This window comes from uncultured Methanobrevibacter sp., from assembly GCF_946184425.1.
In the GTDB taxonomy this organism is placed as follows: domain Archaea; phylum Methanobacteriota; class Methanobacteria; order Methanobacteriales; family Methanobacteriaceae; genus Methanocatella.
On record NZ_CAMHFP010000007.1, the window covers coordinates 1 to 57,671 of the forward strand.

General features: G+C 32.4%; 62 protein-coding genes (1 of these 62 running past the window's edge). 36 read left to right on the forward strand and 26 right to left on the reverse strand.

Translation table 11 applies throughout. The features are described 5' to 3' along the window. The first annotated feature begins 104 nt into the window (after positions 1 to 104). The 8 genes from Q0P94_RS02195 (at position 105) to Q0P94_RS02230 (ending at position 13,069) form a co-directional block, all read left to right on the forward strand. Positions 105 to 2,372 (forward strand): hypothetical protein, encoded by a 2,268-nt coding sequence (locus Q0P94_RS02195; RefSeq protein WP_295113340.1) that lies wholly within the window; start codon positions 105 to 107, stop codon positions 2,370 to 2,372. A gap of 10 nt (positions 2,373 to 2,382) precedes the next feature. Further along, positions 2,383 to 7,647 (forward strand): right-handed parallel beta-helix repeat-containing protein, encoded by a 5,265-nt coding sequence (locus Q0P94_RS02200; RefSeq protein ID WP_295113342.1) that lies wholly within the window; start codon positions 2,383 to 2,385, stop codon positions 7,645 to 7,647. Positions 7,648 to 8,006: 359 nt separating this feature from the next. Beyond that, positions 8,007 to 10,328, forward strand: a complete 2,322-nt coding sequence (locus Q0P94_RS02205; RefSeq protein ID WP_295113344.1) for an Ig-like domain-containing protein — start codon at positions 8,007 to 8,009, stop codon at positions 10,326 to 10,328. Positions 10,329 to 10,554: 226 nt separating this feature from the next. After that, the gene (locus Q0P94_RS02210; RefSeq protein WP_295113347.1) at positions 10,555 to 10,746 is read left to right on the forward strand and encodes a hypothetical protein; all 192 of its coding nucleotides are present in this window, start codon (positions 10,555 to 10,557) and stop codon (positions 10,744 to 10,746) included. Then, positions 10,718 to 11,200, forward strand: a complete 483-nt coding sequence (locus Q0P94_RS02215; protein WP_295113350.1) for a sugar-transfer associated ATP-grasp domain-containing protein — start codon at positions 10,718 to 10,720, stop codon at positions 11,198 to 11,200. Before Q0P94_RS02210 ends, Q0P94_RS02215 begins: the two co-directional genes overlap by 29 nt. Before the next feature lie 47 nt (positions 11,201 to 11,247). Further along, a complete protein-coding gene (locus Q0P94_RS02220; protein WP_295113505.1) occupies positions 11,248 to 11,463 on the forward strand; it encodes a sugar-transfer associated ATP-grasp domain-containing protein in 216 nt (71 codons plus the stop codon). A 246-nt stretch (positions 11,464 to 11,709) separates the two neighbouring features. Further along, entirely contained in the window at positions 11,710 to 11,865 is a 156-nt protein-coding gene (locus Q0P94_RS02225; RefSeq protein WP_295113352.1) for a hypothetical protein, read from the forward strand. A gap of 382 nt (positions 11,866 to 12,247) precedes the next feature. Next, positions 12,248 to 13,069 (forward strand): hypothetical protein, encoded by an 822-nt coding sequence (locus Q0P94_RS02230; RefSeq protein ID WP_295113355.1) that lies wholly within the window; start codon positions 12,248 to 12,250, stop codon positions 13,067 to 13,069. Positions 13,070 to 13,300: 231 nt separating this feature from the next. On the opposite strand, the gene Q0P94_RS02235 is transcribed toward Q0P94_RS02230, so the two are convergent. Then, positions 13,301 to 13,444: a hypothetical protein gene (locus Q0P94_RS02235; RefSeq protein WP_295113358.1), complete on the reverse strand. Its 144-nt coding sequence runs from the start codon at positions 13,442 to 13,444 to the stop codon at positions 13,301 to 13,303. 582 nt (positions 13,445 to 14,026) lie between these two features. On the opposite strand from Q0P94_RS02235, the gene Q0P94_RS02240 reads away from it, so the two are divergent. Continuing rightward, positions 14,027 to 15,721, forward strand: a complete 1,695-nt coding sequence (locus tag Q0P94_RS02240; protein ID WP_295113361.1) for a hypothetical protein — start codon at positions 14,027 to 14,029, stop codon at positions 15,719 to 15,721. Between the two features lie 140 nt (positions 15,722 to 15,861). Here Q0P94_RS02240 and Q0P94_RS02245 read toward each other — a convergent pair whose 3' ends face one another. Together Q0P94_RS02245 and Q0P94_RS02250 are read right to left on the reverse strand one after the other, a co-directional pair. Next, positions 15,862 to 16,104 carry a hypothetical protein gene (locus Q0P94_RS02245; RefSeq protein WP_295113364.1) on the reverse strand — a complete coding sequence of 81 codons (243 nt, stop codon included), beginning with the start codon at positions 16,102 to 16,104 and terminating at the stop codon, positions 15,862 to 15,864. A 134-nt stretch (positions 16,105 to 16,238) separates the two neighbouring features. Continuing rightward, on the reverse strand, positions 16,239 to 16,895 hold the full coding sequence (locus Q0P94_RS02250; protein ID WP_295113367.1) for an Ig-like domain-containing protein: 657 nt from the start codon (positions 16,893 to 16,895) through the stop codon (positions 16,239 to 16,241). 167 nt (positions 16,896 to 17,062) lie between these two features. On the opposite strand from Q0P94_RS02250, the gene Q0P94_RS02255 reads away from it, so the two are divergent. The 15 genes from Q0P94_RS02255 to Q0P94_RS02325 all read left to right on the forward strand — a co-directional run bounded on the left by Q0P94_RS02255 (position 17,063) and on the right by Q0P94_RS02325 (position 26,888). Next, positions 17,063 to 17,326 carry a DNA-processing protein DprA gene (locus Q0P94_RS02255; RefSeq protein ID WP_295113370.1) on the forward strand — a complete coding sequence of 88 codons (264 nt, stop codon included), beginning with the start codon at positions 17,063 to 17,065 and terminating at the stop codon, positions 17,324 to 17,326. A 65-nt stretch (positions 17,327 to 17,391) separates the two neighbouring features. After that, positions 17,392 to 18,078, forward strand: coding sequence for an Ada metal-binding domain-containing protein (locus Q0P94_RS02260; protein WP_295113373.1), 687 nt, complete (start codon positions 17,392 to 17,394; stop codon positions 18,076 to 18,078). 99 nt (positions 18,079 to 18,177) lie between these two features. Then, positions 18,178 to 18,603 carry a zinc-ribbon domain-containing protein gene (locus Q0P94_RS02265; RefSeq protein ID WP_295113376.1) on the forward strand — a complete coding sequence of 142 codons (426 nt, stop codon included), beginning with the start codon at positions 18,178 to 18,180 and terminating at the stop codon, positions 18,601 to 18,603. A 3-nt stretch (positions 18,604 to 18,606) separates the two neighbouring features. Then, entirely contained in the window at positions 18,607 to 19,839 is a 1,233-nt protein-coding gene (locus tag Q0P94_RS02270) for a hypothetical protein (protein ID WP_295113379.1), read from the forward strand. An 8-nt stretch (positions 19,840 to 19,847) separates the two neighbouring features. Further along, entirely contained in the window at positions 19,848 to 21,932 is a 2,085-nt protein-coding gene (locus tag Q0P94_RS02275; protein ID WP_295113381.1) for a restriction endonuclease subunit S, read from the forward strand. A gap of 203 nt (positions 21,933 to 22,135) precedes the next feature. Continuing rightward, positions 22,136 to 22,375, forward strand: coding sequence for a hypothetical protein (locus tag Q0P94_RS02280; RefSeq protein WP_295113385.1), 240 nt, complete (start codon positions 22,136 to 22,138; stop codon positions 22,373 to 22,375). A 12-nt stretch (positions 22,376 to 22,387) separates the two neighbouring features. Beyond that, complete coding sequence (locus Q0P94_RS02285; protein WP_295113387.1) at positions 22,388 to 22,690, forward strand: hypothetical protein; 303 nt, start codon at positions 22,388 to 22,390, stop codon at positions 22,688 to 22,690. A 46-nt stretch (positions 22,691 to 22,736) separates the two neighbouring features. After that, entirely contained in the window at positions 22,737 to 22,871 is a 135-nt protein-coding gene (locus Q0P94_RS02290; protein ID WP_295113390.1) for a hypothetical protein, read from the forward strand. After that, on the forward strand, positions 22,865 to 23,572 hold the full coding sequence (locus Q0P94_RS02295; protein WP_295113393.1) for a tetratricopeptide repeat protein: 708 nt from the start codon (positions 22,865 to 22,867) through the stop codon (positions 23,570 to 23,572). The genes Q0P94_RS02290 and Q0P94_RS02295 overlap by 7 nt, the downstream gene beginning before the upstream one ends. Beyond that, entirely contained in the window at positions 23,569 to 23,784 is a 216-nt protein-coding gene (locus Q0P94_RS02300) for a hypothetical protein (RefSeq protein WP_295113396.1), read from the forward strand. The genes Q0P94_RS02295 and Q0P94_RS02300 overlap by 4 nt, the downstream gene beginning before the upstream one ends. A gap of 13 nt (positions 23,785 to 23,797) precedes the next feature. Continuing rightward, a complete protein-coding gene (locus tag Q0P94_RS02305) occupies positions 23,798 to 24,517 on the forward strand; it encodes a hypothetical protein (RefSeq protein WP_295113399.1) in 720 nt (239 codons plus the stop codon). A gap of 121 nt (positions 24,518 to 24,638) precedes the next feature. Further along, positions 24,639 to 25,571: a lipopolysaccharide assembly protein LapB gene (locus Q0P94_RS02310; RefSeq protein WP_295113402.1), complete on the forward strand. Its 933-nt coding sequence runs from the start codon at positions 24,639 to 24,641 to the stop codon at positions 25,569 to 25,571. Between the two features lie 39 nt (positions 25,572 to 25,610). After that, positions 25,611 to 25,934, forward strand: coding sequence for a hypothetical protein (locus Q0P94_RS02315; RefSeq protein ID WP_295113404.1), 324 nt, complete (start codon positions 25,611 to 25,613; stop codon positions 25,932 to 25,934). Positions 25,935 to 25,945: 11 nt separating this feature from the next. Further along, positions 25,946 to 26,197, forward strand: coding sequence for a hypothetical protein (locus Q0P94_RS02320; protein ID WP_295113407.1), 252 nt, complete (start codon positions 25,946 to 25,948; stop codon positions 26,195 to 26,197). A 130-nt stretch (positions 26,198 to 26,327) separates the two neighbouring features. Continuing rightward, the gene (locus tag Q0P94_RS02325; RefSeq protein ID WP_295113507.1) at positions 26,328 to 26,888 is read left to right on the forward strand and encodes an HNH endonuclease; all 561 of its coding nucleotides are present in this window, start codon (positions 26,328 to 26,330) and stop codon (positions 26,886 to 26,888) included. Positions 26,889 to 26,892: 4 nt separating this feature from the next. On the opposite strand, the gene Q0P94_RS02330 is transcribed toward Q0P94_RS02325, so the two are convergent. Continuing rightward, positions 26,893 to 27,396: a hypothetical protein gene (locus tag Q0P94_RS02330; protein ID WP_295113410.1), complete on the reverse strand. Its 504-nt coding sequence runs from the start codon at positions 27,394 to 27,396 to the stop codon at positions 26,893 to 26,895. A gap of 842 nt (positions 27,397 to 28,238) precedes the next feature. Between Q0P94_RS02330 and Q0P94_RS02335 the strand changes: the two genes are divergently transcribed. The 7 genes from Q0P94_RS02335 to Q0P94_RS02365 all read left to right on the forward strand — a co-directional run bounded on the left by Q0P94_RS02335 (position 28,239) and on the right by Q0P94_RS02365 (position 31,570). After that, a complete protein-coding gene (locus Q0P94_RS02335) occupies positions 28,239 to 28,448 on the forward strand; it encodes a hypothetical protein (protein ID WP_295113413.1) in 210 nt (69 codons plus the stop codon). 141 nt (positions 28,449 to 28,589) lie between these two features. Beyond that, positions 28,590 to 29,312, forward strand: a complete 723-nt coding sequence (locus Q0P94_RS02340) for a hypothetical protein (protein WP_295113415.1) — start codon at positions 28,590 to 28,592, stop codon at positions 29,310 to 29,312. 364 nt (positions 29,313 to 29,676) lie between these two features. Beyond that, positions 29,677 to 29,952, forward strand: a complete 276-nt coding sequence (gene cas2 / locus Q0P94_RS02345) for a CRISPR-associated endonuclease Cas2 (protein ID WP_295113417.1) — start codon at positions 29,677 to 29,679, stop codon at positions 29,950 to 29,952. Next, a complete protein-coding gene (locus tag Q0P94_RS02350; protein ID WP_295113419.1) occupies positions 29,952 to 30,164 on the forward strand; it encodes a CRISPR-associated endonuclease Cas1 in 213 nt (70 codons plus the stop codon). Before cas2 (Q0P94_RS02345) ends, Q0P94_RS02350 begins: the two co-directional genes overlap by 1 nt. After that, entirely contained in the window at positions 30,158 to 30,445 is a 288-nt protein-coding gene (locus Q0P94_RS02355; protein ID WP_295113421.1) for a hypothetical protein, read from the forward strand. The genes Q0P94_RS02350 and Q0P94_RS02355 overlap by 7 nt, the downstream gene beginning before the upstream one ends. A gap of 56 nt (positions 30,446 to 30,501) precedes the next feature. Further along, on the forward strand, positions 30,502 to 30,702 hold the full coding sequence (locus Q0P94_RS02360) for a hypothetical protein (protein ID WP_295113423.1): 201 nt from the start codon (positions 30,502 to 30,504) through the stop codon (positions 30,700 to 30,702). A 154-nt stretch (positions 30,703 to 30,856) separates the two neighbouring features. Then, entirely contained in the window at positions 30,857 to 31,570 is a 714-nt protein-coding gene (locus Q0P94_RS02365; RefSeq protein ID WP_295113425.1) for a CPBP family intramembrane glutamic endopeptidase, read from the forward strand. A gap of 106 nt (positions 31,571 to 31,676) precedes the next feature. Here Q0P94_RS02365 and Q0P94_RS02370 read toward each other — a convergent pair whose 3' ends face one another. Both Q0P94_RS02370 and cas2 (Q0P94_RS02375) read right to left on the reverse strand, forming a co-directional pair. After that, complete coding sequence (locus Q0P94_RS02370; protein WP_295113427.1) at positions 31,677 to 32,045, reverse strand: CRISPR-associated endonuclease Cas1; 369 nt, start codon at positions 32,043 to 32,045, stop codon at positions 31,677 to 31,679. Position 32,046: 1 nt separating this feature from the next. Continuing rightward, positions 32,047 to 32,322, reverse strand: coding sequence for a CRISPR-associated endonuclease Cas2 (gene cas2 / locus Q0P94_RS02375; protein WP_295113429.1), 276 nt, complete (start codon positions 32,320 to 32,322; stop codon positions 32,047 to 32,049). A 724-nt stretch (positions 32,323 to 33,046) separates the two neighbouring features. On the opposite strand from cas2 (Q0P94_RS02375), the gene Q0P94_RS02380 reads away from it, so the two are divergent. The 3 genes from Q0P94_RS02380 to Q0P94_RS02390 all read left to right on the forward strand — a co-directional run bounded on the left by Q0P94_RS02380 (position 33,047) and on the right by Q0P94_RS02390 (position 36,832). Next, complete coding sequence (locus Q0P94_RS02380; protein ID WP_295113431.1) at positions 33,047 to 34,129, forward strand: tyrosine-type recombinase/integrase; 1,083 nt, start codon at positions 33,047 to 33,049, stop codon at positions 34,127 to 34,129. A gap of 132 nt (positions 34,130 to 34,261) precedes the next feature. Continuing rightward, positions 34,262 to 35,284, forward strand: coding sequence for a hypothetical protein (locus Q0P94_RS02385; protein ID WP_295113433.1), 1,023 nt, complete (start codon positions 34,262 to 34,264; stop codon positions 35,282 to 35,284). 750 nt (positions 35,285 to 36,034) lie between these two features. Then, a complete protein-coding gene (locus tag Q0P94_RS02390) occupies positions 36,035 to 36,832 on the forward strand; it encodes a DUF169 domain-containing protein (RefSeq protein WP_295113435.1) in 798 nt (265 codons plus the stop codon). Positions 36,833 to 36,944: 112 nt separating this feature from the next. Here the strand turns inward: Q0P94_RS02390 and Q0P94_RS02395 are convergent, their stop codons facing one another. Both Q0P94_RS02395 and Q0P94_RS02400 read right to left on the reverse strand, forming a co-directional pair. Then, positions 36,945 to 38,330 (reverse strand): MFS transporter, encoded by a 1,386-nt coding sequence (locus tag Q0P94_RS02395; protein WP_295113437.1) that lies wholly within the window; start codon positions 38,328 to 38,330, stop codon positions 36,945 to 36,947. Positions 38,331 to 38,344: 14 nt separating this feature from the next. Beyond that, positions 38,345 to 38,794 (reverse strand): MarR family winged helix-turn-helix transcriptional regulator, encoded by a 450-nt coding sequence (locus Q0P94_RS02400; protein WP_295113439.1) that lies wholly within the window; start codon positions 38,792 to 38,794, stop codon positions 38,345 to 38,347. Positions 38,795 to 38,902: 108 nt separating this feature from the next. On the opposite strand from Q0P94_RS02400, the gene Q0P94_RS02405 reads away from it, so the two are divergent. Beyond that, complete coding sequence (locus tag Q0P94_RS02405) at positions 38,903 to 39,457, forward strand: manganese efflux pump MntP family protein (RefSeq protein ID WP_367270194.1); 555 nt, start codon at positions 38,903 to 38,905, stop codon at positions 39,455 to 39,457. On the opposite strand, the gene Q0P94_RS02410 is transcribed toward Q0P94_RS02405, so the two are convergent. From Q0P94_RS02410 to Q0P94_RS02440, 7 genes are all read right to left on the reverse strand, one after another. Further along, on the reverse strand, positions 39,454 to 39,825 hold the full coding sequence (locus Q0P94_RS02410; protein ID WP_295113444.1) for a hypothetical protein: 372 nt from the start codon (positions 39,823 to 39,825) through the stop codon (positions 39,454 to 39,456). The two genes, Q0P94_RS02405 and Q0P94_RS02410, sit on opposite strands and share 4 nt — an antisense overlap. 67 nt (positions 39,826 to 39,892) lie before the next feature. Continuing rightward, entirely contained in the window at positions 39,893 to 40,342 is a 450-nt protein-coding gene (locus Q0P94_RS02415) for a hypothetical protein (RefSeq protein WP_295113445.1), read from the reverse strand. Between the two features lie 41 nt (positions 40,343 to 40,383). Continuing rightward, positions 40,384 to 41,781 (reverse strand): MATE family efflux transporter, encoded by a 1,398-nt coding sequence (locus tag Q0P94_RS02420; RefSeq protein WP_295113447.1) that lies wholly within the window; start codon positions 41,779 to 41,781, stop codon positions 40,384 to 40,386. A gap of 2 nt (positions 41,782 to 41,783) precedes the next feature. Beyond that, positions 41,784 to 42,245, reverse strand: coding sequence for a MarR family winged helix-turn-helix transcriptional regulator (locus tag Q0P94_RS02425; RefSeq protein ID WP_295113449.1), 462 nt, complete (start codon positions 42,243 to 42,245; stop codon positions 41,784 to 41,786). Between the two features lie 9 nt (positions 42,246 to 42,254). Then, a complete protein-coding gene (locus Q0P94_RS02430; RefSeq protein WP_295113452.1) occupies positions 42,255 to 42,713 on the reverse strand; it encodes a flavodoxin in 459 nt (152 codons plus the stop codon). Positions 42,714 to 42,811: 98 nt separating this feature from the next. Beyond that, the gene (locus Q0P94_RS02435) at positions 42,812 to 43,504 is read right to left on the reverse strand and encodes a type II CAAX prenyl endopeptidase Rce1 family protein (RefSeq protein WP_295113454.1); all 693 of its coding nucleotides are present in this window, start codon (positions 43,502 to 43,504) and stop codon (positions 42,812 to 42,814) included. A 4-nt stretch (positions 43,505 to 43,508) separates the two neighbouring features. Then, the gene (locus Q0P94_RS02440) at positions 43,509 to 44,084 is read right to left on the reverse strand and encodes a flavin reductase family protein (protein ID WP_295113456.1); all 576 of its coding nucleotides are present in this window, start codon (positions 44,082 to 44,084) and stop codon (positions 43,509 to 43,511) included. 37 nt (positions 44,085 to 44,121) lie between these two features. Between Q0P94_RS02440 and Q0P94_RS02445 the strand changes: the two genes are divergently transcribed. Continuing rightward, the gene (locus tag Q0P94_RS02445) at positions 44,122 to 45,000 is read left to right on the forward strand and encodes a hypothetical protein (protein WP_295113458.1); all 879 of its coding nucleotides are present in this window, start codon (positions 44,122 to 44,124) and stop codon (positions 44,998 to 45,000) included. Here Q0P94_RS02445 and Q0P94_RS02450 read toward each other — a convergent pair. The 11 genes from Q0P94_RS02450 to Q0P94_RS02500 all read right to left on the reverse strand — a co-directional run. Then, the gene (locus Q0P94_RS02450; RefSeq protein ID WP_295113460.1) at positions 44,949 to 45,941 is read right to left on the reverse strand and encodes a glycosyltransferase family 2 protein; all 993 of its coding nucleotides are present in this window, start codon (positions 45,939 to 45,941) and stop codon (positions 44,949 to 44,951) included. The two genes, Q0P94_RS02445 and Q0P94_RS02450, sit on opposite strands and share 52 nt — an antisense overlap. A 63-nt stretch (positions 45,942 to 46,004) precedes the next feature. Beyond that, positions 46,005 to 46,685, reverse strand: coding sequence for a zinc ribbon domain-containing protein (locus Q0P94_RS02455; RefSeq protein WP_295113462.1), 681 nt, complete (start codon positions 46,683 to 46,685; stop codon positions 46,005 to 46,007). A gap of 162 nt (positions 46,686 to 46,847) precedes the next feature. Next, on the reverse strand, positions 46,848 to 47,531 hold the full coding sequence (locus Q0P94_RS02460) for an amino acid ABC transporter ATP-binding protein (protein ID WP_295113463.1): 684 nt from the start codon (positions 47,529 to 47,531) through the stop codon (positions 46,848 to 46,850). Between the two features lie 11 nt (positions 47,532 to 47,542). Continuing rightward, positions 47,543 to 48,193, reverse strand: coding sequence for an amino acid ABC transporter permease (locus tag Q0P94_RS02465; protein ID WP_295113464.1), 651 nt, complete (start codon positions 48,191 to 48,193; stop codon positions 47,543 to 47,545). A 26-nt stretch (positions 48,194 to 48,219) separates the two neighbouring features. Further along, complete coding sequence (locus tag Q0P94_RS02470) at positions 48,220 to 49,053, reverse strand: amino acid ABC transporter substrate-binding protein (RefSeq protein WP_295113466.1); 834 nt, start codon at positions 49,051 to 49,053, stop codon at positions 48,220 to 48,222. Between the two features lie 208 nt (positions 49,054 to 49,261). Next, a complete protein-coding gene (locus tag Q0P94_RS02475) occupies positions 49,262 to 51,838 on the reverse strand; it encodes a CDP-glycerol glycerophosphotransferase family protein (protein WP_295113468.1) in 2,577 nt (858 codons plus the stop codon). A 49-nt stretch (positions 51,839 to 51,887) separates the two neighbouring features. Continuing rightward, a complete protein-coding gene (locus tag Q0P94_RS02480) occupies positions 51,888 to 52,274 on the reverse strand; it encodes a hypothetical protein (protein ID WP_295113470.1) in 387 nt (128 codons plus the stop codon). 9 nt (positions 52,275 to 52,283) lie between these two features. After that, positions 52,284 to 52,712: a universal stress protein gene (locus Q0P94_RS02485; protein ID WP_295113472.1), complete on the reverse strand. Its 429-nt coding sequence runs from the start codon at positions 52,710 to 52,712 to the stop codon at positions 52,284 to 52,286. 59 nt (positions 52,713 to 52,771) lie between these two features. Then, positions 52,772 to 55,411, reverse strand: coding sequence for a CDP-glycerol glycerophosphotransferase family protein (locus Q0P94_RS02490; protein WP_295113474.1), 2,640 nt, complete (start codon positions 55,409 to 55,411; stop codon positions 52,772 to 52,774). Between the two features lie 127 nt (positions 55,412 to 55,538). Beyond that, positions 55,539 to 56,642, reverse strand: a complete 1,104-nt coding sequence (locus Q0P94_RS02495) for an acyltransferase (RefSeq protein ID WP_295113476.1) — start codon at positions 56,640 to 56,642, stop codon at positions 55,539 to 55,541. Positions 56,643 to 56,688: 46 nt separating this feature from the next. Beyond that, positions 56,689 to 57,671: the 3' portion of an acyltransferase gene (locus Q0P94_RS02500; protein ID WP_295113479.1), read on the reverse strand. 94 nt of this gene lie beyond the right edge of the window; the window shows 983 of its 1,077 coding nt (coding positions 95-1,077); its start codon lies beyond the right edge, outside the window — the gene reads right to left on this strand; the stop codon is at positions 56,689 to 56,691.

Here is a 57,671-nt window from a genome sequence, read left to right on the forward strand (position 1 = left end):
TTTAATTTTTATTATTAAATTACATTATTTACTAAAAATTTATAAATGAATTTTTAGATATATTAATAATGTATTAAAATTTTGAAAATTTGAGGTAAATTTTTATGAAAACTAAAGAAATTTTTATAGTATTGGCCATATTGTGCCTTTTAGTGTCTGTAGCGGGAGTGTCCGCTGAAGATAATAATACTATAAAAGATAATAAAGAAACGGTTTTAACCAGTTTCGATGATTCTAATAAAGTATTGGAATCTTCAATATCTGAAAATTTAACAAAAACTTCTAAAACTATCAGTGATTTTCGTGATGAAATAGAAAATTCTGATGATAATTCCGTTGTAAAAATAGAAAAGGATTATTACTTTAATAATGACAGTACTCCTGACAATAGAGGGATAACCATATTAAAAAATAATGTAACTATAGACGGTCAGGGACATACATTTGATGGAAATTCATCAAATTTGACTTTTCTTTTCAGAATCCATGGAGATAACGTAGTATTGAAAAATATGAACTTTATAAATTGGGAATTATACAATTCTTATGACATTATTGAATGGATAGGTAATTCAGGATTGCTTGAAGATTGTAGATTTATTAATAATACTGGTATAAGCGGTGGAACTGTTGACTGGACAGGTATTTCTGGACTCATGTCTGGTTGTGAATTTATAAACAATACTGCAGATAACGGTGGAGCAGTCTATTGGTATGGTGAAGATGGTCATATATCTGATTCCACTTTCTACAATAACACAGCTTATGAAGCTGGTGGGGCATTATATGTCTATGGAAGAAATTTCACATTGTCTTATAGTAATTTTGAACTAAATAGTGCAGATGTTGGTGGAGCAATATACTGGGAAAATGACAGAGGACTAATTTATGAAACTCAGTTTATAAACAATACTGCCGATACGGCTGGAGCATTATACCTTTTAATAGGTCCTTTTAATGTGATGGAGTCTACTTTTATAAACAACACTGCTGATGATTACGGTGGTGCTATTTATTGGGAAAGTATGGATGGAAATATTACTGAATGTTATTTTTTAGCAAATAATGCATCAAACGGTGGAGCTGTATACTGTGACAATTATTGTGATGTAACTATAAATAAAACTTACTTTGAGAATAATAGTGCAGATTTCGGTGGGGCTGTAATGATTGAGGATAACGGCAATATTGACAATTCATTATTTGAATCTAATTCCGCTACATCCTATGGTGGAGCTATCTATGCGGATAGTGAAGCAACAATCAATAACACTGATTTTACTGGAAATAAAGCTGAAACTGGTGGTGCTGTTGCAATGGCGGATGGTAATATTTCAAATTCAACATTTACAAAAAACACTGCAAATTCAGGTGGAGCGGTAGCTGCTGCCGGTGAAGTTGTGGTTGATGGAGTTTCTTTTGAGGCAAACAAAGCAAAAGATAAAAGTAACAATATCATTTCACAGGACGGCAATATCATAACAAAAAATTGCGATTCCGACACTCCAATTATTTTAAATGGAATTGAAATGGAAATTGATGACAGCATTGACCAGTATACATATGGTGAGATAATTAAAATACCTGTTGCAATAACTCAAAACGGTAATTCGGTTAATGGAGGAGTTGTTTCAACTAAAATCAATGGAAAAACATACTCAGCAAATGTCGTAAACGGTACTGCAACAATAGCTGTTCCTAAATTAAATGTAGGAAAATACTCCCTAACCGTAAATTATGTTAGACAAGGATATAATGATCCTGCACTTAAGTACAATGTCACAGTAGTTAAATCAAAAGCTATTGTAATTGCATTTGCAAAAAGATTTATTATAAACTATCCGAACAAATTTAACATTGCACTTAAAGACGGCAAAGGAAAAGTTATTGTAGGTAAAAAAGTTATTGTTAGAGTTAATGGCAAATATTTGGGAACTGCAAAAACCAATTCAAAAGGTATTGCTACATTAATAATCTCTGCAGTTAAATTCAAGATATTAAAAGCAGGTTATAAAAATTTAGCTATTACTTTTACTGATTCAAATTATAATACTGCTTCCAAAGTGGTTAAAATTAGAATACTTAAAGAAAATACTAAAATCGCAGCTAAAATTAATACCTACAAGAGCTCTTTGAAAATTAAAAAATTTGCAGTTGTATTGAAGAATTATAAAAATAAACCGGTGAAGAACTTGAAAGTTACACTTAAAGTTAATGGAAAATTATATGTTGCTAAAACTAATTCTAAAGGTCAGGCAATATTCAAAATAACTAAATTAACAAAAAAAGGAACTTTTATTTCTATAGTTAAATTTTCCGGTAATTATTATTATAATACAATATCCAAAAAGGTAAAAATTAGGGTTATATGAGGTTTTATAAATGAAATCTAAATTATTGATTATTTGTTTGTTATTGCTTGCATTATGCTCAATTTCTTCAGTTGCAGCGCAGGACGCCAATAATCAAACAGATATTTTTCAAAATAATAATGAATCAATTGAAAATGGCGATGCTTCAATTGATGAAGATTCAAAATTGCTTTTGACTAATGATAATGTACTGTCACAGGGCAGTTTTGATGATTTGCAGAAAAAAGTTAATAATGCCTCTGAAGGTTCTACATTAGTTTTGGATACAAATTATCAAAGTACTGATAATATTCTAAAAATAGATAAAACCATTACAATTGACGGTAAGGGTCATACAATCAACTGTTCCAAACAGGGACTGAAATCTTCAGCAGGAACAATCACTATTAAAAATCTAATATTTGTAAATGGTAAAAATGATGATTACCAAACAGGAGGATGCATATACATAACAGGTTCTGCTAAATACATAGTTATTAACTGTACATTTAAAAACAATTATGCTAAAAATTATGGTGGAGCTATTTTCAATAACGTGGAAGATACATTAACCATTATCAATTCAACATTCACAAACAATAATGTTGATGTTCATGGCGGGGCAATATATTCAAAAGGAGATATTGTAGTCAAAAATTCAAAATTTTTAAATAATGCCGCTAAACGTTCAGGGGGTGCAATCTACTCTCAGAGAATGTGTACTGTTACCGATTCAGTATTCGATTCAAACAAGGCAGAAAGTGACGGTGGAGCAATCATATCCAAAAAAGATTTAACAGCAGAAAACTCCAAATTCACAAACAACAAGGCTAATAATGGTGGGGCGGTATTTACTACAGAAGATGGAGTATTTGATAAATGTATATTCACAGGTAACAATGCTAAAAGCGGAGGAGCTATCTATTCCAATGGTGTAAAACGTACATTGATAAATGACTGTATTTTAAACAACAATGTAGCTTCTTCCGGTAGTGGAGGAGCTGTTTATTCATACAAATGGACTCATGTAGATAACTCCACATTCACAGGCAATACTGCAGACGGTAAAGGTGGAGCAATCTATACAGATTACATCAGCTTCGGAATTAACGGTCTGTTCCAGTCAAATACTGCTAAAGATCATGGTGGAGCTATTTACACATCCACAATATCAAATGACATCACAAATGTAAAATTCATTGGAAATAAGGTAACCGCTGATTTTGGTGGTGCGCTTTATATCAACAATAAATGTAAAGACATAACATTCAAATCATGCAGTTTCATAAACAATTCAGCTACAGCCGGTGACGGTGGAGCAATACACAGTGACAGCAGTTCCACTAATCTCAAATTCCTTCAGTGCACTTTCACTGGAAATACTGCGGCAGGAGGTAAAGAAAGACGTTATGGTGGTGCAATTCGTTCAAATGGTGTTGTAAACATAGATAATTGTACATTTGCCAATAACTGGGCTGAAAACTATGGTGGTGCAATATATACAGAAAAAGCAAATGAGATAAAAAATTCCGTTTTTATTTCAAATCAAATTAAAAACGGTGGAAAAAGAGACGGTGGAGCAATTTACATTAATAAAGAGTGTACTATAAATATAAATGGTTGTTATTTTGAATTTAATAATGGTGTGGAACGTGGTGGAGTACTCTACACAGATTCTAAAAATGCTCATTTAAGATTAACCAATAATGCATTCATAGGAAATTCTGCAAGCGGTCAGGGAGTGACTGTTTTCAATAGTGGTTATTACGATGCTGTCAACAATAATTGGTGGGGTGCTAATGGTGTTCCTCTTGGAAACCAATTGAAAGAGTACCATACCTTTGGAAGTAACACTGATAAAAACGATGACAGTCCTGTCAGCGTAAGTGTTTCTGGTGATAAAAACTCATATGTTGATGTAAAAGCATCTATCAAGATATCATTCACAGGCAATGTTCCATATTATACATTCGATAAAATATCATATTCATCAGACAAAAAAGGTGTTTTTGTTGACAAGAAAGTTAACGGAAATTTCCTGGAACTAAAATATATTCCAAACGAGACTGGAATTCATAAAATTACTATTTCAGTCGGCCAGTTCCAAAAATTAACATTTGAAACCACTGCTTCATATATCAGTGTTTACGGTTATGATTTAAATAAGGTATTCGGTGAAGATAAATATTATTCTGCTGTATTTAAAGATTCAAAAGGTAATTTCTTGGCTAATGATACTGCAGTAAAGTTCAACATTAACAATGTCAACTATACTGGATATGTTACTAATGGTATTGCTAGTCTGTATGCTAATTTGCAACCTGGCAATTACACTGTTAAAGCAATAAATCCTGTTACCAATCAAACTTTCACAAATAAGCTGAATATTAAAGAAAGAAATATGCTGTTCAACATCAATGATCCTTATGTTGTCCAGTTCAACAGTCAATATGCAACAAACAGCAGCAATGTTACATTCACAATAAATGGTAAAACATTCAACAGCAACATTTCCGAAGATGGTATTGCTTACTTCAGACTCAATGTTGCTGCGGGAAAATACACTGTTACAACCAAATTCGGAGATATTGTCATACAGGAAAACATTACAGTTTCAAATAAATTTTCCAATATGGATTTGGGATTGAATGATGCAAGCTATGGTTCATTCCTGCCTATAAGCGGTAATGAAACATTCACAATTAAGAATCTGACCATGGTCAGTTCTCTTGGAGATAATCTCTATAGATATGTTTTACCTCAGGGTGAGGCTTTCATATTATACAATGTCACAGCCTCAAATACTGCTGAGCTGACTAATGTTTTAAGAAAAATATCTGCCAAGGAGTTCAGAGCAGATGTTATTATCATCAATCTTAAAAAGGAAACTTATAAGGTCACTGATAACTTCTGGAGAGACCAGGAATGGTATTATCTTATTCATTTAACTCATGGAACTTTATTCATTAATGGTAATGGAGCTACTTTAGATGACGGTTATCACCATAATTTCATGGCTTTGGAACCAAGTACTCGAACAATTATTAATAATGTGACATTTAAGAAATTTTATCGTGTATTTTCAAGTGCTGGTGACGTCAGCTGTACCAATTCAGTATTTGTAGAAAACAACGCTAAATTTTTCCAAACAAAAACACCGGCTTCTGTAATCTACAATAAATACAAGGCTTCATTTGAAAACTGTATTTTTGATCATAACAAAAACGATGATGTGACTTTCGGCAGCCATGATGAAAACACTATGGGTGGTGTTTTATATGGTGAAAAGAATTCAGTAACCAATTTCATAAAATGTCAATTTAAGGCTGAATCAGATAATGTGCGTGCCGTTGATAAAAGTATGATTGTAGTTTATGATGATGATTTCAATGCATATAATCATATTGTTGCAAACGGTTATCTTGAAACCGCTGCAAGTATAAGCATAATGAAAACAGGTTCATATAATAAAAATAATACATTAACCTACAATATTTCTTCAGTTGATGAACTTTTAAAATGGAATAGATTAAAAGATGGTAAATTCTCTTTAATATATAGATTATATAATGTTTTAGATGATGCTACAGCATATGTATTCAATTTGGCTCCGGGCGTATATAATGCAAAATATGAACATTACCGTGATAAACATCAGGATGAATGGAGAACTGATTATCAAGGTTTAATGCCTGCCATTGTTCAGAATGAATACTTGGTTGATGTAGGTGCTAAGCCTGTTGTTATAAACGGTCATGGAGCTACAATAGCTTATCCGGATGCTTTAGTATTTAATGATTATCATTTTGCATATGTTCCAAAATCAGGGTCATTAACTTTAGTTAATATGACCATTAAAAATTTCAACACAGCTATTATTAACTATGGAACATTTATTGCGATAAATTGTACATTTGAGAATAATAGAATTAACCACATTAGTAAAACCGGAGATTTCGGTGGTGCTGTTAGAAACTATGGTCATGTTTATTGCTATAATTCCACATTTAAAGATAACGGAGCTAATGCAGGTGGTGCATATTACAGTGATGACTCTGCAAACGCTCTATTTTCAAACTGTACATTTTCAAACAATAAAATTGTATCCAAATTAGTTTGGAAAAATGGAAATCCAAGCAATTTGCACATCACTGGAAACTCAGTTGTTAAATTAGTAAATTGTAAAGGTATTGGTAAAGACAGTATTAAACTAGATAAGAGTGGTATTTGCTTAACTAGAGATTCTCTTGGTTATAGTGTATACAATGCAGTAGTAGACAGCATTTCATCTTTGATAAAAGTTTCCAAAATTGTTAAAAACAATAAGGAATATGATATTATCAATGTAACTTTCAAACCTGGAAGTTATGCTATCTTCCCGGATTCAAATACATTATTTGAAATGGATTATGGAATGTTGATTTTAAACGGTAACGGTGCAAGGGTTTTTGTTTCAAATCCAAAAGATAGTGACGAAACCAAATTCTTAACAACCACTTCACGTTCTACAGTCAATATCGTAAACTTGTCCATTGAAGGATTTAACATGGCAATAATCAATTCCGGATCTTTAACAATCACTAATTCATCATTAAATAACAATAGGGTGGATTATAATTTCAAAGAAGATTATGGTGGTGCTATCGTTAATAAAGGCGGTATTTTGAATGTTTTAAATACTACATTTAACGGCAATTATGCAAAATATGGTGGAGCTGTTTACACTACTAGTGCTACTCACTTTATTATATCCACTTTCACAAACAACTATGGATATAATAGTAAATCAAATGTGGATATTTATAATAAGCAAGGTTCCGTTGAAATTGTTTCTGTTACTAATATAATACCTAAAATTACTGAAAAAAATCCTGCACCTGCTTGGAAAGTTCAAATGCTTGAAACTGGTATATTTTTAGTAACTTTAGCTGTTACTATGGGTTCCAGTTGGGCAATTAGTGCAACAGGTGTTGCGGCTGCGAATTTGATATCAATGGGTGCCGGTGCTCTTATTGGCGGTAGTTTTGGTGCTTTGGAAGGATTTATCTATTCCAATGATCATCAGGATTACAGCAGCTTCTGGGTAAGAGTATTAAAAGGTGTAGCTAACGGTATCAGTTTTGTTCCATATGGGGCAGCAGCTAATAAATTAGCACCAATTACAGATCAGTTAATTAAAAAAGCTGCTCTTGATAAAATCTATGCTAAATTTGTTCAACAGACTGTTAAATTAGCTAAAGAGCAGGTCACTGCAATGAGTAAGAAGAATTCATACGAAATCATGAAAATATTTTAGGGAATTAATTGTATACAATTAATATCCTTTCTTTTTTTTATTTTTAAATCAATATTATTTCATAATATAGAATGACTGCATTTTTAATTGGTTTTCTTTGGATTATAAAGCATTTTTTTTACATCAAAATATTATATAAATTACTATTTCAGATTTAATTAAACTTTTTAAAAATAATTGTTTTGAATGTCCCTTCTAAAACATTCGATAACAAAAAGTTTGGTAATTAACTATACTAGCACCTTTTAATGAAAGCAATAGCTTTATTTGACTTATATAATTTTTTCATTAAATATATTTTCATAATGTTATTTTGTGTAGAATATCAAATATTTTACGGGCATTATAGGAGAAAAATTATGAAGCTTAAAAAAATAATGCTTGTCAGCATATTGCTGCTGGCTATTTTAACAATTGGTGCTGTTAGTGCAGAAGACAATGTAACTTCTGATAAACTGGCAATTGAGGAAATTTCATCTGATGAGATTTCAATTGAACAAAATGATTATGTATCAAAGGATTATAACACGTCTATTGATGTAACAATCCCAGATAAAATCATTACTAATGGTAAAGAGTATTTTGATGAGGAAATGAGCATAGACTTGCCGGTGGATGTTGATGAATATAATATGAACGTTTACTTTGATGACAAGGTCTACAGAACTTTTGATTCAGAATACAGTATATTCCAATATATTGACTTAGATGATGAATTCTATGAATTTATAGGCAATCCTGGTTATCATGAATGGAAAGTGGAATTTTTAGGGGATGGAAAATACAATCCTATGACTCTTGGAGGAAAATTTTTCTATTCTCAAATAGACATTGACTTTTCAGAGGAAACAGATTCAGATTATGTGCCTATTGATATATATGCTCCAAAAGGAGCTAACGGATATGTCACAGTTAACATAAATGGCAAACAGGTAACTCGTCAAAAATTCAAGGATAAAGACTGGGATGATGATTATGCCTGGATGAGTCTGAATGTCTATACTGGCATAAAAGAAAAGCAATTCGGACTTTATCCGTACATTATATCCTACACTGGCGATAATAAATTGTATGATTTTGTAAAAAACGGAACATTTAACTATCATTATACTTTTGATGTTTACTGTGATGAAGAGATAGATATTGGACGTTCAACAGATCTTTGTATTGATCTTCCTGAGGATGTTAAAGGAAAAGTTGATATCACTATTGATGGTGTCACTGAAACTGTCGTTGCAGAAGAAATCATTCGAAAGGAAATCGAGGGACTGGATTTGTTCAACCACACAATAGTTGTCAGATACTATGGAGGCAACTATCCTGAAAATTCAACAACACTCAATTTGTATGTCCGTGAATATTGGGATATAGAAAGCTATGTAGACTATAAGCATAATGTAATAGTCAACCTGACAATGAACAAGAATGCGAAAGGAAAACTCGTTGTTAAACTTGACGATAAGGTAATTGCATCAGCAAATTTTGTTGATGGTGTTGCAAGTGCAAAATTACCTATTTTACCTCTTGGAGAACACTATATTATATGTGAATATCAGGGAAGCGACTATAAAATTGAACCAAAAGAAGAATATGTTCAAGTAACTCCTGTCGTAACAATTCCAGACATGCGTGTAGGGGATAATAAGTACCTGGAAATTGAATATCCATCAGATGCAACCGGTGATTTGGAGGTATTAATTGATTATGAAGAATGTGATGTTGAGTTTAAAAACGGAAAGGCAAGAGTGTCTCTAGCTTATTTGGATGTTGGTTTATGGGATGTAGAAATTATTTATGAAAACGGAAACTATCCTGATTATGGCGATGATTTTGAAATAGATGTGAAAAAATTACTTCCAAAAATAACTCCAACATTTCCTAATACACTGACTGTAGGAGAAAAAGCAAAATTCACATTCACCCTGCCAAAAGATGCAACTGGAGAAATGCAAATAATTATTCTTGTCGATGGAATGTATGGTGAAGACTGGGATGACGGATATGGTGATATAAATTCAGGCAAAGCCACAGTGTATGTCACTCCCACAAAAGCTGGGACCTGGTCATTAAATTATCTCTACGATGGTGATGACAAATATGACATGGTAAGTGAAGCTGTCATGGTGACTGTTTCACCTGCAATAAAAAAAATCACAGGAAACACAAATGTCAACATGTACTACTATGACGGACACACATACAAAGTACGTGTAAGAGGTGATGACGGTCAATTTGTTGGTAAAAACCAAATCGTGCTTATTAAAGTTGGAAAAACATTATTCAGAGTAAAAACCAATGCAAACGGCTGGGCAATTCTCAAAATACCGTACACAATCACTCCAGGAAAATACATAATAACTACAGCATATGCCGGACAAACCGTTAAAAACGTTTTAAATGTCATCCAGGTGCTTAAAACACCGAAAACTGCAACAGTCAAAAAATCAGCAAAAATACTTTTACTAAAAGCAGTACTCAAAAAAGGCAAAGTACCGATTGCAGGAAAAATAGTTAAATTCAAAGTGAACGGTAAAATCTACAGTGCAAAAACCAACAAAAACGGACTTGCAATTGCTAAAATCAACAAAGCCGCAATCAACAAACTGAGCATCAGAAAATATATCGTTCAAACAATATATCTGAAAGATATTGTAAAATCAACATTAATCGTTAGACGTTAGAGAAACACACACTCTAACACTTTTTATTTTTTTTTGAATAATCTTCATATTTTAACAAATAATATATATCAAAATTACATATTTGAAAGATTAATATTGAACTGATTTGATGTCATAAATGTATTTTTAATAGGGGTTTGTCAAAAAATGCTTAGGAAAAACCCAAAAATAATACTCGTTCATAAAAATACTGCCTAAAAGATATAAAGCCTGATGCGGGAAAATTATGGGGCTTTGCCATTGGATATATTATGGCATATGTAAGATATTATATCCTGGAATTGACAGTTTGGACTATTTTTTATATGAATTTTATAATACGCAACATTCCGTGCGCAAAACATTCATTACCGAAGGGGATTTGGCTAAAATGGTTAAGACATTCAACGGTGATAAAAAAAACCAGGGATTGGACTAAATTTACCTCTAAAAAACAATTCAACATTGACTTTAAGGAATACATTGATCGCAAATGGATTGATGATGAAGTTTCAAAAGCAAAATTCTTTGAGTTTTGCAATTCTCAAGATAAACTTATTATAAAACCAAACGGAGGTTCACAAGGTAAAGGCATATTCTTTGCAAAGGTGGAAAGTGACGATGAGATAGAAGCATTATATAAAAAAGTGCAAGATAGGAGATATATCATTGAAGAGGTTATAACACAGAATTCCAAGCTTGCAACTCTGCATCCTCAATCTATAAACACTTTAAGAATCTACACTACTAGGAGCCTACGTGATGGAAAGCTCCATATTACATGTGCCGTCATAAGGATTGGGAGGCGAAATTCCAGAATAGATAATTACAGTTCAGGAGGGATGGTTGCGGAAATAGATATTGACAACGGAATCGTAAAAGTAGAGCTGTAGATGAATCCGGAAACGAATTCTTAAAACATCCAGATACTGGCATAGATATAAAAGGATTTGAAGTCCCGGAATGGGAGAATGTAAAGAAAATGGTTTTAAAAGCCCATGGGACGGTAAAAGACTTTGACTATATATCATGGGATGTTGTGGTTCGAGAAAACGGCAGCATCACATTTTTGGAAGCCAATCTTTTTGGAGGGGTCCATATTCAGCAACAACCTTCCATGACTGGAAAAAAGAAGATATATGAAAAACTCATGTAATGCATAAAAATTTAACCAAAGATGGATATATCCATGTTTTAACATATGCTATCAAAAATACTTTTTTTTGTTTAAAACAATTGTCGCCTTTGAAATATGAAACTATTTTTCGAGTTACTGATTGTTAATGCTCGTTTTACTTGGAACCAATTATTAAAAAAATATCAGAAAACATTTAAATTATTCAAACAACATCGATATACAGATTACAATGTAATCAGAAAACATTCGATAAAAACTAAAACAATGCAAGAGTATGGAATAACATTCCGGGAATTAAGAGATGGAAAAGTTGGAGATAAGTTCACTGCAAATGCTAATCCTGATGATGATACTTATATGTTGGATGAAGCAGAAATTTTGTTTGTAGATGGTAGGTCAGTATTTGTTTGTGTAACATAAACTATTAAAACAGTGGAAAACATAAATTCAATTGTACATATTGAACATGTGGATTTATTTTAATTTATGCTTGCATTAGTATAATGGGATGTCTAAATTAGTGAATCTTGTGCATTCCATTATTTTTTTACATTATTTTTGTATTGAACGAGATTGCTTTTTTATTTCCTTTTAATATAGATAGATGTAACATATTGCGACATTTTCTTTGAAGTTACATCTCCAATGCTACTTTCATTAATATTTTGTTAGGTTTTTAGTTTAGGTATTGTTTTAATTAATCATCTCAGTGAAAATTGTAAAGTCAAATATTGTTTTAGAAATGCTTATTATATTCATCAGATATACATAAGAATAACACTACTTATGTGGGGGGGAAAATATGAAAAAAAGATATTTTTTGATATTAAGCATGATATTTGTTATTTTAAGTATATCTTGTGTAAGTGCAGTTGATAATGACACTGATATATTTAAAGAACAAAATAATGATGTCATTTCTATTAATGAAGAAGATAATGCCAGTCTTTCAATTTCTGATGAAGAAAATGAACCTGTGGCTGTAATTAGTGAAAACAATTCTACTATCTTAACTGTAACAAACGATGGCGAGGTATTGGCAAGTGAGAATAATGCTACTATATTAACAGTTTCATCATCTGATAATGTTTTATCAAGTTCTGTATCTGTTAGTAGTGTTGTAAGTAAATACAAAGTTCCAACTAAAAAACAAAGAACATTCAATATAGGTGGTTTTAAAACTGTTCTTTCAAATGCTCAATACAAAAAACTTTTTTTAATCAGCAGTATTGAAGATATTTGGTTCGATGATGGTGATTATTATACTCCTGGAACTAAATATTATGGATATGACCAATATAAATCAGGTTTAAGAACTTATGTAACAGTTAAAACTAATAAATATGTTAAAGTAAAGCTTAAAGCTGGTAAAAAGACTTATTATAAAAAATCTCGTGTTTATATGTTGTTTTCATATGGTCAGGGACAATCTGGTGTAGCTTATAAACATATGGTTCAAGTAATACATTACTATGGCTATTTTAACCGTTACTATGATTATGTTAAAGTTCTTGGAAAAAATGCCAAATACTTTGGTAAATGTAAATGTAGTGGTTCTTTCACCAAATTAAACAAATCTAAGCTTTATAATATACCATACATTTATAAAAAGTTTTCAATATAATGATGCAATAGTAATTGTTTAAATTTTTGATTTAAAATAAAATTGAGGTTAATCCTCATTTTTTATTCTATTTTTTGCTTTAAGTTTGTTAATCACTAAATGTACAAATTTTATTGGAGTTATATAGTTTTGAATAATTCCTTAGAAAACATTCGATAAAAACATAATGTGTCATCAACACAAAGTCAACAACATTTATGATTAATTCAATGATAAAATTAAAATAGTATATTATATCTCTTCTATTCTTTTTAGGTATTCTTCCAATGAGATTTCACCAGATACTAATTTATGATCTAAATCAAAAACAGCTTGATCATTACAACACCCATCACCAAATGGAAAAATAATCTCTTCATCCTCTTGAGAAGTCATTTTTTAATCCTCCTAAAAGACATATATTTATTTAGTAATTTATTAGATTTATAGTTATCCCATATATTATTTGCAGCATTATAATTTTCACTACCTTCATCACGTAATCCCGTTTTGAATAATTCCTTAGAAAACATTCGATAAAAACTCTAATAACACCAATATTGATGTTACAGATTACAAGCTTAATGAGAACGGAACATTGGACATAGAAGGAATTGCAAGCACAATAAACAAAGACTTGCAGCTTGAGGCTAATGTTTTCTAAGGAAATGTTCAAACAAAATCTTTTGCTATGGCTATTTATTAAATTTAACTATTTTTAAACAGAATTAAAAATTCAAAACTAACTTTCATCAAAAAATTTCAATTCAACAAAGTTTTTGAAAGATTCCCGATAAATGATAAATATATTTAAATAACAAGAAAAACATAAATTTAATTTAATCTATGTAATTTATTTTTAGCATTATATAATTCGATAATCTTTTTTTACAACTACACGAAAGTAACATCCGTTGCTTTTATTTTAATTCCATAGGTTTAATTAAATTAACGAATAAAATAAGGGGGAAATTAATTTTGAAAAGAATAATCTACATATTTATATTGTTTTCTTTGTTAATGTTGAGTCTTGGTGTTGTGTCTGCAGATGAAAACATGACAACACATAATATGCCTTTAAGTGATTTAGGTGAAAATGCAATACAGACAGACGCTTCAAATAATAATAAATTAGTTTCAGAGGATTTTGCCAATACTCAAAATGATGTTTCAAACAATTCCCATATCAAGTATGTAGAAGGAAATACCTTCAAGGATATTCAAGATGCAATTAATTCAGCATCAGAAAACGACACACTCATCCTTAACGGAACATACATCGGAAATGGACAACATATTGTTGTCAATAAAAGCATTACAATCACAAGCGAAAACAACAATGGAATAATCGATGCAAACAAAACAAATAGATGCTTATATATCTCAGCAAACAACGTAATACTAAAAAACATAAGCATAACAAACGGCTTGAGAGATTGGAATATGCAAGTCCCAGCTTTTTCAGAAAACAGAATAGAAGGTGATACTCTTGATGCAGGCTCTGCAATTTATTGGGCAGGTAACAATGGCCAACTAATCAATTGCAAAGTTCATGACAATCTTCATGCACATGATGGGCATGAAGGCAATTGCGTTTATTGGGAAGGTTTAAACGGTTCCATAATCAATTCATCCTTCTACTCCAATTATTATTATAATATGATTGATGGTATAAAAACAGAATATCCCATTGTAAGTGGTTTTATTCATGGCCATTATGAAGGCAATATTTGGCAAGATTGCTATTTTGATAATGTAACCATTAATGCAAAATCAAAATTAACATTTAATAAAATCGTTGTATATAATGATAAAATTTCCTTTAAGATAGTTAATGAAAACAACATACCATATATAAATGATTCGATAAAAATCCACATATACAATAACGGTTATGATTGCATATTTAATGCCAAAACAGATGAAAACGGTTTTTCAAGCATTACATTACCTTCAAATTTAACAGTGGGAAAATACAATATTGAATTCTATGCAAAAGTATTGAAAGGAAGAACCTATGGTGGACTGCCACCTAATGAAATACTCCTAGATGAATATTATGCTAATGAATCAATAATGAATTCTTCAATTAGTGTAGTTAAAAGTACTGCTATTTTAAAATCAAGTAACTTAATCCTGCGATTCGATTATTCTAATCCATATTTTACCGTTAAGTTATTAGATAACAAGAATAATCCTATCAAAGATTCAAAAATCAAAATAAACATATACAACAAAAACAAACTAATCAAAACATACTATATAACCACTAATTCCCAAGGAATTGCTAAATTACCATTCCTTTTATACGTTGGAAACTACAAACTGCATATCTACTCATTAAACAAGAACTACAACACCAAAGAAATAACTAAAATTATCAGAATAACTAAAGCGCCAACAATAATCAAAACACAAAGCATAGTCAAAAAGAACAAAGCATTTAAAATACAAATATTAAACACAATCAAAAATCCAATCCAAAACATATTATTAAAAATCAAAGTCTTTACTGGAAAAACCTACAAAATATACAATGCAAAAACCAATTCTAAAGGATTTGCAATACTAAACACCAAAAACCTAAAAATAGGAAACCACAAAATCCAAATCACAACAACAAACCCAAACTGGCAAATAAACAAAAAAACAACACTAAAAATAACCAAATAAAAAAAATACTCCACCCATCACCATTATAAAACCATAAAAGTTAATAAAAAAAATATGAAATAAATCAAAAAATCCACACCCTTATTTAAATAAGAATTTCAATCCAACAAAGTTTTTGAAAAAGTCATTTAAGTAGGGTATTAAATTAAATTATATTCTTTTCCAGCCAAAAATACATTAATTACTATTGTAAATTCCTGATTTTTAACTTCTTTTTCATTATTATTTATCAACAAATTTTTCATCCGGGACATATAAATTTCCTTTAATTTTTTAGGATTGGTCTTGATATATGCCTCATGAACCTGATTTTTGCTACGTCCCTGAAGCGCATCGATATATTCGGCGGATAATCCGATATTTGATGCATGAAATTTTCTCAAGGAGTGAGATTTGAAAAATCTATATCGTCCCTTAAAACCCCAGTTCATCAGTTTTGAATAATTAATTAGAAAACAATCGATAAAAACAAAATATGATGTTTGAATATTGAAAAAAAAGAAAAAAAGAAAATGGTTTATTCCATATCACCATTTTCAGTATATGGTCGGTTGTTAATTATATCTATCATCCTTTGACCATCTGATTGTCCGCCTCTAACAATACCATTATCATCGTACCATACGTTTAATTCTTCATCATAGTATAAATTAGGGCCAGATCCTTCAGAAAGGTTTGTTGAACTGGATGAACTAGTTGTGCTTGCTGATTGAGATGGGGTATTATATTTTGCAGTACTTGCAGTGGAATTTGCAGTGACTTTTTGGGTTGTTGTTGTGTTTCCATCTTGGATGTTAATAGTTGTTTTAGCATTACAACCATTGTATTTATTGTTACCTCCATAAGTTACACTTACTTCGTGATTTCCTTTGTCTTCATTGTTTAATGAAAGACCAGCTTTACCGCTGTTGTCTGTAATAACGGAGAAATTTTGTTTTTGTCCATTACCAACAAAAGTAATGTTAACAGTTTGGTTTGCAATCGCATTTCCTTTTGCATCTTTAAGTTCAAATTGCACTATATCCCCATTTTTTAAGTTTGCTTCACTTAAAAAATTGATTTGGGTATTTAGTTTACCATCTTGTGTAGTAGCTTGTGGTTGTGTAAACATAAATGCTGCTACAACTGCTATGATGATTACAACTAAAATAGCAATAATTATATTTTTATTCATATTTGACCTCCTTATTTTAATATTAGATAGATTTAATTAATATATCTTTTTATTATCTATGAAAAAAATTAGAAAATTCTATTGATTTATATAAATTAATAAAATAAAGTTATAATTAATTCAATTATGTTTTGAATAATTCCTTAGAAAACATTCGATAAAAATTTGTGGTAGCTTTATCAGATGCAGTTTTTGTTGTGGAGTGCGGTATTGAAAGTGGAACAATGCATACAGTTGATTTTGCAAGTAGATATAATAAAACAATTTTCACATATGTTCCAGAAGAAATTCCTGAAGGATCATTTGATGGAAATGAGTTCATATTGAAAAATAAAGAAAATTCAATAGAAGTAACAAACATTGAAAAATTCTTAAATGATTTATATAATCAAAAAAGTAAAAAACAATCTTTTCAATCAAAATTAATGTAGCATTTACTTAAATAATTAAATGATATTAGTTACATACATAATTGTAACTAATTGGGGGTTTAAATATGGATAGAAAATTGATTATATCAATTCTTGCCTTGGTAAGTGTACTTGTTTGCATTTCACCTATTGTGGCAGCTGAAAGCAATGCGTTGTCTGATTATGTATTACTGGATTTCAATCCTTTCGGCGGATCAGATGATTCAGCATTGAAAATTGAAAACATTTCTTTGATAAAACTTAAAACAGAGCATACTGATGTTAGCGGAAATACAGATAAGAAAACTGAATATTATCTGAAACTGAATGTTTCCAAAGACGGAGATTCAATGGGCAATTACTCAATTGAAATTAACTGTCTGGATAAAAACAACAAATCCGTTAAAAAAATCAAATCATATGTTGATAAGAAGGGAGATATCAAAATCAACCTGCCTGGTGTTAAAAACGTAAAAAGTGCCAATGTAACCATCTACGGAAGCGACGGGTCTAAAGTAATCTATAATAAAATGGTTGATGTTAAAGTAAAAGAAAAAGTTACCAAAGATGAACCGAAACCCGAAACAACTTCAACATCTTCATCAAGTTCATCATCAGGCCAGACCTACTGGGCAAGTTCAAATTCAAATAAATTCCACTATCCTGGCTGTGAATGGGCTCAGAAAATCTCAGGCAAAAACAAAGTTGTTTTCAACTCAAGAGATGAGGCCTTAAACGCAGGATATCAGCCATGCCAGGTATGCGGTCCTTAACAGGATTGCATCTTTTTTTATTTTTTTTATACTAATTTTTATTACTGACTTACAACAATATTATATTATCAAAACAATATTGTTAGAGGTGTAGTATTAATGGATAAATGTCCAAATTGCGGTGTTGATGTTAAATCATCAGCAAAACGATGCACTAAATGCGGTGCAGATTTAACCAAAAAAACTAATTCTTCTTCAAAACTCATAATAGGAGTAGTTGTTGTAATAATTATCATTGCAATAGCAGGTGCTTTTGCAAGCGGTGTTTTCAACAGCAATACTCAGGATAAGGTTCCTGTAAAAGAAGATACTCATGTAGAAACAGTTGAACCTGCAGCTGATAATGATTCAAGTTCAGATTCATCAGCAAACACAGAATTCTGGGCCAGTGCAAAGGCTGAAAAGTTCCACACTCCAGACTGCGAGTGGGCTCAGAAAATCAGCGACAGCAATAAAATTATCTATCACTCACGTGATGATGCTATTGAAGACGGTAAAGTGCCATGCAGTGTCTGTAATCCTTAAAGGGTGATTATAATTTCTCTTAAAAATCAGAAGGAATGTCCGGTCTGCGGAAAGATATATGATGAGTCACATAACTTCTGCAGTGAACACCGGGAGCTGATTGAACTTGAATATTCCAGAAATCTTGTTAAAGTCTGCCCTACATGCGGCATCAAATACACAAAGGATGACAACTTCTGCAGCGAACATAAAAAGCTGACCAGACTAATTTATGTTGATAATCTGGTTAAAATATGCAATCAGTGCGGTACAAAATATTCTGCGGCCTATGAGTACTGCCGCAAATGCAACTCCCCATTGACATATATCACAGACACTCCAAAAATCAGGGATATCAAAACACACCCTAACAGTTACTATAACTTCAAGGATTATTCCAACAGATTTAATGAAATATCACAGCTCTTATCATCTGAAAACATAAGCAGGCTTGACAGCTTCGCTCTTACAGAGACACAGTTCGACGGGATTATAGAAAACATCAAAAAAACATACAGGATGATTCTGGACAATCTGATTGATGAATACAGAATGGATTTTGAATCTCTCTCCACTGTTGAAAAGATACTTCTTTTTTCCAAATCCTTTGTCAAAACAGAATACAAAGAAGGCGGAGGAGATTTGGGTAATTTCGCTTTTAATGAAATCTACATTGATGACCGGGCGAGCAGAGCCTTGCAGATAACAACAATAATTCATGAACTTTCCCATTTTCTTTTAGCAGAAATACTGGAACAGATTGTATCAATACTTCTCAATACAGATAAAACTGATGCAGTTGAAGCATTTGTATGCTACACTCTTGTAAATGATTCATTTAATTATCTCGTTGATGAATACTGCGCTCATACTGTGGAGGGAAGATATGCTCTTCTGGGCTATCAGGATTACGGGTCATATGAAGACAAATTAAAGGAATTTGAAGATAAAGACCCCGGTTTGATTGAAGTTGCAAATGGAATAGGAAACACATTTGCATGTTACATTAAGAAAATTATAAGTTCATTTATTACAGAAGACCTCAGGGAAGATATTAAAGATGAATTCAGCAAGATCAATGATCCTCCTAAATTTTCACAGCTTAGATATGAAACCAGGGAACTGTATGAATGGGAACGCTTTTCACAGGCATTGAAAATCATTTTAACAAAAAAACTGGATGATATATTAAACAACAATGATGATTTTGAAAATTTAAATAAATATGCAGTAAAATTCAGGAAAAATAACAGTTAGGTGCTAAAATGGACAGTCAGGATTTTTTAAAAGAACTAATTTTAAACTTGGAAGATGGTGATGCTGAAGTTAATAATCTGGCATTTAAAGACAATGAAAAGGATGCGGCAGCATTAATCAATGAATTTGACTCTTCCAAAATGATACTGACCGTCTCATCCAAGTATCTCAACGAAAACATCTCAGATTTACAGGTTAACCGTTATCTTAAAGCAATAATTTCTCTTCCGATATATCATGAGCAGGACAATCTGGTAATGCTTACATTTGATTCCAAAAAAACTGACAATGAATGTCTCGTTATAGATGAATCAGACAGTCTGATTCACAGGAAAGATTCCAATGACTGGACTTTCATTAAAAATGAACTGATGGAAAATATATGTGAAAGCTATCATAATTTCAATGAAAGCGATATTGCCCTTAAAGCGGATATAAGTGAATTTTCATCATCAATCTCACAACAGCTAAAATCAGATGCTGAATCAGAACTTTTAACTCTCAAATCAAAATCGCCACGCATCAATCCTCGAAAAAACAGGGTTATTTCAGATTCAATAATAGATGATATGCTTTCCTTGAAGGAACAGTCCATCAGGTCTCAAATCTCAAAGCATAGCGTCAGATTAGATGATATTGCAGATGATAAAAGCATCAATTTCACATTCCTGAGCAATGCAATGTATTCCAAAAAAAGGCAGAACCCTGAAAATCTGCTTTACAGGGACAATAAGCGGATTATTGATGGGGATGTAATATTCAGAAAACTGGGAAAGATTGCTGATTTAAAAAACATTGACTTTAAAAACGACAAGGACACAATTCTTATAGCAACATGCAAAAGCTGCACATCAAAATATGTAAACTACAATCACGACATTGACAGTTTCAACGGTGAAATATTCATAGAAATAGACAATATCAATGAAAGTGTACTTAAGGAATACCTGTATGAATATCTCTCATCAGATAACGGTCTTGATGAAATCAGATACTTTTCAAAAGACAACTACTACATAACACCTGAAAACATCAAACAGGTTAAAATTCCGGTTCCTCCCCTTGAGATTCAAAAGGAAATTGTCAAGGTGGCGCGTGAAAGCAGGGAATTTTTCAAAACTGTTGAACTTCTCAAAAAACAGTTCAATTCAAATATCCTGGACTACAAGCACATGAAAGCTTCCCTTGATGAGCTTAAAGGTGATATAAAAATAGATTCCGAGTCAGGTGAAGTAACAAAGATGTCCAGAAGCTGGAGACATGTATATAAAGGACTCATCTGGCCTCTTGCGATATCATATCTTTCAGCAACAAAAGGTGGTTTTGAACTGGTTGAGAAAAAGGACAATTACCTTGTTTTATTTGAATTTATAGCCGCATTCAATTCAATCATTCTTTTAAGCGGTCTTCCTGAAGATGTCTATAAAAAGAATTTCAAAAAAATCTGGAATGCCTTCAACTTCAATGTATATAAAAATATGACTTTCGGAAACTGGGTTTATCTGTCCAAAAACCTTGCTGATGTATACAGAAACAACAATTTCACATCACAACTGGATGAGGAACTTTTTGAGATGATATCTTCAGATAAGATACTGGATGCACTTGAAAAGGCCAAGGATTTGAGAAATGAGGAGCATCACGGATCACATTCAAATTCATTTGAAGCGGAAAAAATAATAGAAAAACTTGACGGGTATCTGGATGACATATTTGATATTCTGGAAGTGTATTCAAACTATAAACTGATTTATGTTACCGGCGACGTTGATACATCCAAAAGAAACTATAATCACAGAGTAATTCTTCTAAATGGTCCATGTGCACAGCCGATTTATGACAATATCATCTTTGACAATGTCCTTTTCGGTGACTCACTGTATCTTTACAATCCGAAAAACAATAAAAAACTACTCATTAAAGATAATCTGATGAAATTCAAACCTGTTGATGATAACAGAAAACGATGGGCTCTGTTTATTTATTATTCATGTGATAAAAGTGAATATAATGCATTTTACAAATGCTTCCAGTCAAATGAAAAAGACGTAAAAGAAAGCATCACTTCACTGAAAAAAGATATTTTGCTTTAACTTACTTCAAAAACCAAAAACTATTTATAATATAATAGTTAATATTAAATGATACAACAGAAAATGTATCTATTTTACCAGAATAGAGGTGCCGTCATCATGGAAAGTAAAGTTAATTTAAATGTATTATTTAATTCCAAAATGCATGTAAAATCATTATATGTCTGTAAACTACTTTTTAGCAAAGAATTGGAGGCATATCAATGATGGGATTTTTTGATGTTTTAATTATCATCCTGTTTATCTTTGGAATCATTTCAGCATGTAATTCTCTTTTCAATGATACTCCTCAGACCAATAAAAAAATGAAATCCTACAGAAGACCAAACAATTCAAGAATTGAAAGTGAAGAGCACTATAATGACTATGATCCGAGCTGGGATGATGCATACTTTGAAAAAACTGGTATTGAGCCATGGTTTGATGATAACTCAAAAAGATAAGGAGACGTTAAAGTGATTGAATGTATTATTTGCGGTGAAAAAGTCGATGAAGATGATGTTTTCTATGAATGTCCGTTCTGCGGAGAGACAATAAATAACGACGGACTGTGGAGATGCGAGTCCTGTGATACTGTTCTTGACTGGCAGGGCTATGAATGGGAATGTCCTTACTGCCAGAACACCGGAATCACAGAAGAAATATCTGAAAGAGAAGAAGTTGAGACATGTCCTGAATGCGGATCTGAAGACTACGACGGATACTGCTATGAATGCGGATATCCCAACAATCAGGGATGGATTGGAGAAAACTATTAGGAGGTGAATATGACAAAACAGTGCTATTACTGCTCATATCCAAACAGTGACACAGCTACGAGATGCGTTAACTGCGGAAGTAAGCTTGAAACCTACTGGGAGAAGTCTGATGACAAACCAAAACTCATCAGAAAAAGAAATTAACGAAAATACCACACAAGGAGGACCATCATCATGGTAAATTTAAACAATGCTAAAAAATTATATTCACAAAAAAAGTATGAAGAATCTTTAGAAATATACGAAAACCTTTTCGAAAAAGACCCTGACTCTTTTACAAAAGAGAATCTGATTTCATACTCCTGGGCAATCTATCAGGTCCATGTAAAGAATTTCAAAGATGAAGATGAGCTTTTTGATGCAACAGACCTAATCACAGAACTGATTCCTCAATCAGATTTAAACAGAACTAAAATATGCCCGTACACTTTTTCAGTATTTAAAGTTCTGGAATATCTTATGGATAAAAAAGAATTCTACAACATGTCTGAATGGCTTGATCTTTTAGAAGCCAAACGTTTGGATGAAAATGACTCAAAATATTCCAAATCAAGAAAGGAATTATACTATGAATACGCATCAAAATCATCACTTGAATGCGCCGAATGGGAAGCATGCATAGAAATATCCGCAGATGCATTAAAAACCATAAAAACATTTGCAAAAGACGGTGATGTCTGGCACAAATGGAGAATAGCCAAGGCATACAGAGAAATGAAAGACTATGAAAAAGCACTGGAATTTTTAAGGGAAGTCGCAAAAAGCAAAAACGAATGGTTCATCTTTAGGGAGTTTGCAGAAAACTACTGTCTTTTAGGAGACCTCAGAAACGCTCTTAAATATGTCAGACCGGCAATTCTGGCCAAGGGTCACCTGAAATGAAGGTCAACCTGTACTGTCTGGCATATAAGCTTCTTGAAGAAATCAACCCTGAAATGGCATACCGTCACGCTGAGCTGTGCTATCTCATAAGAAAGGAAAACCGCTGGGAAATTCCTGATGAACTTGAAGATTTGATGATTGAAAAAGATGACTTAAATAAAAACCAGCTGATTGAAATTATAGAATCATACTGGGCAAGTATAACTGAATAAGAGGTGTTAAAGCATGTTTGAAGATATCCGTACAAAAGAACTGATTGAAGAGAGAATCGAATATGAAAACAGTTTCATTTCACAAGCCGACATTCATAAAAGCGAAGAGATGGACTTCCAGATTAAGGAATATGAATCATTCCTTTACAGCTTTGAAGAAGATGATTTCCTCATGAAACTGAGAGACGACCAGCTCATTGCTGAACGTTTAGAATACGAAAAGAATCTTGAAGATTTCTTAAGATATGAAGAACCTATCGAAATTAACTGTAATTCTTATATTGAAGCTGAAATGATGGATATCGGGTATGATGAATATCCTGAACTGGATGACTATTACTTTGAAGAAATTAATTTGGATGCTGCATACTGCGGAAATTCACTGAGAGGTTTTGTAGTATCAGATAATCCATATGATTCATTTACAGAATATGACTATCCGGAAGGTCCGAATGAAAACATTGACGGTTTCAGATTCGAAGAACCTCAATTTGAGTGCTTTGATATACCTGATTATCCTGATTTCGAACCGGATTATGAATGCTTTGAAATCCCTGATTTTGAAGAGGAATATCTTGAAAGCATCATGTCAGATAAAGAGGAATCATACATAACAAATCAGATTAAAGAGCACCTTGAAGAGGAAAGGCAGTTTATAAATTTCATTAAAGACAGTGAAATGTTTGATGAAGCTAAGCTTCAATTTGAAAGTGAGGGTATAATTTTATGCTGAAAATGCAATTTTTACAAAAGGTTTATATATTATTTAAAACATAATATTAATATACACTTTTAAAATCACCAAAATTTTTAGAAAATTGCCTTTTTACAGACACCACTTTGGAGGTACAACCATGACCAGAGAAATTAGAAAAGAGTTAGCAAGAGCAGCCAGGCTCTTTAAATCCAAAAAGCATAATGAAGCTTATGAAATCTATGACAAATTTTTCGCTGAGAATCCTGAAGTTTTCAGGCACTGGGACAGGCAGAGATACTGCTGGTGCATATACTATCTTTTCATAAGAGATTCATCTGACGAATACGAGCTAATGGAATATGCAGAGATGGTTACAGACATCACTGACCAGCAGGATTTGAACTCAGAACCTGTTTGCGTCTATACTCAGTCAGTGTTCAAGGTCATAATGTTTTTGAAAAAGCAGGATGACTGGGAGTATATGCTCTACTGGCTTGGCAAGCTCAACCCTGAACTTTTAACACATAATCAGAGAGACTCCAAGTTTGCCTCAAAAAAGGAAGACTACTACAAGTATCTCTCAACAGCATATCTCAAATGCGGGGACTATGAGGAATGTATAGATGCATCAAAAAAAGCATTAAATGATCTTGACTCATTCGCTTTCAGCGGAGATGTCTGGCACAAATGGAGAATTGCAAAGTCTCTAAACAGTCTCTCAAGATCTGAAGAGGCACTTGAATATCTTGAAGAAGTAAGAAATACCTACAGCTACTGGTATATTTTAAAAGAAACTGCTGACTGTTATTATAAAACAGAAGACAGAGAAAATGCAATAAAATATGCATCAAAGGCAGTTTTAACAGACGATCCGGCAAACATGAAGGTAAATCTCTACTATCTAATATATCAGATACTTAAAGATACAGACCCTGACTTGGCCATAGCCCATGCAAAGCTCTACCTTGCATTAAAGCTTGAAAGCGGAGCCAGTATTGCAGAAGATATCGAGGATTTGAACCTTGATGAAGACAGCCTGGATATAAACGAACTGGAATCAGAAATCACAAACCGCTGGTCCGGTTTATAAATTTTATTTTTTTAAACAACACCATTGGAGGATAATAATATGAACAGAAACGATTTAATCAGTTTAGAACAGCTTAATGAAAGATACACCCCAGCAAACCTTACAGGTTTCAGAATAGTAAATGAAAATACATCAAAAAATACTGTGCTGAAACATATCAAAAATGATTTGAATGTCCTGAATACATGCGGCGTTAAAAACAAGCATGTCTCAAGAGTAATTGTCTCTAACAGTCATATTGACATATGCACGGCTGACAACGGGACATTCATATCCTATTTTTTCATGCAGGACTCCCCATTCACTCCAGATTCACTCAACTTGAGTGAAATATGTGAAAACATCTCTATTGAAAGATTATAGGAAGTGTTTATATGATCTGTCCGAGATGCAAAGGCAACATCAAAAAAGATGAAAACTGCGAGAGCTGCGGTATCTCATATGATGAAGTAATCAGAACAATTCGCCACGACGGGATGAAAAATCTTTTCCTGAAAATAGAAAAGAAAATGCAGAATCATGAGGACATTACTGTTGAGGAATCTCTGCTGGCGGTTGAGCTTGTAAACTCATCACTTTTGATTCCTGTAAAAGTTTTGAATAATTCCTTAGAAAACATTCGATAAAAACATGTATATTGATGTGTGGGTGCAGAATTATCTGTCAAAGCTGCCTAAAATAAGAATGAACATGATGTACAAAATTAGAGGTAAATTTGAGAGGTTATGATAATGGATGATTATGTAGGTGAGTGATATGGATCTAGGAGTATTAAAAACAGAATTTGGAAGAGCAAAGGTTAAAAAAGGTTATTATACAATAACTTCTAAAAAAGAAGGAAATTATAATAAATTACTGCATAGGTTAATTTTTGAAGATTTCTATAAAATTAAACTTCCAAGTCATATTATTATTCACCATGAAGATAGGAACAAATTAAATAATGAAATATGGAATTTAGTACCGATGACTAATTCAGAACATTTAAAAATCCATAGTAGAAATGAAGATAATGGAATGTATGGTAGGAAACACAGAAAGAATACTTTAAAACTAATGAGTATATCTCAAAACAATTCTACGGGATTTTTTAGAGTTAATAAAATTACAAGAAATGTTAAACAAGGTTTTGTATGGGCATACATGTATTATAAAAAAGGTGAAAAACACCAAACTTTTATTTCAAGTGTCAATTTGATGAAAGTAAAAGAAAAAGTTATTGCAAAAGGATTGGATTGGTTTGTTATTGATGAAGATATTGCCAAATCTGTTTGTAAAGAGTATGGTTATGATGAAGGAGTTTTGTGTTTTGAATAATTCCTTAGAAAACATTCGATAAAAACTCTTCAGAATTAATATGAATCACTTCAACATTAGAGTCCATATAATAAGGATTATAATCCATTACTTCTGAAATAATATTGTCTTTTTCATCTAGTAAAATCTTTTTTTGATATTTTGCATCATATCTTCCAAAGTTTTTATCACGTTTTAAAGGAGTTACCCAGTACTCAATTTTAGCCACATAACCATTTGGGAAATTAATAACTCTTTCAAATTCATCACCTATTTTTAAACCTGTAGCTAAAATACTCTTTTCCTTTTCATAAGTTAACTCATCCGGATTACTTTCTATAACTTCAGAAATAATATTTCCTTTATCATCTAACAATTGAGATCTTCTCTTACTACCAGAATATCTTTCAAAAGCAGGATAATAATGTCCATCATCATAAGATATAACTCCATAATCTATATGAACATGTAAACCTTTAGATAAAATAAAATCTTCTGTCTTTACATCCCCAATTGTTCTAACAACCATAATACCACATGAAAATAACTATCATAGTATATTATTAATATACATATATTTATTTTTATGCATCTGAATTACAAAAGTATTTTCATTAAGAAGTTCCTTAATTGATTCAGCAAACAATTCTCCATAATACTTATCTAAATGTTTACTTCTTTCTTCAACACTTACTTTATTATAATTTTCCTTTAATTCAAGTTTTGAATAATTCCTTAGAAAACATTCGATAAAAACAATATTAATCAAAATCTAATTTCTGTAAGGATATTTTTATTCTGATCTAAAAGTTGGGATCTTCTAAGGCTTCCAGAGTACCTTCCAAAAAAAGGTTCATATACTCTTCCCATATGATACCATAATCAATTCTAACTTGCATCTTATTTGGGAAATCAATTTTTTCAACACGAGCATTACTTGGAATAATATAAAACATGAGAATATCCTCTTCAAATTTTTAATGTAATATTAGTTCAAAATACTATTTAAATATATATTTCTTTTCATGCAAATTTTTAAGTCTAGCATCTTTCATAAGAATTTTAACAGAATCTGCAAAGATTTCAGCAAAAAATCTTTCTTTAACTGTTTCTTTACCTTTTGAATAATTCTAACTAAAACATCAATGAAAACAATTATAAAATATAAATAACTTCACTTATTTATTATGCTCAGTAAATATTTTAGACTAGATAAAATAATTTAGACAATCTATCTTAAACAATAATATTTTCCCGAAAATTTAATGCTGAATATTGTAAAATTTAGGAAACATTAGTAACTTTACTTCAATCAACTTTATTATGGAGAAAAAATATAATAATAATAATTAAAAAAATGGAGGAATATATATGGCAAATGAAATTCTAGCAGCAGTATTGTCTTTTTTCATTCCAGGATTAGGTCAAGCTTATGCAGGAGATATTAAAAAAGGTGTAATTTTCTTTGTAATTGCAATTATTTTAGCAATTGTATCATTCTTTACAGCATTTTTATTATCTATTCTATCATTGATTTTTGCAATTTATGCTGCTTATGACGCATATAAAATGGCAGCTTAATCCATTAATGTATACAACTTAAAACTAGGATTTTATAATAATTCTAGTAAACTTCTTTTTTTTTAATTTTCCAATAATTTTTAAGTCAGTAATTTGTGTTAATATTTATATACATCGATTATAAATATAATATAGATTACAATGAAAAAAATAATCAAAATTTTACTTGTAATATTGATTTTACTTATTATTTTAGCCGGAATAGCCACTTTAACACACCAGAGTGAACCGCAAAGTATTGAAAATCTGGATAAATATGCAGCAAAAATTGGTGCCAACTCCAATGGAACAGTTTATAAAATAACAGGAGGCAATGCATTTTCCAGTGATACTGCAATAGTCATATTGGGAGTTCACAGTCTTGAAAGTGGCATTCATAATGCTACATATGATGCAATTATGAATTTTACCCGGGACGGCAGCCTTAATAAAAAGTTCATCATATATTTCATTCAGCTTAATTTCAACGACAGCGGAATGAATACCAGCGATTATGATACAAACCGACATATGGGTGAACTGCTGGCCAACGAATACATTGTTCCAGATATTGAGAATTATGACCCTTATGTTATCGTAGATGTCCATGAAATGGAAGACTATTGGGATCTGCAGAGATATGTTGGCGTTGTTGATAATAAATCAAGTGTTACCATGGATTATGCCAATAGGATAGGTGCTAACTTAAGTTATCCCGCATATACTGTTAAGACGGGTACTTCACCAGAGTGGGTAACAATACCTCTTGCCAAAAAAAATCATAACGTTCTCTTGTTTGAAACTGCTCAAAATGATACTCAGTATAAAAAATCTTTAACTGCAAGAGATTTGGTGAGAACTATTGACTCCCTGCCTGTTTATTGATTTTAATAAGAAATACATTAATAGTTTTCATCAGAATCCGGGATTTTTAGCATTTTTTGCTGGTAACTTTTACTATTTCGGATTAAATTCCTTTTTTACCATTACCCTTAATATTAACTAATCAATGACAACAATTTACCTTCATCAAATCTTTTGGGATTTTCAACTTTGTTGATTCCAGTAGCAATTCTTCCAACGTATTAATAACCTACTTGGTGTAAACATTCTTTTGATTTCTACGTCTTTGAATGTGTGTTGTATATAAAGAAAAAAACATCATATTTTCCCTAGTTTAAAATTATTTACTCTCCTATTGCAATATCTTTGGAGAGATTATTAAACCAATTAAAATAAATATTATTTCATGTATATGATAACTTCATTTGAATGTAAATTCAAGACTAACCAGGAAAAAATTGAAAAAGTCCTTCAGCATTATGGGCTTAGAAAAATTCAACATACATTATATGTAGGGGAAATGAATAATAATGAAAGAGATGATCTTGCGAAAAATATCAGAGAAATTGTCCGTGAAAATGACATTGTATTGATAATGCCTATTTGCCGAAACGGTTATTCCAAAAAAGAAAGTTTGGGTCGTGAAATCAAATTCAAAAATGACTTGTACAGGGTGTTTTGATGAAGATAGTTATTGACGGATATAACAAGTCCATTCACAAAAAGGATAATCAGATTGTCATACATGAAAAGGATAAAATCATTGATTCAATAAAGGCAAGTTCAGTTAATGACATAACCATTACAGGAAAAGGATACATCACCTTCGATGCACTTAATTTAATAGCCGAAAACAACATTAAATTTATGGCCATCAATCCAAAAGAATGTTGATTAAAAAATCTGAACCAAATGTTAAACTTAATAAAAAGAATCTTGAAGATTCTTATAAAAAAGCTAATGATAAACGAAAGGATTATGTGAATGACAATATTGCATGGGCTTCTGATGAATATAAAAAGGATAATATTAATAATTTCAATTATTTCCAAATGGCAAATGATTTAGATGAAATTAAAGATAAAGTTCGCCATAGTAACTTTAAGGAGCAATGTGAATTTTTTAATGAGGAATTTAATCAATTTGGTATTGAATTTATTTATATTTCACCATAAACTTTATATGGTCATAATTTAAAATCAATATTAATTAAGAATGGAGATGTTGAATTATGGAATCAAAAGGATTTGGAGCAGGATTAGAATTTTTACCTACTCAAGAAGATAAAGAAGAAACTTTACTTGAAGTTTGGGAAATGATTGATCCATCGCAAAGAAAAAATTTTGAAGCTGATCTTAAAGCTAGGGATGCTACTGCATTTCAACATTTTCATGACCACGTTTTAGTCAATCACCCTGAATATAAAGATTAATTTTTTGTATTATTTTTCATATTGCAGTTTTTATCGAATGTTTTCTAAGGAATTATTCAAAACTTAAAAAGCAAACAACATTCGTTAACTATTTATAACAAATTTATTAATATTAAAAATATAAACTATTTTAACTTTTAATGGAGACAGAAAAATGAGTGAATATTTCAAATATGAAAATAAGGATTATGATATTCCTTTTTTAAACGGGATTCCAGAGCTTACAACTCCCAAGATTATAGTATTAGTTATAGGATTTTTAATCACATTCATAACACCATTTGTTGTTCCTCTAGAAGGATTTCATATCCAAAAAGCTTTAATAGTCTGTTTTGCAACATTAATTCCTATAATTTATGCTTTGAAAGGTAATCTGTCAATGATTTTTAGAGTTCCACAAGTTAAAGACATCAAAATAATAATTTTAGGTCTAATCGGAGTTATGATTTTATCAGCAATAATCAATTTTATTTTAACCGGAAGAATTGGTAACACTGCAACGGATGCTGCAATGAAGGGTAGTCCGACCGTATTAATAATTGGCTTAATAATCCAACTGGTCGGTGAAGAACTGTTCAAATTCATACCTTTAATATTAGTCGTTGCATTCACATACAAATCATTAGGACGTAAAAATGCAATAATTGCTGGAATTGTCATTTCACAGTTACTCTTTGCATTGGCGCACATTCCTGCATACGGATTTGACTTAAAATTTTTAATTCTTGCACTGGGCGTGGGCGGCTGTATACTACCGATAACCTACATACATACAAAAAATGTTGCTGTACCATACTTCATACACTTAATTGAAGATCTAATAGGATTAGTTGTTATGCTTGGAACTGCAGGACTTTTATTTTTCTAGATTATGGAAATATCCATAATCATTTTCTTTATGAGACAACCATACCACCACATATACTATACGAATAAACCACCTCTCGTTAGTCAGCCCCATAAAACAAATAACATTAACGACGACCATTTTGGTTTTGAATAATTACTTCCAAAAGATACGTTTCAAACAGTTCATGACCAATAAGTAAACCAATTTTGTTTTCACTTAGTTTGTACTGCTGCTTTTTAAGATAAACATTTTTCCAGTCTGGAGATTCCAGTGTATATGTCAGCTCCCCTCGTGTATTAACTGATATCAGTTTGATATTATATTCAGCCATCAAATCAAGTGCATCAAATGTCACATGACCTTTTCCTATAATAGTGATGTCATCAATTTTAGATGCCCTGATTGAATCTATTATTTCGTCTTTTTCATGTATAACAATCTGGTTGTCCTTTTTGTGAATTGATTTGTTGTATCCTTCTATAATCAGTTTCATTTCAATACACCCTGTAGAGTTCATCCCTGAATTGTATTATGCGACCAATGCTAATCTTTTTAGAGTAGCAATTCTGACAAATGGGTATTATCAATACACTGTCAGTTTCGCGAACAATTTCAGAAATCTTTTCACCCAATTCTTTTCTTTCATTTTTGTCAAGATCTCCTGCATATAATGAACTTTGAATCTTTCGAAGTCCGAAACGCTGAAGGATCTTTTCAATATTTTCATGGTTTGTTTTGAATTTGCAATCTATGCTGACTATCATGTACATGAAATAATTTTTATTATAACTTCTTGTAAATTTTTTATTTTATAAAATATATGGATCAGATTCGTGTTATGTGGATTAGAATATGAGGTACCTTAAATAATTATGAAAAAAATATAATCTGCACAATGTTAAATCATGAAAACAGTTCATGGTCTGAATTGGAAAAGAGTTTGGACATGGCTCCAGCCACTTTAATAAATATATTAAAACATTACAAGATAAAGGAATAATAAACTATTTTGATAAGAGGCACTCTCTTGAAGATTTAATGCTTAAAACCTGGTTGAATCATGAGAAAGAACGTAAAGGAGTTTATCCTTACTAAATTATACTTTTTATCATATTTATTTTTAATAAAAAATATCTTATTATCGAATAAATCTTTCTGTAACTTATAGGTTACGTATTCTATTTTTTTTGTAAGATTGAATTTATAAAGATATCACTTCAACGAAAAAATTTTTATTACTTTTCATCAAATTTTTTATTACAAATCCAAAACTTGAAGAAATCACCATTTTGAAACCGCTTGATGTATATGTATTACTTCACTTTCAACATTTCAAAATGAAACTCCAAATTGACCAAATTTTATATATAAAGAGAACGTATATTTTATGTAATAATATACAGTTAAAAAGAAAAGATACGAAGTATTTATATACTCAAAAAAACAATAGTATATACAAGGGTTAGGTATAAAAATTTAGGGGGCAAAAAGCTTATGATCGAGGTTAATGAGCTAACAGACTACCTAGATGAATACTTAGAAGAAAAACAAGAGGTAAAAAACTTAACTGAAGAAACAATAGAAAAACAAACATTTAATATTTCAAAATTCATTGAATATCTTGAAAATGAAGGGATAGATGAGTTGAACAGTAGCAATGTCAAAAAACAGTTAAGACATTATCGTAGATACTGTTTAAAAAAACGTGGGAATAAAAGGACAACAGTTAAAACATATATGATGAATATTTTGGAATTCATCAACTCAGAAGATGTTCAAGAAGAAATCCAGCATGATACAATCAAAATGAAGGATATCATTGAGGTTAAAGCTGAAGATCCTGAAACTGCTAAAAAAAGAATTGAAAAAATCAGCTTAACATGGCAGCAATCCAATTTCTTTTTGGATACGATCAAACAAAGAGGAAATCCAAGAGATTATGCGATTTGCAGAACTTTCATTGATTCCGGTATGAGGCTAAAGGAACTGGTACTTCTGAACAAGGATGATATTCAGGTTCCAATCGATGAAAAAGGATTTTATGAGCTGCCGAATGATACCAATGAGTTTATTGAAGTATATCTGCGTGCAGAAACCACTAAAGGAGAATTAAAGGACCGTACAACATTCATTACCTTCGACACGCTGGTCAGCTTAAATGATATGATAATGGATCGTATCACAAAACTTAGAAAAAACACAAATGATGTTTACAGACCAGTGATTCAAAGAAACAAAGCAGCAGAAGAAGTAAATCGTGAAGAATTATTTACAAACATTAAAGGTAAACGAATAGGAAAACGTGGAGTGCAGGATATAGTAAAAAAATATGCTCATCTTTCGGATGATAGGATAGAATCAGAAAACATTGATTGTCCTGTAAACTATGGAAAAAATGTCAGTGTCCATATCCTCAGACACACCGCATTAAGCCATTATGCTGAAGTATTGACTGTTGCTGAAGTTCAAACAATTGCAGGACACTCCAACAGCCAGACAACAGATAAATATATTCATGTTGATAGAGAACAAATGAAACAAAAATTAAAAGCAAATAATATGAAATTTAATATGTAATAATTAAATTTCCCTCTTTTTTTATTCTTTAAATATTAAATATGAACATTTAAATAGTATTTCATTAAAATATAATAATGATAGGAATTTTTTTATAATTCTATTTTTCATTAAATTTTTTTAAGGGTTTATATGATATCTAAAAGAATAATATTGTTATTGTGTATATTTTTGGTACTGATTCCCGTATTGGGAGTTAATGCAACAGATAATCATCATAATCTTCATGATATACAGCAGATTTTGGATGAAACTGATGAATCAGATATGATTGGGTGTTGTTCCGTTGCCTTGCAATTAGATGGAAACAATAGTATTTTTTCTTTTAGACGTGATGCTAATTTAACCGCCGATATTTACATAGAAGAAATAGATTGGCATGGTATTCAAGCTATTAAGCAATATAAAACTACTGGAGACTATTTCTGTCAGGTAATCATAACCAGCAACGGTTGGACTATAGGTTATGGTGGAGTAGATGACGGTCCTGATAACGAAAAAATCGAAGAAATTACTTCACATATGATTTCTGATGACAATAGTATTTCTGAAGATTATTTAAAACAAATTCAGGAAATAAAAAAATCTTACAAGTTAGGACATGTATTGATTAAAGCACCTAATGGTAACTATGGTATTGCTACAGCAAATGACCATTATATGGGTAAATTAGAACCTGGTCAGTATATTTCCGTCCCAAATAGGGATCATTATATGAGAGACGGTGAAATTCCATTGAATACCTCCGATAAGATTTCTGCAATGACCGAAATGGCAGCATCAGACGGTTTTGGTCTTACCCGAAGAGATATTACAACTTATCATTTCCATACTTTTGAAAATTCAACACATAAAGGAAATATGACCGAAGCTTTTGTTTCTAATGATGACGGATCACTTTATGGTATGAACACAGCAGACCTTGTTGATAATGTATATTTCAATAAAACTTTATTCAAGGCTGAAGAAATTCCTATTGCTCCAAATTATAAAGCTATGGGAAACATGACACTGGATCAACCTGTAAATCAGGTAAGCAATATATTGCTCCTATTTATACTTGCTATTGTGGTAGTGTTTATTGGAGTATTATTTATGGGAGTTTATCAACTTGTTAAATTTATTAGAAGAAGGCTTCGTCGCCGTAGATTTTAATAAATTTCATAAATTTTAATAAAAAACAGTGAAAATTAAAGAAAATGTTATATTTCAATAGCTTGATATATATCAAACAGTTCATTTATGACATTTTATCAATATTATATGAGTATAAGTGGTAAAATATGTATTAATACTTTAATCTGTAAATATTGAAAATATGTATTATATATATTTCTGCAAATACAGAAAAATGTATTTATATATTAATATACCTACTACCACATTACTAATTATATGTAAATATATATAATTACTATTAATGGTTAATTATCTATAATATATACTAATACTATTTTTACATATTTCCGTATAATACATATTTATGGATAATATACGGAAATACTTTTCCGACTATAGTAATATTACACTAACAAGAATTTTAATAAAAATAACGATTTTAAGAGTTTAAAATTTAATATAACATTCAGTATACTATGATTATAAATTAAATTAGTTCCCTATCATTATTTATCAATAGTTATAAACTAAATAATTACCTTAGCACTTTTATTTTTTATAAAATTTATTAAATTTTATGAAATTTATTATTTTTGACGTTTACCATTTCAAGCTTGACATTTCATAAATATTCAAAAAGTATAGATTTAAACTTTTACATATATATGGATTAGTTAAACTTTAATGATTTCGTTAAAATGTAATATTATTTATAAAAAATTGGGTTAAATTTTTATAGTTTTTTTCTAAAACCTAATATTAAATAGCATAATTGAGGTTTTATTAATGGAATTCAATATAGTTAACAAAATCGACGGAAAATTTAAACCGATAGTACTGCTTAAAAGTGATGAATTGCCTGAAGAGGCAATATGTCCAAAACCAGGTAAAGGCGGCTGTGCAATGGCATTTGTATCACAGACAATTGCCAAAAGAAAAACAACAGCATTCGGACGTGAAAACATTACATGCGGAGGTGTAGCAACAGGATTTGGATGGGGAGACGGTTTTGCTGATGAGGCAGCTCTTGAATTTCAGGCCACATTCCTTTCACAGGGTGAAGATTCAGCAAAAGACAGGGAACAATATCTAAAAAGTTTAGAAAACAGGCCTCCAAATGTTAAGGAAATGTTTACAAAAGGTGAGAGGATATATTGTGATTTTGATACTGCAGTAGACCACATAAAATCAAGGCCGGTTTACGATGAAAATGAATATGTCATATTCAAACCTATTGAGCTACTTGGAGAAGGTGAAATTCCTCATTCTGTTGTTTTTACATTAAATATAATAGAATTGTCTGCTGTTTTACAGATTAACGGTTCATTCAGGTCAAAAACTGCACACATAATGACTCCTCAGGCATCAGCATGTCAGGCAATAGGGTCATTTACATTTGAACAGAAAGACAGTGACGACCCGGTACCTGTTTTAAGCCCGATTGACTTTGCTGCAAGAGCTCATATGAAACATTTCATTCCTGATGATTATATGTGCCTCTCAATGCCTTGGAAATTGTTTTTGAAACTGGATGAGTTAAGTAAAAAAAGTGTTTTTCAGACTCATTTATGGACTGACTGGTAAAAAAAAGAGTATTGTGGATAAGAAATTTACAATATTCAATTTCTTTTTTTTGTATAAAAATGAATTTTACTATTTTAAATTAATAATAATTAAAAAAGATAGTTGCTAAAAACTATCTTTTTGTATTGAATTCAGATTTGGATCTGACACCCACAAGGGAAGCGAATATTGCAAGTACACATGCAACAGTACATATTCCGCAGATTATTTGTGATGCCTGAATAATCATGCCTGCATATTGTGTGGACAGTTGCAGATTTCCCATAACCCATGCGAACACCAATGTCAGAAGACCCAAACTCATGGTCTGGCCTATTGTTCTCATGGTTGCCTGAGAGGCTGATGCTGTTGGAGCATCCTTAGGAGGAACTGAGCTCATAATTGCATTCATGTTCGGACTTGAAAAGAGTCCCATACCAATTCCCTGAAGTATCATTGCAACAACAACAAGATATACTGGGGTATCTGCATTTAAAAATGTCAATATAAGAAGTGCAACTGTTGCAATACCCATTCCAAATGCGGCAAGTTTCTGCGGATGAATCCTGTCTGACAGTTTTCCCGCATTAGGGGCCATGACTGCCATCAGTATTGGTGTAATTATCAAAATCAATCCTGCCATCTGGGCATTCCATCCTCTCACATACTGGAAATGATAGTTAAGAATTGTGGTAACTACCATAACTGCAATGTAACTGCATAGTGATGCTATATTGGATGATGTGAACTTTCCGTTCTTGAAGAGGTTCATATTGAATACTGGGGACTTTTGCCTTAACTCATATGCTCCAAATATTACAAGCAATAATATTCCGGCAATTGTAATAATCAGACCGTTTTGTGTAGTCAGTGTTGTAAATCCGTATATGAAAGCAAGAATTCCTATTCCATATAGAATGGAACCTATCTTGTCAATCTTGTCGTTTTCATATGTTTTCCACTCCTGAGGTATTTTCAAAATCATCAGTATTATGCATAACACCAAAAATGGAATTACAAAGTAAAACATTGATCTCCATCCCAGGTTATGCACTAAAAATCCACATATTACCGGAGAAAGTGAAGTTGCAAGATATACTCCTGTGACTGTAAATCCTAATGCTTTTCCCCTGTTTTGAGGTTTGACAGCCTGTACTACCATAGCCATTGCAGAAACATTTAAAAATGCTACGCCCGCACCTTGAAGCATTCTGAATATGAGGAATGTTTCAGTTGAAAATGAAAGGCATGCACCGATTGATGCTATAAGATACAGGATGACCCCTGCAAGCAGTGTTTTTTTTACTCCGAACTTTCCTGATATCTGACCTGCCGGAACTGTGAAAATGGCCACAACCAGGAAAAATATTGTCGGCACCCAGTTCTGTATGACATTGTTCATTGCGAATTCCTGCGCAATGGCTGGAACTCCGATGATGATACCATTTGAGAGAAACACAGCAAAAAAAGATGTGATGAATGATATCATTATTATATATGTTTCAAATTCTATTTTCATAATAAACCCTCTAATTATTTATTTTCTATAAGCTTCATGCCCATAATTGCGATTTCTTCCAGTCTTTTTTTAAGTTCCATGTCCTCTTGTGTGATTCCGACTTCATCCTCCCATTCCTTCGAGATTCTTCTGTATTCCGGAACCAATTTCGAGCCTTTTTCTGTTGTGTTCAGCATGTATTTTCTTCTGTTTTGCGGATTGACCTCTCTTTTGATATATCCTTCATTTTCGAATTTTTTAAGTATTTTAGCAATATTGCCTTTGCTTTGACCGAACATACTGACAAGTTCATCCTGTGAACATCCGGGATGGTCATAAATGAACATTATGTATCTTACGTCATGGCCAAAATCAACGTTTGAAAATTTGGATTTCATGTATTTCTGCTGATTTAGGGAAATGTTGTGTATCCATGCGACGAAAGGAGAATTGTCAGTTATTCCCTGAAAAGAATCATCTTTCATTATTTCACCTGGTTAACAGTATAGTTTGAGCGCATATAAATGTTTCTATTGAAACAGTTAATTAGGAAACAATAATATTTTTATTTGCAAATCATCAATCTAATATCAATGTCACTTAATCTCATTTCGGTTTTTTTGATTGCGGTCGCTCTTGCAATGGATGCATTCAGCGTTTCCCTGACTAAAGGGTTTACTCAAAAAAATCTTAAGATACGGGAAAAATTATATTATGGTCTGTTTTTCGGAACATTCCAGTTCATTATGCCTATTCTTGGATATTTCTCTGCAAGTACAATATCCGGCATAATAGAATCATTCGCATCAATTATAGGTTTCATTTTACTTTTGGCTATCGGACTCAATATGATTCGTGAGAGTCTTTTCGGTAACGGTGAAGACATTACAGATGAATTTTCATTTAGGGAAGTTACCCTGCTTGCAATAGCTACAAGTATCGATGCATTTGCAGTTGGAATTACATTTGCACTTTTGAAAGATCCTATATGGATATCTTCTGCAATAATAGGTGTGGTTGCATTTGCATTTAGTGTTGTCGGCGTATATATCGGAAGGCAACTTGGTGACTGGTTAGGTGATAAATTCCAAATATTAGGTGGTGTAATCCTAATATTGATTGGAATTAAAATACTTTTAGGATTTTAGAACTTAAAGAAATCATTAGCCCAACTGATTTCACGTTTTACATCCTGAACTTTGATTTCATAAGATTTTTTATCATTATATTGGTCTTGAAGCATTTTTGTTTTTTCGTAAACGTCAATTGGAGATTCTTTCAGCTTATTGAACTCTTCCATTTCCTTATCAAGCTCTTCAATCTGCTTTTGAAGCTCTGATTTCTGATTTGTAACCTCTGTAAGTCTTTGATCAATCAGTTCATTACTGTGTTCCAAAATGTCTTCCCTAAACTTAAATAGCAAGTCTATAGCATCACCTACTGAAATGCCGTTTTCTTCAAGAACTTGAACTTTTTCCATCTGTTCCTCTGTCAATTCAATTGTTTTTTCACCCATGTTTATACCTCAAAAAATATAGTTACTAATATTTTTATAAATAATAAGATTAATAGATTACTATTTTTTACATCATATTTTCATTATATGACCTGAACTGTTTGATGAAATAATCAAGTTCCTCTTCAATTTTAGTCAAGGATAGTGTTGGTTTGTAGTTTAGAAGAGTATTTAGTGCTATAAGCAAAGGTATGGCCTCACCTACACGGACATTGTTGAATTCCAGTGTCTGGTAAGTAATTTTAAAATTTCCGTTAAGATGCTCATCAATTCTCAGACCCTGAGGGATGAAATTGATTTCCTGTTTATCAATCAGCTCCTCCAGGACTGCAGTACCTTCAAGAATGTCTTCAAATTCCACCTTTTCCTTTGAAAGAATTGGTGTTATGAAATCAAATAGTATGTCATAGTCATATTTTGAATAGTGATGCCTGAAGTAATTGTCCACCATCAGATAATTGATGTAAAGCTCATGGTTTTGAATAGAATATTTCTTGTTATTCAATATGAATTCCATAATTAAAGTATGGTAAAAAATAGTATAAAAAAATAGCCCTTCTAAGAGCTATTTTCATGACTTGTATATTTTCTTATTGAAATCTGTTTGAATTTTCTGATGAAGAATTTCGCCCAGATATAACCTACAGTTCCTCCTACGAAACATCCGAATACCACTCCGCCGTAGATTCCCGGAAGTCCCCATCCGAAGATAAAGCAGAAAAGGTATGCGAATATACTTTCCAAAATCAGTGATCTTAAAAGTGTAATCAGAAGTGAATATACTCCCTTTCCGACTCCCTGAAACATCATTGATGACATTATACCATGAGGGATTGCCAGAACAAACAGGCTTAGAACGGATATTGCTGTTGCAATCTCTGATGCAAGTCCCGCACTGGCCTGAGTATATGCAAACATTCCTGCGATTTGACCTGAAAATATAAACATTACTGCTCCAAGCAATATTGATACAACAAAACCAATCCTGATTGAGTATGAATGAGCGGTCTGGAGGTTTTCATAGTTATGTGCACCGTAAGCAACACCTGCAACTGTAAGAACCGCTGTTCCGATACCTATTAACGGAATCATTGCCAATTGCACAATTCTCATTGAAGCAGTATATACAGCCACTGCAGTGGTACCAGCAGCAAGCACAAGCATACTGTTAATTATAATTGCCAATGCTGAAAATACGATGTTTTCCAGTGTTGAAGGAATAGCGACCTGCAATGTGTCAAGCATGATTTGACCTGAGTAGTTAAAGTTTTTAGGAGACAAGTCAAGGTAAAGGTCTTTTTTACCCCAAATCCAGTAGCTCATCACAAGACATGAAAGTATTGCAGATATCACTGTTGCCCATGCTGCTCCTGCAATTCCGAATTTCAATACATAAATGAATATAGGATCCAATATGATGTTCATTATTGCAGTTACGGCAATTGCAATTGTTGCCCTTCTCATGTCCCCTTCAGATCTGAATATTGCGGAAGCAACTCCGGAATATACAAAAATGAAAAGGAATCCGAATATCACATAACTGTAATCCATTGCATATTGAATGGTATTTCCCGCACCCATAAACTGTAAAATAGGAACCATAAATACTTCTATCAATATTGTAAATATTACTGATACGATAATTGACAATACGATTGCATGCAATCCTGCATTGTTTGCCTGTTCTATATTTTTAGCACCGATGTTTCTTGCAATAAGTGAGTTTGCACCGGCACCAATTCCGTTTCCAAGTCCTACAAGTACCATAAATAATGGTGTAATAAATCCAACTGCTGCAAGGGCATCCGCACCAAGCCCTGCAACCCAAATACTGTCTGCGATGTTATACATCATAATTAAAAGCATGGAAACCATCATCGGCAATGCCAGTTTTATGATTGCCTTTTTAGGGTCTCCTGTAATCATTTCGATATTGCTGTTTTTTTGTTTTGCCATTCCTATTCTCCTTCATTTAACTCTATAGCATTTATTGCAATTTCCTTTAAAACATTTTTAAATGTCCTATCATCAATAATATCATTATTAAATACTTCTTTTTCCCATTTATTTAAAATCTCGATACCTTTTTTCATGATTTCTTTGCCTTTTGGGGTAAGTGATATCTTGTTCTGTCTTCGGTTGTTTTCATCAATTTCGCGAACAATCAAATCTTTGTCTTCCATTTTTTTTATGGATCTTGCAACAGCGCCTTTGTTGAAATTGCATCTGCTGGCTATACTGTCCTGGTTTATGTTGTTTTGATGTGAAATCTCAAAAAGCAGATGGAGCTGTGTTGAATTGATGTCCAAATCCTTCAGATGATGATTCAAATAGATAATCTGGCTTCTTGAAATCATTGAAATCAATTTGCCTATGGGAAGCACTGAAGCGTCCAGCTGTTTGAATTCTTCAAGGGACATGTTATCATCTTATTTAATAAAATCAGTTAACTTATCTTCAAATAAATCCTTTTTAACCTCTTTGGTTGTTAAGGCAAGAACCACATGTGGTTTAACATTCACATACTTTTCCAATTGTTCAAATGTTGATTCGAAGCCGCTTGAACTTGCTGTGGCAAAGAACTTGACATTTGAAAATTTTCCTTCATTTTGCTTGATATATGAAATCAATGGATTTGCTGCCTTTGAAGCCCATACAGGTGCTCCAAGATATACCATGTCATAGTCTTCAGGGTTATATTTCAGGGTTTCGAGGTCGATGATTTTTTCTGTAATTGCATCCTTTCCTCCTCGGGCATAACCTATTTTTCCCTGATAATTTACTTTAGGGATTATTTCTTCAATATCTGCATTGACTTTGCCTGCAATACTTTCTGCAAGCTTTTTTGTAATATTTGATCTTGAGTAATATGCGACTAATGATTTCATTATAATAATTAAGACTTTATCATATATAAACTGTTGCATTGACAACTATTGCATATGCAACATTTTTTGGAAAACAAAAAAAAGAAAAAAGTTCAGCATTAGCTGATACCTATAAATATTAAGATAAAAATCACTGCATCAGTCAATAAATGGGTTATGTATGGAACCAGCAAATTTTTAGTTCTTAAATATCCGTAAAGTTCAAATATTGTTCCAACACCCTGAAGCACCAATACTGAAGCTATAGTGTTGAACGGTGGAGCATAATGCAGCAAACCGAATCCTAATAACACAAGCACAAATGAGATAATTATAGATAATTTACGATTATCAGTATATTTATAAACTAACCTCATGAAAAACATCAATGGAATGAATTTGAGCAGCTCCTCACCCATCATTGAAAATATTAATGATATTATTATTTCCGGTGTTACTGTTATTGTATCTGTAATACTTGCCGCTGATGAGAGATGAAAGCTATCCAGAACTACGCCTGCAATTATTGCATATGTCATATATCCTATAAACATCAGCAAAGCAAGGATTATTTCATTTTTTGTTGGTTTATGGAATAACAACTTATAATCCCAATTTGAAAAGTACAGCAATGGAATAAGTATTAAAAAACAGAAGAATATGCTTCCTAAAAATTCTGAACCGAATAAAAATTGTCCGAACAGTGCAATTGGAACTAAGATCAGCAATATGAACCACTGCAATTTGGACAGTCTAGGATTATGATTATAGTAAGGAAAATCTCTTGTCTCATCAAATGATAAAAATTTCATTTTTTCACCTAAATTTCAAACCCGGCTTGAATGCATCTGATATCTTTTCACCCATTTCATAATATGAATGAGTTACATCATCATATGCAAGTGGGTTAAGCTTTTCGAAAATAATCTTACCTTTGTTGTCAATGACACTTTCATCCGCCTGTATGTTGACAATTTCACCAGTGATTTGAGTGTGTGACCCCACTTCAGCAATATGCATTGCCCTGCATTCAACTGAAACTTTGAATTCCTCAATAATTGGTGCGTTAACCATTTCAGCATTTTTATAGTTAAAGTTTGCCTTTTGCAGTTTGGCTTGCCTATATCCTGTTTCTATTCCAAAATAATCAGTTTCAGCCATATGTTCCACACTTGGAAAACCTACACAGAACTCCTTGGTATTGAGAATATCTGCCAGAGTCTTTCTTTTGAGAGTTGAGTTTATCGCAATCATGATGGCGGGCGGATGATGTGAGCACATTGTTGCAAAAGCAAGAGTGCAGCAATCAGGATTTCCATCCTCATCATATGCACTTGCAACAACTGCTGGGGCAGGATACATCATTGTACGAGGTTTTAAATTTATTTTCATAATAATCTATTTATTGTGTTATATTATAAATAATTATATGAACAAATTTAAAATCGCTAAGATAATATCTGATATAACTAATCCGCCTATAATATGCATTCCTCTATTTTTGATAATGTCAGTTGTGCTTTCATTTGAAAATGGAGTATTCAACGTATCAAAATTCATAGTCCTTGAACTGATATCACTTGTCTTTTCATCAGCACTGCCAATGGCAATCATATTAATCTGGGCAAAGAAATTAGGAACCGACAAGGACATATCCAACAGAACAGACAGGTTTGTCCCCTTGATTGTAGGGGTAATATCCTATTTCATTGGATTTCTGGTATCCTATGCAGTGGATCTGAGCAATTTTATGACTATTCTACTTTTATGTTATTCGGTAAACACATTGATTGTAATGATTATTACATTCAAATGGAAAATTAGTGTCCACACAACAGGTTTGAGCGGTCCTGTAGGTGCACTGATATTGCTTTTAGGACCGATTGGAGCATTGTTTGGAATATTATATCCTATACTGATATGGTCAAGGGTACTTTTGAAAAAACATACATTAGCACAGGCCATCTGCGGTGCTGTACAGGGATTTTTCTTAACAATATTTGAGATGTATCTATTTTTGAATGTTTTAAGATTGCCTATTGAAGATATTGTAAGTCTGGAACTTGCAAGTATGTTTATCATTGCAATCATTGTAACCCCAATAATCCTCGGATTTTTAAGTTATATTCCTCAAAGGAATGGAAAAGCAATATTTTATGTCCTGGAAATAATATTGTGTGCGCTGTTTTTAATCTTTACACCGTTGGAGGTATTTGTAATATTTGTTCTTGTAAGCATGACTTCAATTATTATTTCCTACAGCGCAGGTGAAGACTTCATCTGGTTTAGGGTTCTGAAATCATCATAGTCTTTTGACTTTATGATGTCACTGAAAAATTTTCTTTTTACAGGACCCAGATTATCCAGATAGTCATCAAAATACTCACTTGATTTAATTGCTTCGTAGTCTTTTTTAATTAAATAATATAGGTCTTCTTTGTATTTTTCTTCAATGCCCATTAAAGCATATCGCGGACCATTTATTTTGAAGGCAAGTAAATCAAACTTATACATATCATACCATCCATTTTCAATAAAAATTTCCATTAATATTTGGCCCGCCGGCACAGTATCCAGAAACTTGCTGTCCACTGATTCGGTGATTGACCCTTCATGCTTGCGTCGCACATAGAGATGCCTTCTAATTATTGATATCCTTTCGGATTTAAGAAATGTGTAAAAGAAAAAAGGCATGTCCTCAAAATAGATGCCCTTTGGAAAACTGGCTGTTATATCTGATAAAAATTGGCGATTGAAAATCTTCTGGCAGGCACTTACAGATATATCAAAGAGGAAATTTCCACATTCATCAGGCGCAAATACCCTGTTATCAAAACTTTCATCAAAATTGTTCAGGTTAAACCAGTCATTTTGAGAAAATTTGCCGTCATGGTATTTTATAATCTGAAAAATGGAAATATCTGTATTACGGTTTTTCGCTTCACCATAAGATGTTTCCAATGCATCCGGACAAAACCAGTCATCAGCATCCAGAAACATTACATATTCACCCACAGCTATTTTAAGTCCATTGTTTCTTGCCTCGCCAGGGCCCTGATTTGACTGATTAATCAGTATTATTCTTTCATCATCAAAGGAATTGATGGCAGCCAATGTGTCATCTGTTGAGCCGTCATTTATGATAATCAGTTCAAAGTCATCCAATGACTGTTTGAGGACTGATTCAATAGCTTTTTTAATGTATTCCTCCCCATTGAAAACGGGCAATATAATGGAAACTTTAGTCATGGAATAATTTTTATGGATATTGGTTTATATATTTTGGTTAAAAAAAGAAAAAAGTGTATTCAACTAGAAGGTCTGAGTACCGCTAGTTGGTGATAATGATACACTTTTGGAATCTAAAAGATTTGAATTGCTGTCATACAGGTTGATTGATGCATGATCAGGATAATATGCATATGCATCTGCACTTTGAACTTCAAGATATCCGTCGGAGTGAACAGTTACAGGCACCATATTACCGTTGTTAAGGGTGGATCCGTCTCTGCTGTACCAAATTTGGAGAATCACACTTTTACCAGCATGTTCTTTTCCGACATAAATGTTAGCATAGGTCAAATCGCTCAATTCACTGCCTGTGGAGAAACTTCCTCCCTGAATCTTCATGGCTGTGGACTGTGGTGTAGCAGTTACCTGTTGACTTTGTTGAGCTTGAGTTGATTGAGCTTGACTGGATTGGGATGGATTATTCTGACTAACCTGTGATCCTGAATTAGATGCATTACTTTGAGCATCCTGTGAGTGTGAATCACTGTTAAATCCCTGAAGATATATGAATGCACCAGCTAAAGCAACGACAACAACTATCAATACCGCAATGATGATTTTGGTATGGTCAGATTTCTTTTCATTTGACATGGAGTTGATCATTTTTTCATGACTAACAACTGTCTTTTCCAAAGGTGTGCCGCATTTTTTACAAAATTTCGCACCCTCACTATTTTCAGCATTACAATTTGGACATTTCATAAGTCAATACAACCTCACAAATAATATTTGTTAATAATATTTTATCCACAATATTAAATAAAGTTATTCTTAATAGTTGAGAATATATCTGAAACATGAAAAAATAGAATTGATTGTAAAAATCAGAAAAATAGGTTTTGAATAAAGATATTGAATATATCTTTAATCATAAAATTTTCCCAAGAACTCTTTCATCCTCTTGTTGTCGGATGAAAATACCTCTTCAGGAGTGCCCTGCTCAACAATAACACCCCCTTCCATGAATATTATTTCATCGGCAACGTTACGGGCAAAAGCCATCTCGTGAGTAACAATGACCATTGTCATATGCTCTGAGGCAAGCTCTTTTATTACTTCCAGAATTTCACCTGTAAGTTCAGGGTCAAGTGCGGAAGTAGGTTCATCAAAAAATAATATGTCAGGATTCATTGCAAGAGCCCTTGCAATAGAAACACGTTGTTGTTGACCGCCTGAAAGTTCACAAGGATATGCGTCTTCCTTATCTTCCAAACCCATTTTTCTTAAAAGATCGCGAGCATGTTCATAAACTTCTTTTTTATCCCTTTTCTGAACTCTGATAGGCGCATTTGTAATGTTTTTCATCACGGAATGATGAGGGAACAAATTAAAATTCTGGAAAACCAAACCGAAGGTTCCGTCAAAATTAATTTCACCACTGTCTTCTTGTTCTAAATCAGTAATACATCTAAGTAAGGTAGATTTACCTGAACCTGAAGGTCCAATAATTGCTAAAACTTCACCTTTATCAACGCTAAGAGAAATATCCTTTAAAACTACATTATCATTAAAACTTTTTTTAAGATTTTTAATTTCAAGCAAACTCATAAATATTCCTCCTATTCATAGTAATCTAATCTATTTTCAAGGCGTTCCATAACAAATGCAACAATCACGTTGAATATGTAATAGAATACACCAGCAACCAATAATGCTGCAATAGATGCATCAGCTGCTGCAATTTGTTTAGCCACAGTAAACATTTCAGGAATTGCAATTACAAATGAAAGAGATGTATCTTTAACAAGTGTAATAACTTCATTAGTAACAGAAGGAAGAATTACTTTTACAACTTGAGGCATGATTATGATGAAAAATGTTTCAATTTTACTATAACCCAATACTTGTGCAGCTTCATACTGCCCACTGTTAATGGATTCTATTCCGCCTCTATAAATTTCAGCGAAATAAGCTGCATAATTAATTGTAAATGCAATGATAACTGCTATAAATCTGTAATCACTGGAAAGACTCATACCAAAGAGATAGTATGGTCCGAAAAATACCACAATTAACTGCAACATCAATGGTGTACCTCTCATGATAGAGATATAAATCTTCATCAGCCACCTTAACGGTGCGAAACTACTCATTCTTCCTCCGGCAACAACTAAACCAAGAGGAAGAGAGAATAAGAGAGTAAGTAAAAATATCTCTACTGAGGTAACCATACCCCAAAGTAATTGTTCAATTACTGTACTCAATATCATATATCAAATTCTCCCTCTTAACTAATTTATTTTGGTTGAATTAAAGCGTCTTCGGAAATACCGTATTTAGCTGCGATTTTAGCAACAGTACCATCTTTAAACATTTCATCTAATGTGGATTGTACTTTGTCTTTTAAGTCAGTGTTTCCTTGTTTAAATCCAATACCGTATTTTTCTGTTGTAATAGATTCATTTAAAATTTCGAAATTAACAGAAGTAGAGTTTTTGTTTTTGATGTCGTATTCTGCAACACCAATATCCATAGCTACAGCATCACATGCGCCTGATTCCAAGTCCATGAATGCAGTGTTATAGTCAGCAACTTCGGTTAAGGTAGCGAAAGTGTTTTTAATTGTTTTGTTTTCGCCGTTAAGAGCTGCTAAAGCTGATGAATCTTTTTGGGTTTCTACAGTTTTACCTGATAAATCAGAGATTTGTTTAATGTTAGAATCTGATTTTACAACAAATATTTGTTTGTTGTCGAAATAAGGGTTAGACCATAAGTATTCGTTTTCTCTTCCGTCAATGGTGAATCCGTTCCAGATACAGTCAATGGATCCAGAATTTAATTCAGCATCTTTTGCATCCCAATCAATCGGTTGAGCTTTGAAGGTCCAGTTATTTCTAACACAAACTTCTTTTGCTAAATCTAAATCGAAACCAGTGTAGCTTCCATTTGCGTCTTTATATCCGTAAGGTGGGAATTCTGCATCAAATCCTACAATGAAAGTGTTTTCGTCATTTGCGGTTTGATTAGAATTGTTTCCTCCTAAAAAGTCAAAAAATCCTGCACTTACTGATCCTATCATCATTACTGATACAAGCAGTAAGACTAAAATAAAACCTATCTTTTTATTCATTTTAAAACACCAATAGTTATAACTATACCGTAGATAAAATCTACTATAATATTTTTTATTTTTTTATATATTTATGTATTATTATTCAAGTTTTGACTGAATTTAATCGAACATTATTGAGTAATTGAAAAAAAATAAGTGAAAAATTAGTATAAAAAAATTTGATTATTTTAAAAAATGTAAAATATATGTTGAATTTCTTTAATGATTAATCATTAAATATTGCATCATAACATCTTTTTGAGTTGTTTTTATCATTATATTTGAAAAATTCATCTACACGTTTTTTATAATCATCATCCATTTGGGCACCGTTTGATATGTAGTCTGAAATCCTTTCAACCAACTTCTCCTCATCACTGATAACATCACCAAAACCCATGCTCTCATAGTCAAAATAGCTGTCCTCACAGTCATAATGGAAGTCATTTGCGTAATGATAGTAGATGACCGGCTTTTTGAGGTAAGCAAAATCAAAAAACACTGATGAATAATCGGTGACAAGTATTGCTGACTGGTTGAATATATCCTGATATTTGATTTCCATATCAAACTTTACATAGTCATTGTCATCGAAGCAATCAATATATCCTGAAAGCTCGTGATGGGGCTTGAAAAGTATGTCATATCCATTCTTGCGGGCAAAATTAATTAATTTTTCATTGTTGATTAGGGAATTGAAGCGCTCAAAATATTCAGATGCCAAAAGGTCATCCCTGTTGGATATGTAGTTTCTCCAGCTTGGCATGATGACTATCTGCTTTCTATATCCGGAATTATCCAGATTGTCATACCTCGGAAGTCCCAATACCCTGAATGTGTCTTTGGAATAGTTGTATATGTCACTGTTTAATGATTCGCATTCAAGCTTGGAAGATGTAACCATCATCTTGGGGTTTCTGTCATATTTAACAAGCCAGTCTGACAGATTGTGAAGGACCACTCCATGCTGAAGGAAGTAAAAATCAAGATTTGATATTCCCGCAGTCTGATGAAATGCCCTGCTCATGAAAGGATTGAGGTAAAATTCAGAGCCCTGTGAAGAAATGAGCTTATCTGCAAATATATAATAAAATCTGTGTTTGATTGACTCATAAGCCAAGACATTATCATATTCACTAGTTAATCTGTCGAAATCAGCAGTGTTCGGAAGTACTGTGAAAAACTTCTTCACTCCATCATTCTGTCTTGCTGCATATTTGAAGAAATGCTCGGCATTGTCATCGGCCACATCTTTACGGTCCATTATAATCCAGATTTTCTTGTTTCGCATGAATGGATACAATATGAGATGAACCAATCTGAAGAATAGTGCCTGTTTAAAAAATGCGTCTTTTCTTTTGAATACTGCGATAAGACCTGGAATTTCATATCTGATCATTTTCATATATGAATAAGGCATTACATGAAAAGCGTTTTGAGTATAAAGAATTATCCGGTTGTCCTTGACGAAGTAATTGCTCAGCTCGGATATGTTGCAGTACTCTCTAAAGGAGATTTCATTGTTGAGATTGCTTTTTTTAAAGTTCAAATCTAGACTTATGGATGAAACTTCACCGGATGAAAGGGGCACCTCTATATCAAAATTGTAGACATTTTCCCATTCGATACCCACCATGTAATCTGATGACCTGCTTGGATAATTGAATGATGCCGAAGAGATGATTTCCGCATTTCCATCATCATATTTCCTCACAGCAGATACTGATAAATCCTCTTTTGAAAAATTGCTTTTGATATATCCTGAAAAAAGCAATCTGTCATCTCTAAGCATTACAAAGTCCAGATGGAATTTTCTTTTTGACAAATCATCAATCACATAATCTTTTGTACGGATTACGGGTTTGCCGTTATCCATATTAGTTTTCAGACTATTACTTTCTAGTGAAATATCACCGTTTTTTACTGCAATCAAAAAGCCTGCATCCGATGTGTCCCTGACATGCCTTAATATATCCTCATTATCTAAAAATGACAGAATATATTTTATGGATTTGAAAAACTCATCCAGTTCAGTGGCATTCAATACCTCTCTGATAGCAGTGTTCTTTATAAGCTTTATGAGATGATTCAATGTTATAATTTTTACAAACTCATCAATATGACCAAAGCAACTATTGCACCAGTCTATGGTGTCCTTTAAGAAATAATTGATTTGTGCAACATAATCATATCGGAGGTTATCAGACTTTCTGGAAAAATAACTTGAATCACTTATTAAATGGTATTTCTTTGCTTTAATTTGAGTCCTTGTAAGGAAATCCAGTTTCGGGGTTGTCAATGCACTTTTAAATTCAATACCCTCAATAAAATCCCTTTTGAAAAATACGCTGTTGATTGATGTCAGATAAGATTCAGGACTTTCATCCAAATCAACCATAGAATCACTGACTTTCTCACGCATGCATACAATGTTATGTGAAGCATGTTCCAGTTTTAAAAGAAGATCACTGTCATATTCATCCAGTTGATCAGTGAAATTGACATATTTTGAATTGCAGTATCTAAGAGCCATATTATATATGTCCGCTTCATCTGAATAGGGACATGACAGAAACAGAATGTTTTCGGGATATTTCTCTTCATACTTCATGGCAATATCATGTGAAAATTCATCACTGCCTTCATCAATCAGTATCAGCTGAACGTTATCCTCAAATGAAATGCTTTGAGTGATGATTGATTTTATAATGTTGTTAAGATTTGTCTTGTTTTTAAAAGAAAGAATAAATGAATATGTTCTCTTTTTACACTCAATCACGTCATCTTTATCTTTTAAAATCATATCTAATCACATTAAAAAAAAATAGAAAAAAGTTTAATTAAAAACTTGTTTATGATAATCCGTCATCAATGGAAAATTCCTTGATGGTTTTTGAACTTGTTAGGAACATGGTTCCGTTGAAACTTGCATGTGCGGTATAATTTCCGTTTTCAAGACCCATCAGTTGAATATAAGCCATACCCTGATCATCGGTAGTGGCATTATATTTGTGAGCCCATCCGGAATCATCCAACACCTTCACGTCAACAACCTGATTTGGAATCACATGTCTGTAATTATCCTTAAGTAAAAATGATAAGTTATCTCCGTTTTTAATGGTATTGTTGTTTTTAAATTCAATAGCAGTTTCTGCGGTGTTTGCAGAAATGTACATGAAAGCAACTACAGCAACTATCAAAACGATAACAACAGCAATCACTATTTTTTTAGTATTCATAATCAACCCCTATCTATTATTCTGAACTAATAAAACATCAATATTTGAGGTTTTAAGAACCTTTTCAGCCACACTTCCTATGATGAATCTGTGGATTCCGCTTTTTCCGGATGAAGAGATGACAATCAGTTCAACATCTTCATCTTCTGCAACCTTATTGATAGTTTCAGCGGGAAAACCTGTTTTAACTATTGTTCTTGTGTTAATGCCCTCCGGAAACAGGGCCTCCATTTTGGATACGTTTTCCTTGGCCTCTTTCAACATTCCAGCATTAACTTTTCTTACATTTTTTCTGCTTTGAAATGCAGATGATGTTAATTTACCGGCAACAGATAAGATAATCACTTCCCCGTCATCGGCGATTAATTTTTTTACTAAGCCTATTTCCTTTTCTGCAGAATCTGAACCGTCTGTTGGAAGAAGAATTTTTTTAAACATGTTTACACCATAATAATATTTTCTCTTTAATAGTTATAATAATTTACGAATAATTATATTTATTCATCATTCAATATCCATTCATACACTCTTTTTCTGTTGTTCTTATCGGTATGCTTGAAGAATGTCTCAACCCTATTGACATATTTATCCTCCATCTTGCAGTCGTTGTCGATATAATAGAAGATTTTGTCAATCAAATCCTCTTCGGTGGTTATCAAATCTCCAAAACCAAGTTCATCAAAGTCAAAATATCCCTTGTTGTAATGGTACTCGTCGGCGTACTGGTAATATATGACCGGCTTTTTGAGATATGAAAAATCAAACGCCACAGTTGAATAGTCTGTAATAAGGACTGATGACTTGTTGAAGAACTCCTGATAGTATTCCGCCTCGGAAATGATGACATTTTCATGTTCTGACTTGAAATATTCAGCATACGGATACATTTCAGGGTGCAGCTTGAAAATAAACTTGTAGCCTGTTTGCTCAAGTTTTTTCAGTAGCCTTTCGTTGTTTAAAAGGTTTTTTATTTGAATGTAATATTCGGAATTGATCAGTGACTCCTCACCCTTAATGTATGATCTCCATGTAGGAATGAATAATATCTGCTTTTTTACATCCTCATTGGTTAGGGTATCAAACCTAGGCAATCCCAATGCAGGAACCCTTTCAGGCTTGAAATTATAATTGTGATTGTAGATAATGGAATCCCTTTCCATATCTGCACTTGTCAAGAACATTGCCAGGTTTCTCATAGGCTTGTTTAACCTGTCGGACAGGTCACCTTCAATAACTCCATGCTGGAGGAAGTATTTGTCACTGCTTGCAAGACCACAGTAAAGCGCTTTGTTACGGTAAGCCAGAGGATTTGCAAACTTATCGATAATGTGGCTTACAATAATCTTTTCAGCGTAAAGGTAATAGATCTTGTTTTTTAATGTCTTGAATCCTAAAACGTTTTTGCTGATGCCTTTCATGACCTTGTAATCAGGGACGTTTTTGTCAACGACAAAGTACTTTTCAACTCCGTCATCATTATCGACACAGTAGCTGAACAGATGCTTTGCATTGTCGTCGGCATGTTCCGGTCTGTCGCTGAAAAGCCATATTCTTCTGTTTCTCATAAAAGGATATGCTAAAAAGAACAGCAATCTGATAAAAAGACTGTACATGAATTGAGGTTTTCTTGAAGTCCTGAATATCTTAAAGACTGACCTTGATTCCAATCTCAGCATCTTCTTAAATGAAAACGGTATTACGTCAATTGAATTGTTTCTGAAAATTACAATCTTGTTGTCCTTTACATAATAATGGCTGAAAACGGACAGGTTACAGTATGTACTGAATTTCAGTTCAGGATAGAATGAATAACTGACATCCCCTTCCTGGAAGTTAAGTCTGAGTTTAACGTCACAGTCCTCATCATCCCCGAGAGGAATATTGAAGTCAAAGTTATAATAGAACTCCCACGCAATGTCCATGAAAACCATGTTAGGTCTGTATGTTTCATAATCGTTGAACTTGCCTTCAAAAACTGTTGTGTTTGCACCGCTTTTCTTTATCGCTTCAACGCTGATGCATTCATTATATGAATTGCTTCTGAAATACCCGTTGATGTTTAAAAAGCCCTGCTTTTTTTCCACATAATCAATTATTATCGGCTTTTTGTTCAGGATGTTGATATAATACTCCTTGCACATGATATTGAGATTGTTCTCCTCATCTATATATATTGAGAAATCATTGTGTTTAAGGAAAACCAGAAATCTCTTTTGGTAGAATGTTATGTGAGGTGTCCTGTATATTGATGTTTCATCGATAAGGCTTAAAATATTCAGTAATGCCTTCATGAACTGTTTTCGTTCCTGCTCATCATATATGTCCCTTAATTCCTTGACGAAACATATTTTACAGATTTCATAAACCATTATGGACTGAATAAATTCAGGCACACAGCCGTATTTTTCAACTGAGCGGTCAATCAGGTCTGAGCAATAATCATATATGAAACTTTCAAGTATTTCCCTTTTAAGCGGATTTTCATCCAGGCTTTCGGGGAACTGCTCGGTCGGTATCATATAATAGTATGCAACATTATTCTTTTTGAGAAGTCCGAATTTCGGATTGTCCATGAAGATACTGTAAATAAAATTTGATTCCTGCTGAATAAGCAGGTCATCATTGAACCTGTGATTTGATAATGTTTCTTTCCTGATGAATGATGAATTCAGGAAAGGGTGAATTTTTGTCGGATTTTCAATCAGGTCTATAACCTCTACATTTAAATTGAATTTTGCATTCAGCTTGTGCGGCCTATCACTTTCCAGGTTATACATAGGCACTGTAACTATGTCTAAATCATCGTATTTTTTGAAAAATGAATATATCTCCTTTAATGCATTATCGGAATATCTTTCATGAATATTGAAGAAATTCACATACTCTGCGTCAATATAATCGAATGCCAAATTCCTTGAAGGGTTTTCCTCATCAATGATTACAATATTATCAGGATATCTCCTCTGATAATCCCTGCATATGTTCAGGGAATTGTCCTGACAGTTGTTGTTTATAAAAATAAGTTGAATATTATCTTTAAAACCGATAGTTTGTTTTAAAATAGATTCAATAGATTGTTCGAATATTCTGTCCATATCAGTTATGAACATGACTATTGAAAATTTAAAATTACTCACAACATCACCAAATAAATTATTATACATTAATATATTCTACATCAAGTTTTATATACCTATCTACTACACTATTATAATAGATTTAAAAAAAGTAATCAAAAAAAAATAAAAAAAAGGATAATGAAAATTATCCCGCACCGGAAATATATCTGACATATGGAATCCTGTCTAAAACAAGAACTATTATCCATGAGATAACAACAGTAAGTACCAGTAATGTTATCGCATATCCTGCATTTCCTATCACTTTGTCCCAGTGTTTGGTATAGATTTTAAGCAATGCCAGAATAATCATATGGACAAGATAAATTCCATAGCTTGTAATACTTATTGAAAAGATTGCTTCACCCAATTTGCTTGATTCAATTTTATCATATGCCCTTTTAAATATTCCAGTGGATTCAGAGAAGTATCTGGCAAATAAGAACAATGAAATCAAGGCGGCTATATTCACGATACTGAATTGGTCTAGATGTGTAAATGATTTAGAACTTATAGACATTGATGCATTGATCAATACCTGAACAGTATAAATCACAATAGTGAGGACAAAAAATATCACTGTCAACTTATTTTCATTAATCCTCAATTTTTTGACTGTGAAATCCGTATTGGCCAGATAATACCCGAACACTGCAAAGCAGGTGAAGAACGGATAAGTAAATGGTTTTTTGACTGAAATTATATCAAGATTTAACAGAATAATTGAAATAATGCTTAAAATTAACGCAATTTTAAAAACTGACGGATATTTTTCATTTATCTTATTTATAATAAATACAAAGATATACACTATCAAAATCATCGGCACAAACCACAGGTATACGGCAGGAGCTTGCGGATTTATATTGAATACACAAGGAAGCAGGCTTGCGGCAGTTATATTCTTCGGATAATGAAGATTGAATTTGACACAGATCAATACAAAGAAAAAGAACATTACTGCCCAAAATATATAAGGAATAACAACCCTCGTAAGTCTTTTTTTAACGAATTTACCTATTGTTTCCCTTCTATTTAAAAGCAATGCCCCGCTTATGGCAACAAATAATGGAACACCAACATCCCTCAAAGTGTTGAAATACATTGAAAATAACCATAGATTTGTTCCAAAAATACTTTTTTTATTAACATATATTGCAAAAACATGACATGCAATAATGAATATTATGGCAATGCATCTTAGAAAGTCATAATAAAAAATCCTTTTTTTAGTATTTTTATGAGACATGGATATTAATATGTTTAATTTATTATTTAAGTATTATTTGAATGGATTAATGGTATCCTGAAAATCTTCCAATCAAAGGGATTCTGTCGATAATCAGCACGACTATCCATGAAACAATGAAAAATACAACTGACAAAACAACTATGGACAAGCAAATTTCAAAACCTGTCATTGGCATCTTCCTGACAGCCACCCTTAAAGGCTCTATAAGGGTATGGTGGAAGAGATACATTCCGTAGCTTGCCATACTTACAGACAGGATAAATCTGTTTATTGAAGCTTTTTCCAAAAATCCTCTGATTTTTGAATAAATTCCATCCTTTGACTCATAGAGATATCTCAATATGACAAAGAGTGATGACGCCTGCACAATCTGCATGAATCCCATATCTATGTATGATGCAAGAATCATGGAACGTGTTGCCTCATAGTTTTCTATAAGCTGCATAGGAATATGAAATACATGTCCTGACATCTTAAAGAGAGTGGAACCTATAAAGAAAATCACGGCAATTGTAATTATTTTATTTGTGCTTAATTTGAAGTCCTTACGGGAAAGCCAATATCCCAAAATCAGATATGCTATCGGAGATATGAAAAGGTTCAAATCAATGTAATGGACCATTTTCAAAAGAAGAGTGACCTGATAGAATATGGATCCTACAAGCACTACTGCAATGAAGTATTCAATCTCCCTTATTGAGGAATGCTTAACGAACTTGTTGATAACAGGAACGGCCAGATAAAGGCTTGCAATTGTCCAGAAGTACCAGTTATACTGGAAAGGTATCTTTACAAGCCATTTTGACAATGCTCCGAATCCTGTCACATAACTCATAAGAATAAAGAGCACGGCAGCATACAGAATAAGGTATAATATGAACGGATAAGTGAGTCTTGCAAATCTACGTTTGAAAAAATCATCAAGGGCAATATCCCTGTTTAAAAGCAAAGCTCCACTTATCATTAGAAAAACAGGCACGGCAAACTTAAATATTTCTGAAAATGTGTCAATCCTTATGTTCATTA

Bases quoted from the DNA above. Each gene is read 5' to 3' on its own strand.
- Q0P94_RS02330 (WP_295113410.1), bottom strand. From the start codon at position 27,396: ATGGTTGTTAGAACAATTGGGGATGTAAAGACAGAAGATTTTATTTTA.
- Q0P94_RS02325 (WP_295113507.1), top strand. From the start codon at position 26,328: ATGGATCTAGGAGTATTAAAAACAGAATTTGGAAGAGCAAAGGTTAAA.
- Q0P94_RS02235 (WP_295113358.1), bottom strand. From the start codon at position 13,444: ATGACTTCTCAAGAGGATGAAGAGATTATTTTTCCATTTGGTGATGGG.
- cas2 (WP_295113429.1), bottom strand. From the start codon at position 32,322: ATGTACATGATAGTCAGCATAGATTGCAAATTCAAAACAAACCATGAA.
- Q0P94_RS02395 (WP_295113437.1), bottom strand. From the start codon at position 38,330: ATGAAAATAGAATTTGAAACATATATAATAATGATATCATTCATCACA.
- Q0P94_RS02440 (WP_295113456.1), bottom strand. From the start codon at position 44,084: ATGAAAATAAATTTAAAACCTCGTACAATGATGTATCCTGCCCCAGCA.
- Q0P94_RS02230 (WP_295113355.1), top strand. From the start codon at position 12,248: ATGAAAAAAAGATATTTTTTGATATTAAGCATGATATTTGTTATTTTA.
- Q0P94_RS02305 (WP_295113399.1), top strand. From the start codon at position 23,798: ATGTTTGAAGATATCCGTACAAAAGAACTGATTGAAGAGAGAATCGAA.
- Q0P94_RS02315 (WP_295113404.1), top strand. From the start codon at position 25,611: ATGAACAGAAACGATTTAATCAGTTTAGAACAGCTTAATGAAAGATAC.
- Q0P94_RS02265 (WP_295113376.1), top strand. From the start codon at position 18,178: ATGGATAAATGTCCAAATTGCGGTGTTGATGTTAAATCATCAGCAAAA.
- Q0P94_RS02495 (WP_295113476.1), bottom strand. From the start codon at position 56,642: ATGTCTCATAAAAATACTAAAAAAAGGATTTTTTATTATGACTTTCTA.
- Q0P94_RS02445 (WP_295113458.1), top strand. From the start codon at position 44,122: ATGAACAAATTTAAAATCGCTAAGATAATATCTGATATAACTAATCCG.
- Q0P94_RS02310 (WP_295113402.1), top strand. From the start codon at position 24,639: ATGACCAGAGAAATTAGAAAAGAGTTAGCAAGAGCAGCCAGGCTCTTT.
- Q0P94_RS02260 (WP_295113373.1), top strand. From the start codon at position 17,392: ATGGATAGAAAATTGATTATATCAATTCTTGCCTTGGTAAGTGTACTT.
- Q0P94_RS02405 (WP_367270194.1), top strand. From the start codon at position 38,903: ATGTCACTTAATCTCATTTCGGTTTTTTTGATTGCGGTCGCTCTTGCA.
- Q0P94_RS02425 (WP_295113449.1), bottom strand. From the start codon at position 42,245: ATGTCCCTTGAAGAATTCAAACAGCTGGACGCTTCAGTGCTTCCCATA.
- Q0P94_RS02225 (WP_295113352.1), top strand. From the start codon at position 11,710: ATGCAAGAGTATGGAATAACATTCCGGGAATTAAGAGATGGAAAAGTT.
- Q0P94_RS02430 (WP_295113452.1), bottom strand. From the start codon at position 42,713: ATGAAATCATTAGTCGCATATTACTCAAGATCAAATATTACAAAAAAG.
- Q0P94_RS02450 (WP_295113460.1), bottom strand. From the start codon at position 45,941: ATGACTAAAGTTTCCATTATATTGCCCGTTTTCAATGGGGAGGAATAC.
- Q0P94_RS02360 (WP_295113423.1), top strand. From the start codon at position 30,502: ATGGAATCAAAAGGATTTGGAGCAGGATTAGAATTTTTACCTACTCAA.
- Q0P94_RS02390 (WP_295113435.1), top strand. From the start codon at position 36,035: ATGGAATTCAATATAGTTAACAAAATCGACGGAAAATTTAAACCGATA.
- Q0P94_RS02355 (WP_295113421.1), top strand. From the start codon at position 30,158: ATGTTGATTAAAAAATCTGAACCAAATGTTAAACTTAATAAAAAGAAT.
- Q0P94_RS02385 (WP_295113433.1), top strand. From the start codon at position 34,262: ATGATATCTAAAAGAATAATATTGTTATTGTGTATATTTTTGGTACTG.
- Q0P94_RS02400 (WP_295113439.1), bottom strand. From the start codon at position 38,794: ATGAAAGATGATTCTTTTCAGGGAATAACTGACAATTCTCCTTTCGTC.
- Q0P94_RS02455 (WP_295113462.1), bottom strand. From the start codon at position 46,685: ATGAAATGTCCAAATTGTAATGCTGAAAATAGTGAGGGTGCGAAATTT.
- Q0P94_RS02475 (WP_295113468.1), bottom strand. From the start codon at position 51,838: ATGATTTTAAAAGATAAAGATGACGTGATTGAGTGTAAAAAGAGAACA.
- Q0P94_RS02370 (WP_295113427.1), bottom strand. From the start codon at position 32,045: ATGAAACTGATTATAGAAGGATACAACAAATCAATTCACAAAAAGGAC.
- Q0P94_RS02470 (WP_295113466.1), bottom strand. From the start codon at position 49,053: ATGAATAAAAAGATAGGTTTTATTTTAGTCTTACTGCTTGTATCAGTA.
- Q0P94_RS02435 (WP_295113454.1), bottom strand. From the start codon at position 43,504: ATGAAATTTTTATCATTTGATGAGACAAGAGATTTTCCTTACTATAAT.
- Q0P94_RS02300 (WP_295113396.1), top strand. From the start codon at position 23,569: ATGAAGGTCAACCTGTACTGTCTGGCATATAAGCTTCTTGAAGAAATC.
- Q0P94_RS02460 (WP_295113463.1), bottom strand. From the start codon at position 47,531: ATGAGTTTGCTTGAAATTAAAAATCTTAAAAAAAGTTTTAATGATAAT.
- Q0P94_RS02250 (WP_295113367.1), bottom strand. From the start codon at position 16,895: ATGAATAAAAATATAATTATTGCTATTTTAGTTGTAATCATCATAGCA.
- Q0P94_RS02420 (WP_295113447.1), bottom strand. From the start codon at position 41,781: ATGGCAAAACAAAAAAACAGCAATATCGAAATGATTACAGGAGACCCT.
- Q0P94_RS02380 (WP_295113431.1), top strand. From the start codon at position 33,047: ATGATCGAGGTTAATGAGCTAACAGACTACCTAGATGAATACTTAGAA.
- Q0P94_RS02205 (WP_295113344.1), top strand. From the start codon at position 8,007: ATGAAGCTTAAAAAAATAATGCTTGTCAGCATATTGCTGCTGGCTATT.
- cas2 (WP_295113417.1), top strand. From the start codon at position 29,677: ATGTATATGATAACTTCATTTGAATGTAAATTCAAGACTAACCAGGAA.
- Q0P94_RS02410 (WP_295113444.1), bottom strand. From the start codon at position 39,825: ATGGGTGAAAAAACAATTGAATTGACAGAGGAACAGATGGAAAAAGTT.
- Q0P94_RS02465 (WP_295113464.1), bottom strand. From the start codon at position 48,193: ATGATATTGAGTACAGTAATTGAACAATTACTTTGGGGTATGGTTACC.
- Q0P94_RS02210 (WP_295113347.1), top strand. From the start codon at position 10,555: ATGGGGCTTTGCCATTGGATATATTATGGCATATGTAAGATATTATAT.
- Q0P94_RS02365 (WP_295113425.1), top strand. From the start codon at position 30,857: ATGAGTGAATATTTCAAATATGAAAATAAGGATTATGATATTCCTTTT.
- Q0P94_RS02415 (WP_295113445.1), bottom strand. From the start codon at position 40,342: ATGGAATTCATATTGAATAACAAGAAATATTCTATTCAAAACCATGAG.
- Q0P94_RS02320 (WP_295113407.1), top strand. From the start codon at position 25,946: ATGATCTGTCCGAGATGCAAAGGCAACATCAAAAAAGATGAAAACTGC.
- Q0P94_RS02280 (WP_295113385.1), top strand. From the start codon at position 22,136: ATGATGGGATTTTTTGATGTTTTAATTATCATCCTGTTTATCTTTGGA.
- Q0P94_RS02295 (WP_295113393.1), top strand. From the start codon at position 22,865: ATGGTAAATTTAAACAATGCTAAAAAATTATATTCACAAAAAAAGTAT.
- Q0P94_RS02350 (WP_295113419.1), top strand. From the start codon at position 29,952: ATGAAGATAGTTATTGACGGATATAACAAGTCCATTCACAAAAAGGAT.
- Q0P94_RS02275 (WP_295113381.1), top strand. From the start codon at position 19,848: ATGGACAGTCAGGATTTTTTAAAAGAACTAATTTTAAACTTGGAAGAT.
- Q0P94_RS02335 (WP_295113413.1), top strand. From the start codon at position 28,239: ATGGCAAATGAAATTCTAGCAGCAGTATTGTCTTTTTTCATTCCAGGA.
- Q0P94_RS02485 (WP_295113472.1), bottom strand. From the start codon at position 52,712: ATGTTTAAAAAAATTCTTCTTCCAACAGACGGTTCAGATTCTGCAGAA.
- Q0P94_RS02200 (WP_295113342.1), top strand. From the start codon at position 2,383: ATGAAATCTAAATTATTGATTATTTGTTTGTTATTGCTTGCATTATGC.
- Q0P94_RS02340 (WP_295113415.1), top strand. From the start codon at position 28,590: ATGAAAAAAATAATCAAAATTTTACTTGTAATATTGATTTTACTTATT.
- Q0P94_RS02480 (WP_295113470.1), bottom strand. From the start codon at position 52,274: ATGAATACTAAAAAAATAGTGATTGCTGTTGTTATCGTTTTGATAGTT.
- Q0P94_RS02195 (WP_295113340.1), top strand. From the start codon at position 105: ATGAAAACTAAAGAAATTTTTATAGTATTGGCCATATTGTGCCTTTTA.